We start from the raw sequence: 57671 nt of genomic DNA on the forward strand, positions 1-57671 counted from the left end.
AATGAGAATTACTTTTTTCTATATGAGTATTAAATATTCTATTTTAATAGAAAACATACAAACCAGACACTAAACTGCAATACTCAAAAGATGGTTCTCCATATTTTAGGAGAAGTGTTTTGTTACATTTGCCGTAACAAAAGATTAGGCGTCCTGCAGTTAAGGACACGGAGTAGAATATGAAATTAAATGCTTGGTTATGTAGCGCTGTTTTAGCAACTTCTATGGTTACTGTAGCGCATGCTGACAATACAACACATGTAGCAGCTGCTTCTGCTCTAGGTAGTGTCGCTGGTACTGCAATTGGTAAAAGTATGGGCGGGACATCTGGCGCAACAATTGGTGCTGCTTTAGGTGGTGCTGGTGGTGCAGCTGTTGCAAGTGATCGTCGTCACCGTACAGAATCTGCAATTGGCGGTGGTTTAGGCGGCGGTGCCGGTTATACCGTTGGTAAAAGCATGGGCGGTACGAACGGTGGTTATATCGGCGCTGCTTTAGGCGCGGCAGGTGGTTCTGCTTTAGGTAATAAAATCTCTAAAGACCGTGATGCTGACCGATCTTCTAAACACTGGAAGAAAAAACACCGTCGTCATCACTAATCAAAGTTGATGAATAGACATTTAAGCACCTTCGGGTGCTTTTTTATTTTTGATTAAATTCCACGCTACCATTTGATATGCACATGATTTATCCACATATTAATACAAACCATACAAACCGACACAAAACACTCGTATCTCCGTTTGGCTTCTCCATAATTATCACGAAATTTTTTATTACATTTACCTCAAGATAAAAATACTGTCCTTTCAGTAAAAAGGACATGGAGTTCCAAGATGAAAATGAATATTTGGTTAGCTAGTGCAGTACTTGCAACGTCTTCTATGGTAATAGTTGCACATGCAGATAATGGTACGCGTGTTGCTGCAACCTCTGCTTTAGGTAGTGTAGTGGGTACAGCAATTGGTAAAAGTATTGGTGGTACCTCAGGTGCAACAATCGGTGCTGCTTTAGGTGGAGCTGGTGGTGCAGCTGCAGCAAGTGACCGTCGCAATCGTACAGAAGCTGCGATTGGCGGTGCATTAGGTGGTGGTGCTGGTTATACCGTTGGTAAAAATATGGGCGGTACAAATGGTGGTTACATCGGTGCAGCAGTAGGTGCAGCTGGTGGTTCGGCACTCGGTCGTAAAGTAGCTGAAGACCGTAATTACGATGACCGTTATGATCGTGATGACCGTAGATATTACGATGGTGACCGTCGTTATTATAAAGGTGGTAGCCGTCGCCATGACAATGGCTTACATCGTGGCTGGTATAAAAACCGCTAATTCACAGATGAATCAAAAGAGCACCTTCGGGTGCTTTTTTATTGATTGATAAAATTTAATATCGAAAAAAAACGATATACATCACATCCTATATATCGTATTATTTCGATATATCCTTATTCGAGAATATCGCATGCGATCACTTCAAGATACCAAGTTTTCAATTTTGGAACTTGCTCCCATTCGTAATGATAAAACTATCGAATTTTCATTACGCCACGCATTAGAATTAGCACAACATGCAGAAAAGCTAGGTTATGAACGTTTCTGGCTTGCAGAGCATCACAATATGGATGGTATCGCAAGTTCAGCTACAGCCGTCTTGCTTGGTTTCATTGCTGCACATACACAGCATATTCGTTTGGGTTCGGGTGGAATTATGCTCCCTAACCATGCCCCTTTAGTTGTCGCAGAACAATTCGGGACGCTTGCTACTTTATATCCAAATCGTATTGAACTTGGTTTAGGCCGTGCTCCTGGTACAGACCAACTCACCATGCGAGCTTTACGTCGTGGCCATCAAGAAACAGAAGATCAATTTCCTAGAGATGTTGTCGAAATCTTAAAATATTTTGATGTACCTCAAGCAGGACAAAAAATTATTGCAACACCGGGGCAAAGTACCCATGTTCCTGTTTGGTTACTTGGATCTAGCCTATTTAGTGCACAACTCGCGGCAAAACTTGGACTTCCCTACTCATTTGCATCACATTTTGCACCACGTATGTTAGGTCAAGCGATTCAACTCTATCGAGAGAACTTTGAACCTTCTGAATACCTAGATAAACCATATGTTTCAATGGGTGTGCCTGTTGTTGTAGCAGATACAGATGAGGAAGCACAGTTTCTAGCAACCAGTGCTTACCAACGCGTATTAGGTTTAATTCGTGGAGAAAGTTTGAAGCTTAAACCTCCAGTTGAATCAATGCAGGGATTATGGAATACAGCAGAACAGCTTTCTGTTGAAAACTTCTATGCAATGGCGCAAATTGGTTCTGTAAATACAGTTCGCTCTGGTTTACAAAAACTTTTAGCGACATACGATGTTGATGAATTTATTTTTACATGTGATGTATACGATACAGCTAAACGTTTAGAAAGCTTTACACAACTCATGAATGTAAAAATAGAACATTAAACTCTACTTCAAGCTCCCATACTTGAATTGATTTTGAGTATGGGATGACCATCTATCTGAAAAGACTTTACCCCAACTTCCTGCTTGGTTATTTATATTAAAACGATAAAAACATCATGATTTAAAAAACCAAAAGGACTTTTGGAAAATGAGTATTAATATTAAAAATAACACTTCAAAATCAGTAATTTTTCAGAATACTTCTCAAGATTTTGAAGGTTTTACTGGACAAGTGATTTCATCAAGTTCAATTAAAGAATTTGACTTTTCACATTCATCTGTCGCGATTATTGGTACTAATCAAGATAGCGTGACACATCTTGAAAAAATCTGTCAGCAAGCAAAATTTGTGACTGTCTTCCAAATCACCCCTCATTTTATTTTGCCCCATAGTCAGATGGGTACCCATAAGTTAATTACGCACCCACTTATTATCAAAAACCGTAGGTTATTTAATAATCGTGTTAAAAGCATTCTGGCATTACGTTTTCTAGAAACTCAAGTAAACGAACCATGGCTTAAGCGTCTTTTGACTCCCAATACTGCAACCACCAAAAAAGTATTTTTTAAATCCGATAGTTATTATACAGCACTTCAGAAACCCAACTGTAAATTGCAAACATGGCCAATTGTTAAAATTACCAATACATCTGTTCACAGCATGGATGGTATAGAACAACCCGTTGATATTATTATCAGAGCAATGCCATAAAAGTAAAAAAGCATGGTTTTTAAGCCATGCTTTCTCTATTTACTCATATTTTTGCAAATTACCGTGATCATCGTAATGCAAAATGATGCGTTGTTTTTTTTGCAACTCAGTTAACATCTCAGGCGTAACCAAAAATTGGGCGGCTAATAATTCAACTGAACTATTAGGTGCCTTAGCTCGTCGATCCTCACCCCTAAATCTAATCCAGTTATAACTTGCCCATAAAATTAAAATGAGCGCGCTAATTCCGATCATTAATGCTAAATGTAATAAGGTCTTAACTTCTGATAAGTGGTCTACCCAGACATAATCATAAATTAAGTGCCCTTCAAACACCCATAAAAACAATGAAACCAACGGAAATAGCAACCACATTAAACAAATCCAACCAATGGTTTGTAATGTATAGTTTGCTGTTTTATTTTTGACATATTCCGGCTGATCAATATATTCAGGGATATCTAAAGTCTCTATATCCTTATTTTCCTCAAGTTTCATGGGTTATCTCCACGGAAGCCTCGGTCTGGACTTACCCAACGGGCACGTTTTTTTGTGTTAAATAAAGTTTTTGGTACCGCAACGACACTTGTGAACAAAGTCAGTAGCCAGAAAAATAACGGGTACCAAATCACCCAAAAGTAATTTCTAAAAAAACGCCCTCGATCATAACGCTGATCAATCCATAAACTCACTAGAAACTGGATCAAACACGTTCCGCCGAGTATTACACCGTACCACTGTGGCATAAGCGTTTTGATCTGCCATTGCTGAGGCAGCTCAACAAATAATCCAACAAAAAATAGTGTGAAGATCATAATCATGACATAAGACCAGATAATACTGACTAGCGCTTCAATCATGACTGGCCACATTCTGCGAACACGCAGTTTGAACATTTGTGGAATATATTCTATAAGAACCTCTACCCCACCTTGTGCCCAACGAAGACGTTGCTTCCATAGACCTTTAAATGTCTCAGGCATATAGATATAGCAAAGCGCTTGCGGAATATACTGAATATCCCAATGGTCGAGCTGTAACTTCCATGAAATATCAATATCTTCGGTAATTTTATCATCTGACCAAAACCCGACTCGAGCGAGTGCAGTTTTACGAAATGCTGCAATCACTCCAGACACGGTAAAAATACGACCATATGTACGTTGTGCACGTTTAATCAAACCAATAATCGAAGAAAACTCACCAACCTGTAATTTTCCTAAAATACTAGATCGGTTTAAAATTCGTGGATTCCCCGTTACAGCGCCAATTCGCGGGAAGTTAATAAATGGTTGCATTAACCAAAGTACCGCATGCGGATGTAATAACGCATCTCCATCGATACAAACAAGATATTCGTATTTACTAACCAGTACTCCCGATCTTAAAGCTACGGCCTTACCCTGATTTTCTGCTAAGTGTACAACCCGGAGTCGTGAATCTTGCGCTGACAATTCATCGAGAATTTCGGCGGTCCTATCACTACTTCCATCATTGACTGCGATTACTTCAAAATTTGGATATTTGGTTTGTAGCGCATAACGAATTGTTTGACGCACTTGTGCTTCTTCGTTAAAACACGGAATAATGATACTGCACCCTTCATTTGTGGGTTCAGGAAGCGCTTGTTCACGGTATTCTCTTTTAAAGAAAAACCAAAGTCCACCTACCATCCATGTCCATGCCATCAGTAAGGGATATAAAAAGGCAAAAGCAAACAGAATATCGAGCAATACTCTCATTACTTTTTCCCCTCTACCAATTCAGCAAAAGGCTGATACATCACAGGGCTAGTATTCAGACTAAGCGGATTATATAAATATTGATGAACATCTTTTGATTTTTCAAAATCATAGCCATCAATACCGAATTTCTGGATCCCTACTCGCTGAATAGAAAAGAGTCCTTGCTGAACCTCTTCCCAAGCAGTTTTTTGAGAATTTTCTGGTAATACTAAAGTCAGCATTATTCTTTGCTTATCATTTTCATCAAGTGTATTTAAGAGCGTTAACAACTGATTAAATTGTTTTTTCTTGCCAATCACATCAAACTTCAAATTGACTAAATCATGTTGTATTAAAAGTGTTTTTATAAGCTCAGGTAGATTTTCGATATGTTCTAAATCAGGTGTAAGCAATAAACTAAACTGTGCCTGATTACTCATATTTAAATAAGGTTTGACCGCTTTTTTAGTCAGTTCACTCAGTTGTTCAAGCTGTTTTGATTGTTCAATACAACTGCTTTCTTGCACGGTTATTTTTTGCATTGCGCAATTTAAAGATGATCCTGCATTAAGCTGAACACCGCTTAAATTACTATTGAAACGTGCAATATCTTTAGCCAAATCTACAGCTAAAAATGGTCTATCTTTTCGCGGATAAGCTGGCAACTCTAATATTACCGATTGGCCTGCCCGAGTTTGAGCCTGCCATAAACTACGGTTTAAAATATCTTGTTGAACAGACATTTTATTTGTAGGGAAATAAGCAACATCGTATTGCCCATCTCCATCTTTGTCTTCCAAAGGCTTTAAGATTAAAGCGTTATTTTTTAAGCTATACAATTTTGATAACAACTGCCCAAGTTTTTCATCAGTTTGAGCATTTTGTTGTGCTGCCAAATGCTTTAAATCCATACTCACAAAATGACGCGATTGCTTAAATAAATCTGACTCTTCGAAATTCAGAATATTTAACATACCTTCGGTGAACTGTTCAGCTGTAGGGTTACCTATAACCAGGCTTCGTTTAAATGTTGAATCACTCACCCGATTCATACCATCACGACCTAAACTGAAAGAAAACTCAAAGCCGGCTTGCTGCGCTAGTTTTTCCAGTTGTTCATTCACGGCGCCATATGGCCAAATAATTGCTTTAGGATTAACCCCTACTTCTTTTTTTAAAACCGCATAAGATTTTTTTAAATCCTGCAAAATGCGTTGTTGATATTCTGCATCGGTTTCATAACGTGATTGCGATTTTAAATAGGCATAAGAAGTCGCAGCAGGTTGCTCATTGCCTTGAGGATTGGCTAATACCCCATGATGTAAATCATCGCTATGGCTTGCAAACTCGGCTAACCCAGATGCTTGCATTTCACGAACTTGAGCCCAGTTCACCAAGTTACCTTGTCCATAGGCTTCATAACCCGCTTTTGTATTACCATTTAACCAACTTGTTGGAAGCGCAAAAACTGCTGGAATCTGATATTGCTTCAGCAAAGGAAATACTCGGCTATAGCTACTTAAAGCACCATCATCAAAGGTCAGTAGAATAGAGTTATGAGGTAATTCTTTACCTTGCTTACGTGCCTCTTCAATATCTTTTAGACGAATCGGTTTCCAGTCCGACTGGCTAAGCCAATCGAGAAACTGTGCCAGATTATTGGTCTGAATCGCATAAACATCGCGGTCACCTTCCTTGAGTACGTCATCTCGCACATCATGAAAAGTTAAAGAAACCGTATGGTTTTTTGGTAGTTCAGTTTCAATGCGGGCATAGGCAAATTGTACGGGTAATAACGTTGAGGCAAACACACAGCTCAACATTTTTGACATCATGTTATTCATTAAAAACGCCCTTCAAATCCGAAAATACCGTAGGTATGTTGTTCATCATGACCATCATATGGATGGTATTGCCAACCAATTCCATAATTAAGTTGCCAAGTCCGTGAGAGCTGCCATTGATGTTGATATTGCAAAGAATATGTTGGTCGAGCTGAGTAATCTGCTTGTTTATAAAGTCCAACTCCAGCTTCAAAATGCTGTTTAAATGAGCGTTCGTACTCTCGCCAAGTGACCCAGTCATGGCTTAAATTCAGCTCAGCACTGTAATGATTACTTGGGCTAAAGTAAGCGGTCTGATCCTGACTATTGCTGCCATAAAATCCACGAACCGTTCCATAGGTAATATGATGAGGCGCATCAAATAACCGCTCGCGCCAGAAAGTCGAAAACTCTTGTTGTTTATTACCGTCACTTATATCGGTTAAGCCATAACTCGCCCCAATTTGGCGTGACTCATCTTTTTGCCATGTCAAAGCAGCGCGGTAAGCTTGTCCATCCTCACCAGCATCAATTGCTTGTAATGGAATATTAGCCTGACTGTCATATTGCAATTGATACTGCCAATGGTCGTTTAACCATTGCGACCAATCAAGACGAACACCTGCTTGGCCACCATCTGTACTTTGCGACAAAATTGCCGACAATGCCTTACGGTTTGCTTGCCACTCAGCACCAACCCCATAACGTTGGTCATGCACATCACCAAAACGGTATTCTCCGTAACGATCTTGATGCCAAGCAAATAGACGATAATTATCTTTAATCCAAGGGCTATTAATACGAGTTTCCATTTCTCGATCTTTTAAGCCATTTTGCCCACTCACAGAATCGCTATTTTCTGCTTTACTCTGGCCCCAAGTCGTTGAGTGCGAGATGGTTGCTCTATCACGATCATCCAACTCTTTTCGACTTTTAATTACACCGCTATCTTCAGGATAATATTGCAAAAGACTTTCTGTACTTTTGCGCCACTCAGGAATATCCCCTAAAGCCTGAGCATTTTGCATTTGGTTAATACGCGTATCTTTCGCAACGGGTGTTAAACCATTTAAACGAGCAATTGTTTGCTTTGCCTGTAACGGTTTATCTCTCCAGCGCTCAACACGAGCAAGGTTATTAATTAAACCTTCGTTAGCAGGTGCAAGATCTACTTGTTTCTGAAAATGCTTTTCTGCTTGATCCAAATGGTTTGCATAAGCTAAATGCATGCCTTGTAAAGCAATATAATCATCACGATCAGGATGGCTTGATTTATCTACTCCTTTGGCTTGGCTATATTTATACGTAGGGATTAAACGATCAACCTCACTTAAAAGTTGTTCAGCTTGTTTATATTTTTCTTGTTCAATATAAGAATAATAAAGCCCCGTATATACCGTCATATCCGAGTAGTTTTTTTCGGTAAGTAAGGTTTTAAAAGCGAGTTCAGCCTGCTTCGGTTGTCTTTCAGCTAAATAACTATCAGCAATCGCATGACGAACATAAGCCGGTAGCTTTTCTAACGGTACATTTAATTTAGTAAATTCATCTAATACTGTACGGCTACGCCCACGAAAGTCCAAAGCATACAAATAGTCATAATGAAATCTTAAATAATTTGGATCTGACGGTTGAATCAAAGGCTGTATTTGCTCACCTTGTTTCAACACAGCATCAAGCTCGGCAAAGCCTTCACTGTCCGACATGCCTTCCCGATTCAAATATTTATAGCGAGTAATTGCGTTATTTACACGTTGAGAAAACTCGCTGACTTGTAACCAGTGTTGTAACGATTCTGTTTGCGCATTTTTATCGCTGGCAAGCAATAACTGTTGAGCTTTTTTATAGGCGCCTACAGCGGCTAAGTCGTAAGTATATTCTTGCAAAACTGCAAAAGACTTTGGTTGTTGTTGATAAGCTTGCTCGATTGCAGCTAAAGCATCTACAGGTGAATTGATGAGTCGATACGCATAAGCAATTTGAACAAATTGATCAGCTGTAAGGTTTTTACTCTTAATACCAGATAAATGCACCTTAGCATTTACAGGGTCTTTAGCCTCAGCATATAGAACCGCTAATAAAATCTGCCCATCAGATGTCTTTTGAATATTAAATTTATTCGACCACTCAATTGCATCTTTAAAGTGTTTAAAATCACGAAAATTACGTATTAACGGTAGTTGCCCATATTCTGGAAAAGTCACATAATTAACATTTGCTAAATGCTGAGAAAAGGTTAATAAATCTCTTTTTTCACTTGACATGACAACTAAATAATCAGCTAGTAATTTTTGGTCATGCGGGTACTTATTTAGCAATTGTTCTAATTGCAATATTGCTTGTTGAGTTTGCCCAGATTTGTAAATGTGAATAGCTTGCTCTCGCAATTCATCTACTTGAGCAGCATATAAATTAAGAGGCAAGATATATACCAATGAAAAAACACATTTTTTTAGCATTTTGATAATCGGATAGTCCCATATCGAGGTGGGAAAGTATAATTAAAATCTAAAACCAATCACATAACATGAAAAAAGTGTGATCTATTTAACATTTTATAAATTATGGATTTTCTATGTATGATTTTCTAAAATATTTAGAAAAATTAAATAATTACTATTTTCCAGCGTAATAAAACACATACATTTCTTTTCAATAGTATTATTTAAATTTACAAATGAGTTTCAAAATAACTACGGGCTTATAACCAATAAGAACTATTTAATAATATTTAGTTTTATATATAAAACTTTTATTTTTCTCTCTAGGATATAGAGTAAATAACCATTCAACTTATTTTATAAATTAATATAAAAAAATTGAATGGTTAAAATAAATATTTGATTAAATTAACCAATACGACGTTTTAATCCTGTCATCTGTAAAATACGTGTTGAAATCTCTTCAATTGACATTTCAGTCACATTTAAATATTTAATGCCTTCTGAAATATAAATCCCTTCAATTGCTCTTAGCTCCATTTGGCATTGGCTAAAACTTGCATAACGGCTATTCGCTTTACGTTCACTACGAATTGCGACCAAACGCTCAGCATCAATCATTAAACCAAATAACTTACTACGATGAGCTCTTAATACTGCTGGTAAACGGTTATCATCCAAATCTTCTTCAGTTAATGGATAGTTTGCAACACGAATACCAAATTGAAGAGATAAGTAAATAGAAGTTGGCGTTTTACCCGAACGGGAAACTCCAATTAAGATTAAATCTGCTTTATCATAATGACGAGTACGCGCTCCATCATCATTATCAAGTGCAAAATGTACGGCATCAATACGGGCTTTATAATATTCAGAATCGGTTACCGCATGGGTCTGCCCGACCAATGTTGTTGGTGGTGTCCCAAGCTCTTGTTCAAGTTTACTAATTAAACCTTCAAACACGTCCAGATTAACCGCTTTAGCTGTATTAATAATCTCTCGCACATGCGGATCGACTAAAGTATCAAATACTAAAGGTAGACAACCATCTTTGGTTTGGCACCGATTAATCTCAACCACCACATCCATTGCCGCCTCTTCAGTTGTAATATACGGCATGATGTGAATATCAAAATCTACATTGGGAAATTGTGCTAATAACGAATGTCCAAGAGTCTCGGCAGTAATTGCAGTTCCATCAGAAATAAAAAAAACACTCCGCTTAAATTGTTTACTTTCTGACATTAAAATTCTCCTTAAACATTTGTCTTAGTGCTATATAATCTTTATAGTAAACTGATCTTACATGACTGTCGCTTAGTATAATTCTCAACTAAGCACTTTATTTTTATAATTTCATGCCAAGATAGACATTAATACTGCAAAAGTGGAGTGAAAACTTTGGAAGCGCGCGTAATCGGTCTAGAAAAATTAGGGAAACACGATGTCGAACTCGTAGGTGGGAAAAACTCATCTTTGGGTGAAATGATCAGCCATTTATCAAATGCTGGTGTATCGGTACCGGGTGGCTTTGCAACTACTGCTGCTGCCTATCGTGAGTTCTTAGACCAAAGTGGTCTTAACGCTCGAATTCAAGCAGAACTTGCTCAACTCAACGTTGATGACGTAAATGCTCTTGCAGAAACAGGCGCTAAAATTCGTCAATGGATTGTAGAGACTCCACTCACTGCAACCTTAGAACAAGAAATTCGCGCCGCTTTTACAGCACTTTCTAACGGCAACCCTGATATCGCGGTTGCCGTTCGTTCATCTGCAACTGCTGAAGATTTACCAGATGCATCTTTCGCGGGTCAACAAGAAACTTTCTTGAATATTCGCGGTATTGATAACGTACTTATTGCGATCAAAGAAGTATTCGCTTCTTTATATAATGATCGTGCAATTTCTTACCGTGTACACCAAGGCTTCGATCATGATGTTGTGGCATTGTCTGCAGGTGTACAACGCATGGTTCGTTCTGAAACTGGCGCTGCGGGTGTAATGTTTACACTTGATACAGAATCTGGTTTCCGTGATGTTGTATTTATTACAGCATCTTACGGTTTAGGTGAAATGGTTGTACAAGGTGCGGTTAACCCTGATGAGTTTTACTTATCTAAGCCATTATTAAATGCTGGTAGACATTCTGTTTTACGCCGCAATCTTGGTTCTAAACACCAAAAAATGATTTATGGTGAAGAAGGTTCTGCGGGTAAATCTGTTGTTGTTGTTGATGTTGAGAAACAAGATCGCCAACAATTCGCTTTAAATGACCATGAACTACAAGAGCTTGCAAAACAAGCACTTATCATCGAACAACATTACGGTGCACCAATGGACATCGAATGGGCAAAAGACGGTGATGACGGTCAAATTTATATTGTTCAAGCTCGTCCTGAAACTGTAAAAAGCCGCCAAAATGTAGGCACTATGGAACGCTACCTTCTCAAACAAAGAGGTACTGTTCTTTGTGAAGGCCGTTCAATTGGTCAACGTATTGGTTCTGGTAAAGTCCGTATTGTTAACTCAATTAAAGAAATGGACAAAGTTCAAGAAGGCGACGTTCTTGTATCTGATATGACCGATCCTGACTGGGAACCGGTAATGAAACGTGCTGCTGCAATTATCACTAACCGTGGTGGTCGTACATGTCACGCAGCAATTATTGCACGTGAACTTGGTGTACCAGCTATTGTTGGTTGCGGTAACGCAACAGAAGTATTAACTGACGGTCAAGAAGTAACTGTTTCTTGTGCTGAAGGTGATACAGGTTTCATTTACGAAGGTGCCTTAGATTTCGAAGTTCAACGCAACTCAATTGAATCTATGCCTAAACTTTCGTTCAAAATTATGATGAACGTAGGTAACCCTGACCGTGCATTTGACTTTGCTCAAATTCCAAATGAAGGTATTGGTCTTGCTCGTCTTGAGTTCATTATTAACCGTATGATCGGTGTGCATCCTAAAGCCCTACTCAACATTGACAGCCTACCTCGTGAAACTCGCGCTGCGGTTCTAACGCGTACTGCAGGTTATGCGTCACCTGTAGACTTCTATGTTGAAAAATTAGTTGAAGGTATTGCAACTCTTGCTGCTGCATTTGGTGACAAGCCAGTGATCGTTCGTATGTCTGACTTCAAGTCAAACGAATACGCAAACTTAATTGGCGGTAAGTTATACGAGCCTGAAGAAGAAAACCCAATGCTCGGTTTCCGTGGTGCTAGCCGTTATGTATCTGATAACTTCCGTGATTGTTTCGAATTAGAATGCCGTGCACTTAAGAAAGTTCGTGATGAAATGGGTCTTACCAACATTCAAATCATGATTCCTTTTGTACGCACAGTATCTGAAGCAAAACGCGTTATTGAATTACTTGCACAAAATGGCTTGAAACGTGGCGAAAATGGCTTAAAAGTAATCATGATGTGTGAATTACCAACTAATGCCTTGTTAGCTGAACAATTCCTTGAACATTTTGATGGCTTCTCTATCGGTTCTAATGACTTAACTCAGTTAACATTAGGTCTTGACCGTGACTCAGGTATTGTTTCACATTTATTTGATGAACGTGACGCAGCGGTTAAAGCACTTCTTTCAATGGCAATCCATGCCTGCCGTAAAGCAGGTAAATATGTAGGTATCTGTGGCCAAGGTCCTTCAGACCATCCGGATCTTGCAAAATGGTTAATGGAACAAGGTATTGAATCTGTCTCTCTTAACCCAGACTCAGTTTTAGATACATGGTTCTTCCTTGCTGAAGAAAAAATCAAGCAAATCTAATAAGTTATAAAAAAAGGCCCATCCGTGGGTCTTTTTTCATCTTTAGAATAGAGAATTTTTATTTATGCAAATTTACTTGGCACGTAATAATCAACAAGCTGGGCCTTATACTTTAGAACAAGTAAATCAAATGTTGGCTAGCCAACAAATTTTGTTAACTGATTTAGCTTGGCATGAAGGCATGACAGAATGGAAAGCTTTAGGAGAATTAACCCAAGGTAAACTTGTATATCAACCTAGTGGTTATTCTGTATCTCCAATAAACACGAATACTTCAACTAATGAAACTATTCGTCAAATTCGTGTAGAACCTAAAGTCCATGAACTTGCATCTATTCCAGCTCGGGCTTTAGCAAAAATTATTGATTTATTGCTATGGTTACCAATCGCTGCAATTCCTTCTTTTTTCTTTAATGAAACTCAATATAAGCAACTATTCGAATTGCAAAAACAAATGCAATCCGCCGAAGTCGCATCGACCAAAGCTGCAGAATTGCAACAACAACTTTTTACTTTAATTCCGATAGAAGCTTGGCATTCAATGCTTGTTTACGTCGTAATTATGCTTGCAATTCAAGCCATCCTTTTAACAAAGTTTGGACAAAGTATAGGTAAGAAAATCGTTGGAATTAAAATTGTAGATGCTGAGGACAATAGCAAGGTTAATTTAACTCGTATCTTCTTATTAAGAAGTATTGTTTTCATTATATTAAACTTACTGTTTATGCCGATCAGTACAATTATTGACTACGCTTTTGCATTAGGACAAAAGCGACAAGCTTTACATGACAAAATTGCAAGAACAAAAGTGATCAAATGATAGTGAATGACTCATTCATTTAATGTCTAAAAAAAGAGGAGGCACCCCGCCTCCTTTTTTCTATAGAGAGTTGATATTTAAATAAAAGCTCTTTTGAAATTAGATACCCTACAAAAAAAATCGGGTTTTAAAACAATTATTTCAGCCTACTTTATGTATAGCTTAGTTTGTCGATATGAGGCATAATGCCCTACAACGTAGCGGTGTCATATAATTGAGAAGTCTAAATTTTAGAATTAGCGTTCTCAATCATGCGACACTTTAATCGCTATCCCATATTTAATTAGGGAATGGGACTCTTCACCGAGGTTGTAAAATGAGACAAACGATTTTAGCTGTATTGTCTTTATCAACGCTTGCCGCACTTTTGACTGGGTGTGGTGGTGATATGGTACTTCTAAACTCTAAAGGTCCAGTTGGTCAAGGTCAAAGTGACCTTATGATGACTGCGATCTATTTAATGTTACTTGTGGTGATTCCTTCAATCATCATGGCATTATGGTTTGGTTGGAAATATCGCGCGTCAAATAAAGATGCAGACTATAAACCTACATGGGCACACTCAACTGCAATTGAAGTTGTAGTATGGGGTATCCCTGTCATTATTATTGGTATTTTAGCTTGGTTAACTTGGTGGGGTTCCCACAAGTATGACCCATACCGTCCTTTAGAATCAGATAAAGCACCTTTAACTATTCAAGTTGTTGCTGAACAGTTTAAGTGGATCTTTATTTATCCTGAACAAAACATTGCAACAGTTAACGAAGTACGTTTCCCTGAAAAAACTCCGTTAAGCTTTAAAATCACTTCTAACTTTACAATGAACTCATTCTTCATTCCACAGTTAGGCGGCCAGATTTATGCAATGGCAGGTATGCAAACTCACCTTCATTTGTTAGCAAATGAAACTGGTGTATATCGTGGTTTCTCTTCTAACTACTCAGGTTACGGTTTCTCTCAAATGCGTTTCAAGGCGCATAGCGTTACAGAGCAACAATTCAATGAATGGGTAGCAGCGGTTAAAGCAGGTAATGGTTCAACCATTAACCCAGAAGCAGTTCAAAAAACTACGCTTGACCAAGCTGAATTGGCAACCTTACGTGATGGTGACCGCTCTAAGCATCAGATTGAGCATTTAGTAAATCGTGCTAAAGCTGCTGGTGATCAAGAAGCGCTTGCTAAAGCTGAAGCTATGAAACCGTTCCCGACTAAGCCACACCCTGTGACTTATTACTCTTCAGTTGAACCAAAATTGTTTGAAACAATTATCAACCACTATATGAGTAACTATCATGGTGTTGACCACTCTGCTGAACACGCAACAGCTGACACTCATGCTGCAGCTGAACACGCTGCTCAAGGGGAATAAGACATGGATATGATTTTTGGTAAACTGGGTTGGGACTCTATCCCGACAGAGCCAATCGTACTTGTCACCATGGTCCTTATGGCAATTGGTGCAATTGCAGTGCTTGGCGGTATCACCTATTTCAAAAAATGGGGATATTTGTGGAATGAGTGGTTTATTACGGTAGACCACAAAAAGATTGGTATCATGTATATCATCGTATCTGTTGTTATGCTTCTGCGTGGTTTCGCCGATGCGATCATGATGCGTTTACAACTTTTCCTCGCTAAAGGTGGCGGCGAAGGTTATCTACATCCTGACCACTACGACCAGATCTTCACCGCACACGGTGTAATCATGATCTTCTTCGTAGCAATGGGCCTCGTTGTAGGTATGATGAACATCTCTGTACCTTTACAGATTGGTGCTCGCGACGTTGCTTTCCCATTATTAAACTCTTTAAGCTTCTGGTTATTCGCAGGCGCTGCTGGTTTAATGATGCTTTCACTTGTATTAGGTGAATTTGCTGCGACTGGTTGGATGGCTTACCCTCCTCTTTCTGGCATTCAATATTCTCCTGGTGTAGGTGTCGACTACTATATCTGGGCACTTCAGGTTTCTGGTCTAGGTACGCTTTTATCTGGTGTTAACTTCTTCGTTACCATCATCAAAATGCGTGCGCCTGGCATGAAATTAATGGACATGCCTATTTTCACGTGGACTTCACTTTGTACGGCTGTATTAATCATTGCATCGTTCCCTGTATTAACAGGTACTCTTGCAATGCTTACTCTTGACCGTTACTTCGGCTTCCATTTCTTCACAAATGAGCTTGGCGGTAGCCCTATGCTTTATGTGAACTTGATCTGGACATGGGGTCACCCTGAAGTATATATCTTGGTATTACCAGCATTTGGTCTATACTCAGAAATCGTTGCAACCTTCTCTCGTAAAGCGTTGTTCGGTTACAAGTCTATGGTGTATGCAACTATCGCGATTACTGTTCTTGCGTTCGTTGTATGGCTTCACCACTTCTTCACCATGGGTGCTGGTGCGAACGTTAACGCGTTCTTCGGTATCATGACCATGGTTATTGCGATTCCTACTGGTGTGAAAATCTTCTCTTGGTTATTCACCATGTATAAAGGTCGCATCACCTTTACTACTCCAATGTTATGGACGCTTGGCTTCCTTGTAACATTCGGTATCGGTGGTTTAACTGGTGTACTTATGGCTGTTCCACCTGCGGACTTCTTGGTACACAACTCATTATTCTTGATCGCTCACTTCCATAACGTAATTATCGGTGGTGTGGTGTTCGGTATGTTTGCCGGCATCATTTACTACTGGCCAAAAATGTTTGGTTGGAAGCTCAATGAAGCATGGGGTAAAGCTGCGTTCTGGTTCTGGTTCTTCGGTTTCTATTTTGCATTCATGCCACTTTATATCCTTGGTTTCATGGGTATGACTCGTCGTTTGAATACATATGACAACCCTGAGTGGGATCCGTACCTTGCGATTGCATTATTTGGTGCTGTTCTTGTTGCGATTGGTATTGCATGTTTCTTAATGCAAATCATCGTTGGTTTCTTACAACGTAAAGACAACATGGACCTTACTGGCGATCCATGGGATGCTCGTACGCTTGAATGGGCGACCTCTTCCCCTGCTCCGTTCTATAACTTTGCGCATGAACCAGATGCAAGCGGTATTGACCGTTTCTGGACTGACAAAGAAAATGGTGTAGCATACGCACGTAACACTAAATATGAAGACATCCACATGCCGACTGATCGTGCTGCTGGTTTTGTCATTGCAATGTTCATTACTCTTCTTGGCTTTGCACTCATCTGGCATATTTGGTGGCTCGTTGTTGTTTCATTCGTTGCAGCTGTTGTTAGCTTGATCGTAAGCTCATTCACTAAGAATGTTGACTACTACGTTCCTGCTGCTGAAGTTGAGCGTATTGAAAACGAACGCTATGCTTTACTTGAAAAACACTTGAAGAAGGACTAAGGAAATGGCTGAAGTACTTCATCACGACAACCACGGCCATGACGGTCATCATGAACATGATGATACTGATTTAACGGTTTTTGGTTTCTGGACATACTTGATGAGTGACTTGATTCTTTTCGGATCACTCTTCATTGCGTTCGCTGTATTAAGCAGTCATGTTCCAGCAGGGACTCCAAGTGCATATGACCTATTCCATGAATCATTAGGCTACGTGTTAACTGAAACATTTGCCTTATTGATTTCATCGGTAACTTTCGGTTTTGCTGTACTTGCATCTTATAAAAAGAATGTAAATCAAGTGATCACTTGGTTATTTATTACATTCCTTTTTGGTGCGACCTTCATCGGTATGGAACTCTATGAATTCCATCACCTTGTAGAAGAAGGTCATGGTCCAACTCACAGTGCATTCTTATCATCGTTCTTTACTTTGGTTGGTACACACGGTATCCACGTAACTTCTGGTTTAGTATGGATGCTTGTATTAATGTATCAAATCAAAACTAAAGGTTTGACTTTACCGAATACACGTCGTCTTGCTTGCTTAAGCTTGTTCTGGCACTTCCTTGACATCGTTTGGATCTGTGTATTCAGCGTAGTTTACTTACTGGGAGTTCTCTAATGAGTAGTCATGAGCATAATGCTGCTGGTGCGTCACACGGTAACTTTAAGCAATACACTGTTGGATTTATCCTTTCTGTTATCCTCACCATCATCCCGTTTGGGATGGTGATGATGGGTGGTTTCAGTCGTGGTCTTTTAGTTACTGTGATTGCGATCACTGCGGTTGCTCAGGTTCTTGTACAGCTTGTGTACTTCTTACACATGAATACATCATCTGAACAACGTTGGAATATGATTGCATTCATCTACACAATCCTATGTATCGCTGTACTTTTAATCGGTTCTGTGTGGATTATGAATTACCTTCACTACAATATGATGATCTAAACTGATTGTCATGTTGAAAAAATATCTATTCCTGACTAAACCAGGAATTCTCTTCGGTAATTTCATTACCACCTTGGGCGGCTTTTTCTTAGCCGCCCAAGGCTCTATAGACATCTTATTATTACTTCTCACCCTACTTGGAACAACTTTAGTTGTGGCTTCTGGGTGTGTGGTTAATAACGTTATCGATCAAGATATTGACACAAAGATGCAGCGTACCCAAAATCGCGCACTTGTTAAAAAAACAATCTCTCCTACTGTTGCGCTGATATATGCATTAGTGCTTGGAGTAATTGGTTTTAGCATTTTATGGTTCGGTGTAAATGGTTATGCATTTTTGTTTGCAATGATTGGTTTCATTGTCTATGTCGGTTTTTATAGTTTGTGGACCAAACGCACCTCAATCCATCAAACCGTCATTGGTAGCATCTCCGGAGCGAGCCCTCCTGTTATTGGTTATACAGCAGTAACTCATCAATTTGATGTGGCAGCCCTGCTTTTGTTTTTAGCATACGCTTTATGGCAAATGCCTCACTCTTGGGCAATTGCAATTTATCGTTTTGATGATTACAAGAATGCAGGAATTCCAATTTTGCCTGTAGCACGTTCTATTTATCGTACGAAAATTGAATGTGTAATCTATATCCTATTATTTGCAGCTGTTTTGAATGGGTTATATTGTTTTGGCTATACCAATGTATTCTTTTTAATTACCTTTAATGCTTTAACAGCCTATTGGTTATATTTATCAGTTATTGGATTTAAGGCCGAAAATGATCAACTCTGGGCTAAACGCTTTTTCCTCTACTCGGTCATATTAATTACCCTGTTAAGTTTGAGTTTTAGCTTTACCTATCAATCCCCCGCTCCAAATCTTCCTCTCTTTTAAACAAGAGAGGATTTCCTCTTTGTAGTAAAGAAGTTTTACTTTTCTGATCAAAAGATTTGTTTTTAGTCGAACTTTTACCTATAATTCAGCCTTCGCAATTTTTGCGACATAACTTATCAAGTTATGACTCCTTGCTTCTAATTTTTTTATTAGGGGCTGTTTAAACCGTAAGGAGCTGACAATGCGTCATTACGAAATCGTACTTTTGGTACACCCAGACCAAAGCGATCAAGTTGTAGGTATGGTTGAACGCTATATCTCTCAGATCAAAGAAGCTGAAGGTCAAATTCACCGTTTAGAAGATTGGGGCCGTCGTCAATTGGCTTACCCAATTAACAAAATTCACAAAGCGCACTACATTCTTATGAATGTTGAATGTGGTCAAACTACGCTTGATGAGTTAGAAGAATTATTCCGTTATAACGACGCGATCATTCGTAACCTTATCATCCGTCGTGAACACGCAATCACTGAAGAGTCATTGCTTGCTAAGAGTGCTGAAGAAAAGCGTGCGCGTAAAGCTCAACGCGAAGAAGCACAGCAAGTTGCTCAAGAAGCTGAATAAGGAGAACATCAATGGCACGTTTTTACCGTCGTCGCAAGTTCTGCCGCTTTACAGCTGAGAATGTTGCGTACATCGACTACAAAGATATCGACACTTTAAAACAGTACATCACTGAAAACGGCAAGATTGTTCCTAGCCGTATCACTGGTACTAAAGCTCGTTATCAACGTCAATTAGCACTTGCTATCAAACAAGCTCGCTATTTGTCTTTGATTCCGTACACTGACAACCATAAGTGAGGTGATCTGTGGACGTTATCTTATTACAACGCATTAAGAACCTTGGTAAATTAGGCGATAAAGTATCAGTTAAAGCTGGTTACGGCCGTAACTTCCTTATCCCTCAAGGTAAAGCAGTTGCTGCTACTGAAGCTAACACTGCTGCTTTTGAAGCTCGTCGTGCTGAACTTGAGAAGCAAGAAGCTGAAGTTTTAGCTGCTGCTCAAGCACGTGCTGAACAATTGAACGAAGTTAACATCGTTATCACTGCTAAAGCTGGTGACGAAGGTAAACTGTTCGGTTCTATCGGTACTCGTGACATCGCTGACGCATTAACGAATGCTGGTCTTACAGTTGACCGTGCAGAAGTTCGTTTACCAAATGGCGCGCTTCGTCACACTGGTGAATTCAACATCGCAATTCAATTGCACCATGATGTTGTTGCAGAAGTTCTCGTTACTATCGTATCTGAGTAATTTCTCATCAAAAAAAGAGCATGCTTTTGCATGCTCTTTTTTTATGTTTCAAATTTTAAAATAAGATATATTAATTCCTGATCAGTTCTTTAGTTTAATTGGTTTTTTAATTAGGTAGTTTATTTAATTTTGTTTTAAGATAGTCCTCGGCTTTACAGCCTCGTTGTGTACACCCTTCTTTATCATCAGGTCTAATTATGTCTCAGGCGAATGCCACTTCTTTAGCGCTTTCATCTCCAATAGAAAATAAAACGAGTGAATCAGGCCAACTTAAAGAGTTTCGCACTCCCCCACACAATTTAGCCATTGAGCAAGCTGTTCTGGCTGCTTTGATGACAGTTGCTGAATCTTTTGAGCAAGTCAACGATGTACTAAAAGAAAATGATTTTTACGCGACTCGTCATAAATATATTTTTCGTGCAATCGAGAAATTAGCACAGGAAAACTCACCCTATGATGCTGTCTTAGTAAGTGACTGGCTTCTAAAACAAAATTTACTTGATGCTATTGGTGGCGAAGAATATTTAATGCAGCTCATGGCTGATTCACCATCAAGTTTCTACAACTTAGAAACCTATGCCACTAAAATTAAAGAATTTTCTACGCTTCGTAGCATGATTAAAGTTAGTACTGAAATCTTACAGAATGCTTATGACACAAAAGGTCGTGGTGTTAGTGAAATTTTAGACTTAGCTGAAACAAGTATTTTCTCTTTAGCAGAACAACACAATAATAATAAAAAAGATGCAGGTCCTAAATCTATTAGTTCTGTTACCGCAGACGTTATTAGTAAGCTAGACGAGCTTTCAAAATTAGACGGCAATATTACAGGTTTAACTACAGGTTTCTTAGAACTTGATAATAAAACATCGGGTATGCAACCTGGTGACTTAATTATTGTTGCTGCACGTCCATCGATGGGTAAAACTACCTTTGCCATGAATTTGGTTGAAAGTGTTTTGCAATATAACAAATTACCTGCCCTAGTATTTTCGATGGAGATGCCAGCAGACTCGATTGCGATGCGTCTTATTTCTGCAATGGGTAAAGTTCATCAAGGACATTTACGTTCGGGTAACTTAGATGCAGATGAATGGACCAAGGTAACTGGTACAATTTTGCAGCTTCAGCAAATGCATTTGTATATTGATGACTCATCTGCTCTACCCCCAACTGAACTTCGTGCCAGAGCTCGACGCGTTGCCAAAATGCATGATGGTAAAATTGGTTGCATCATGGTCGATTACTTGCAGCTTATGAAAGTTCCAGGTATGGGTGATAACCGTGTAGGCGAGATTTCAGAAATTTCTCGTAGCTTAAAAGCACTAGCGAAAGAAATGCAATGTCCTGTTATCGCACTTTCCCAGCTTAACCGAAGTCTGGAAAACCGTCCAAATAAACGCCCTGTAATGTCAGACTTACGTGAATCCGGTGCGATCGAGCAGGATGCCGACTTAATTATGTTTATTTACCGTGATGAGGTTTATAACAAAGAGTCGAAAGAAGCAGGCACTGCAGAAATTATTATTGGTAAGCAACGTAACGGTCCAATTGGTTCAGTCCGTCTTGCCTTTGAAGGTCAATATACTCGATTTAGTAATCTCTCTCCTGAGTATTACAGCCAATATGATGATGAAGAATAAACTCTATCTCTAGCCCAAAGGAGTAAATGAGGGTGCGCCAAGCAACAGTTTATATTGATCGCAATGCACTTCAATATAATTTAAACCGTGTCAAACAACTCGCAACAAATTCAAAAATTGTAAGTATGGTGAAAGCTAATGCTTATGGACATGGAATCAAAGACTGTTTAGCAGCCTTAAATGCCTCAGATGCCTTTGGTGTCGCCTGCCTACAAGAAGGTTTAGAAATTCGTGAACTCGGATTTCAACAACCTATTACTTTAATTGAAGGGGTATTTTCTGAAGATGAAATGCCAATTGCAATTGAACAAAAATTTGAATGTGTGATTCACCATCAACAACAATTTGAATGGTTAATTAAACATAAGCAAAAATACATCGCTCAAGGCTTAAAAGTCTGGGTTAAGCTTAATAGCGGCATGAACCGCTTAGGCTTTAAAGTTACTGAAATTATTGAAGTTATTAAAACTTTAAAAGCCGAAGGATTTACCTGTGTGCTGGCGATGCACTTCGCAAATGCAGATGTAGACCACCCGCTTAACGAACAACAAAAGCAACAATTTTTACAAGTTAAACAAGCTTGTGATCCAGTTTTAGCATCTTGCTGTAACTCTGCTGCTATTTATAAATGGCCAGAATTACATTTTGATTATGTTCGTCCGGGTATTATGCTTTACGGCGCTTCACCTTTTGGTGATCAAACAGTCTATGATCTTGACTTAAAACCAGTCATGACTTTTTCAGCAGAAGTCATTGCCCTAAACCATATTCAATCTGATGAACATGTCGGCTATGGTTCTACTTTCTGCGCAAAGCAAGCCATGGATATCGCCATTGTTTCTATAGGGTATGGTGATGGTTATCCACGCGCTTATATTAAACAAAACTATGTCGCTATTGATAAACAGCTCTGCGCAGTTGTAGGGCGAGTGAGTATGGATATGCTTGCAATTGACGTAACAGGTCTGCAAGTGAAATTAGGGACACCAGTTGAACTCTGGGGCTCATACCGCCTCGTTGATGATGTTGCGGATGCAAACGGAACGATAGGTTATGAATTACTCTGCCGCCTAAGTAATCGCCCTACTCGTAAAAGCAATTAAATAATAAAATATAAAAAATCCAAGCTTGCTTGGATTTTTTATTTAAATATTCAATATTTTATCGCCAGTAATCATCTGTTGGTTTTGGCATTTCTTGTAAACCGCGACGTAGAGTATCTGACCATTGCCGACTAATTTGTGAAAAATAGGGATCATCTTCTGTAATTCGTTTTCCCATCGGAATAACAAAACTATCTTTCTTATAAATCAATGCATCAAGTGGTAAGCCAACAGATACATTTGAACGTAAAGTTGAGTCAAAAGAAATCAGGCTACAACGTAATGCATCATCTAATGGCATTGCATAATATAAAGCTCGATCTAGAATCGGTTTGCCATATTTACTTTCACCAATTTGAAAATAAGGTGTATCTGTCGTCGCACAAATAAAATTGCCTTGTGGATAGACATTATAAAGCTGCATGTCACCACCTTTAATCTGTCCACCAACCAAAATACTACAGGCGTAATTCATTTGTTCTTGAGTGTCTGAACTAATATCCTCTAAAACAGCTTTTAAAGTTTTTCCTATCAGTTCGGCTGCCTCAAACATCGTATTAACACTATATAAATTAGGCTCTTGCTGCAAAGTAAGCGCATTTTGCAAATGACCTATAACAGCTTGTGTTGTTGCTAAGTTGCCTGCTGTTTGCAACGCCATAAAGCGCTCTCCGGTAACGCCGAAAGTATGCAATTTTCGGAACACAGAAATATGGTCAACCCCTGCATTGGTTCTTGTGTCACTGATAAACACTAAACCCTGTTCCAATCTTAGCGCACAACAATAGGTCATCTCATTCTCTTTACATTCAACATGCCAACACTTGAACCACAGACATCATGTTCTCAACTCCACCTTGCTCTCTTACACCACGAATAGGTGCTACATCGAGATAGTCACGTCCTACAGCAAGGTAAATATGATGTTTGGGTGTAAACAACTGATTGCTTACATCAAAACAATACCATTGATTTTCTAAAAATACTTCCGCCCAAGCGTGACTGGCAAGGTGCGGATAGTTTTGATCAAATAGATAACCCGAGACGTAACGTGCAGGTAATTGTAACGCACGGCACATCGCAATTAAAATGTGCGCATGATCTTGGCATACACCTTGTCCAGCATGAAATGCTTCGATCGCAGTTGTCTGAACCGAAGTACTTTCAGGCTGATAAAGTATTTTCTGTAAGATATATTCACTTAATAATGCAATATGTTGTCGGTCTTTAGTCACCACAATATTTTTTGCAAAGTCCAACATTTCCGTATCACATCGGGTTGCACCTGTCATCTGTAAAAACAAATTAATAGGTGTAGAGAGATTTACACAACCCATTTCCACATTCTGAAGCTCAACAATTCCTTGAGCCATAAAGGTTAGATGTTGGTATGAATAACGCTGACTAGCCGTCATCCATACATTATTAAATATATCTCTTTTGATGGTTTTATCGCCTGGCACACTAATTGCCCAATTCATAACATGTTGATGAGCCGATGTTTGAGGCATCATTTTAATATACTGAATGCTATTTCGAGCAGTTTCAGTATAGCTATAATGCGTTTGATGATTAACCATCAATTTCATAATCAGCCCTCAAACATATTTTCCAACTGCTGTGTAAAAGTATAGTAAGCGTCCCACGTAAGTTGCTGCTTTAGCGCTTGCCAATTTTCATTTATATTTTCCCAATTCAAATTAGCGAGCTGTTGCACCACTATATCTAGCTCTGATATAAGAACAGATAAATCTTCTCCAAAACGCAGTTCTATATCAAATTGCTCTATTTTTTGGCCTAAATGCAAAAATAAACGAACGTCTTCATGTTCCGCTTCTAGTATTTGCGTGCATTGTTCGACTGCCTTACTCAATGCATCAGGTTGAGCTTGAAGCGTATTAATCACATTATTTAATTCTGCATAAGCATGTGATGACAAAATACCTCTTAGTTCCTGAATATTATCTTTAGCAATAATGAGCTGGTTCAGTAATGAAAATGTTTGCTTCTTGTCTAACATATAGTGATTTAGTAATTCAGCATTTTCTATCACCAAACCAAATGTTGCTGCAAATCTTGTTGCTTTCTCATCTTCTGTAAAGGGTAAATGAGAGGCTGCAAATTTAACTCGCATCAAATATCGACCCAACCAATATATTTGATGCGCACTCGAATTGAGTAAAACCATAAAGTTCCTCTTTAACCCACAATCAGGAATGTAATGTTTCGACAACCCATGTATCTTTTATACCGCCACCTTGAGATGAATTTACGACCAAAGAGCCAGCTTGCATGGCCACGCGTGTTAAACCACCATGTACAATCTCTGTACGATAAGGTGAGCTCAATACGAATGGACGCAAATCAATATGACGCTCAGCTACTCCTCCCGTAGTTAAAGTCGGAGCAACAGATAAAGCCAAAGTAGGTTGTGCAATGTACATATGAGGCATAGCTATTAACTTTTTTCTAAACTCATCAATTTCGCATGAGCTTGCTTTAGGCCCGATCAACATGCCATATCCACCTGAACCTTGTGCTTCCTTAACGACTAATTGATCCAGATTAGAGAGTACATAGTCTAAGTGTTCTTCTTTACGGCACTGATAAGTAGGTACATTTTTTAGAATTGGTGTTTCATCCAAATAATATTGAATCATTTGGTCTACATAAGGGTAAATAGATTTATCATCTGCCACACCTGTTCCAGGTGCATTTGCAATCACCACATTTTTCTGCAAATAAGCAGACATAAGACCAGCTACTCCTAAAGCACTGTCGGGTCGAAATGCTAAAGGATCTAGAAAATCGTCATCTAAACGGCGATAAATTACGTCTACTTTTTGACGTCCACGAATAGTTTTGACAAATACTTGATCATTTTCTACAAATAAATCTCGATTTGTAACCAATGGCACATCCATCTCACGCGCTAGAAAAGCGTGCTCATAATAAGCACTGTTAAAACGCCCTGGTGTTAGTACCACGACAAAAGGTTGGTCCGCGGAAGAATTTTCTTGCAATATCTCTTTTAAAAGTTTTGGATAATGCTCAATCCCCTGTAAATTATTGGCTGTACATAGCTCAGGCATTAATTTCTGGCTAATGTTTCGGCTTTCAATCATGTAAGACACACCTGAAGGTGTTCTTAAATTATCCTCCAATACAAAAAACTCTCCTTCACCATCACGGATAATATCGATCCCACTAATTTGTGAATAAATTTTCCCCTTTAAAGAATGTTTAAGCATATGGGGCTGGAAAGCATCATTTCCCATAATTTGTTCTTCGGGAATGATTTGTTCTTTTAAAATATGTTGTTCATGATAAATATCATCTAGGAAATAATTTAATGCCTTAACACGCTGTGCACAGCCCGAGGCAATTTTTTCCCATTGCTTTTTCTCGATTACTCTTGGAATTAAATCGAAAGGTATGGTGCGCTCCGTTCCTTCTTTATCACCATAAACATTAAAGGTAATCCCATGATAAAGAAAATGCTGCTTCGCCTGAGCATTTAGCTCTTTTAACTCATCTAAAGTACGGATGCTCAACCATTGTTCAATTTTTTTAGAAGCTGCACCATTTGACGTTACATCATCAAGCATCTCATTAAAGAACTGTGATTTTAGTTGCTCAAAAAGATTGGTTTGCACAGAAATATGTTCTAAAAAAGAGGTAGGGTTAATGAGTGCTGTTGTTGTCTGCTCTTGTATAAAAAAATCATTATCTAGATGTAATTCATGCTCTTGTTCTGACATAACCACCTCGTCTTATCATTTATCTATATTTCATTTTTAAATAAGCAATTTCAGTGCCACTTATATATCTGTAATACTTGTACGGCATCATTGTTATAACTTTCTTCTAAATCTTATCATCCTTTGTCCAACGGGCTATAAACTGAATCTGACAAACTTGCTAAATCTGTAAAGATTTTTTATTGTGTTGACACCAAAGCAATTGGATATAGATGTATTACGCTTATGTCTGTAATAGAAAAAGAAACTTCGAATAGTTTATATCGCCAATGGCAGATCTTGTCTCGCCTACCCACCGGTAAATGGATTGGGACTCGAGAATTGCAAGAAATGCTTGAGCGCGAAGGTATTGAAATCAGTTTAAGGACTATTCAGCGTGACTTAAATCAAATTGCTCAGCGTTTTCCGATAGAGAGCAATAAAGCCGTACCTCAAGGTTGGCGGTGGCAATCGGACGCTCCTATCCAGAGTTTACCTCACATGACAAGTTCTCAAGCGGTAACCTTTATGATGGTTGAGGAGCACCTTAAGCACTTACTTCCTCCAAGTCTGCTTGATGAGATGGGACCATGGTTTGATTTAGCTAAACGTAGTCTCTCTACTCAAAATAACGTAAGACAGTGGATTAACCGTGTACGTATTGTTCCTGCAAGTCAACCGCTTATTCCACCTGTAGTGGATCGTGCCGCTCAGCAGGCAATTTATGAAGGTCTACTACAAGACAAACAGATTGAGTGTGTTTATCGGGCCCGTGTAAACCAAGGCGAAGATAAAACTTATATTTTAAACCCTTTAGCTTTGGTACAAAAAGGTGCAGTCATTTATTTGATTTGCACACGACATGACAAAACTGAAGTGCAAACATTTGCTCTGCACCGTTTTAAATCAGCAAAAGTATTAGATAGTCGTGCCCTCCATCCGGTCAATTTTGATATCGATCATTATATTGATTCAGGCGCTTTAGGCTTTAGAGTGGACTACAACCAGCCAACTGAATCAATTCAGCTCACCTTAACCATGACGGAACAAACTGCGAAAACTTTTTATGAAAGCCAGTTGAGTAAAGACCAAACGATTACTCCACTTGAAGAAAATATTGTAGAAGTTTCAGCGACTGTACCTTTTACATCTCAACTGGTGTGGTGGCTACGTAGTTATGGTAAGAAATTACTACATATTGAGCCAGTTCAAGTACACAACGCTGTACGTGAAATTGAAACTGATAGTAAGTAGATATAAAAAAGAGAACCATACGGTTCTCTTTAGATTTTTAATTATAATTTTCTTAATTTTATATTCTTCTTATATTTTTACTTATTTCTAGATCAAGATGTTCTCCCACACCAAAACTGATCCGCTCTTTCTTTTGCGCTATTTTGAACATGAGCATTGGCATGCCATTTCATATCCATTGTAGCGAATTGATTTCATTGTCATGGTTAAAGCCCTCTTGTTTGAACGTGAATTCAATATAACTGGCGGCTTAAAATATGTGAAATAAGAAAAAAAGGAAGCGAAATCTCTTTTCTTCCTTAGGAGGTTTCCATATATTTTTTGAACAGAAATAAAAAAGCCCAGTTTTAACTAGGCTTTTTTGTATATCTAAATGATTAAGCTGTTTTCTTAATCATATTGTTCTTACGAATTGTGATCATGACAAGTTGAACAGCTGCTGGCGTAACACCAGGAATACGGCTTGCTTGCGCTAATGTTTCTGGAAGCACTGTTTTTAATTTCTGTGTAATTTCGCGTGATAATCCAGACACAACATCATAATCAAAATCGGCAGGAATTTTAGTTTCTTCCAGACGCTTTAATTGAGCAACATCTTCATGTTGACGGTTAATGTAACCTTCATATTTCACAGCAATTTCGATTTGCTCACCCACTTGTTCTGAAACTTCAGAACCAGTAAGTTCTGCAATCTGACCAAAGTTGATGTTAGGACGCTTAAGCAAATCAATTGCACTGCATTCCTTACTCAAATCTGCACCCGTCATTTCAACGAATTTTTTACCCATAGGGTTATTTGGTGCTGCCCATATATGTTGTAAACGAGCGGTTTCACGCTCAACTGCTTCCATTTTTTCACAATAAGCAGCCCAACGTACATCATCAACCAAACCAAGTTCACGACCAATAGAAGTTAAGCGCTGATCCGCATTATCTTCACGCAACATCAAACGATATTCAGCACGTGAGGTAAACATACGGTACGGTTCTTTAGTACCCAACGTGATGAGGTCATCAACCAACACACCCATATAAGCTTGGTCACGTTTAGGTGTCCACTCTTCTTGCTCCCAAGCACGACGCGCAGCATTTAAACCTGCAAGTAAACCTTGGGCACCAGCTTCTTCGTAACCTGTTGTACCATTAATTTGACCAGCGAAATACAAGCCATTAATCGCTTTAGTTTCGAGGGTAAATTTCAAAGCTTGCGGGTTGAAATAATCATATTCAATTGCATAGCCTGGACGTAAGATATGAGCGTTTTCCATACCACGAATTGAGCGTACAAGCTCGAACTGAACATCGAACGGTAAAGAGGTCGAAATACCATTTGGATAAAGCTCATGTGTATCTAGACCTTCTGGCTCCAAGAATACTTGATGTGAGTCTTTATCAGCGAAACGGTGAATTTTATCTTCGATTGATGGGCAGTAACGTGGACCTACCCCCTCAATAACACCCGTATACATTGGTGAACGATCTAAACCACCGCGAATAATGTCGTGGGTTTTTTCGTTTGTATGCGTGATATAACAGTTTACTTGTTCAGGATGCATAGAAGCATCACCCATGAATGACATGACTGGAGACGGGAAATCACCCGGCTGCGGAATCATCACAGAAAAGTCAACTGAACGTGCATCAATACGTGGTGGAGTACCAGTTTTTAAACGACCAACAGGTAGTTTTAATTCACGTAAACGCTGAGCAAGTGCAATAGAAGGAGGATCTCCCGCACGACCACCGCTTGATTTTTCTAAACCAACGTGGATTACACCGCCCAAGAATGTACCTGTAGTCAACACAACAGTTTTTGCATCAAAACGAATACCCATTTGGGTAACAACACCTTTAACGGTATCGCCTTCAACAATCAGGTCATCAGCTGCTTGCTGGAAAATATCAAGATTTGCTTGATTTTCCAAAGTATCGCGGATGGCAGCTTTATAGCGCACGCGGTCAGCTTGAGCACGTGTTGCACGCACAGCTGCACCTTTACGCGAATTTAAAATACGGAACTGAATACCACCTTTATCAGCAGCTAAAGCCATTGCACCACCAAGTGCATCAATTTCGCGTACTAAGTGAGACTTACCAATACCGCCAATTGCTGGGTTACAACTCATTTGGCCCAAAGTCTCAATGTTATGGGTCAAAAGCAAAGTCTGTCGTCCCATACGCGCAGCAGCAAGGGCCGCTTCCGTACCTGCGTGACCGCCACCGATAACGATAACATCATAAACTTTAGGATAGTGCATGAGTACAAAAACACCAGAAAAAAAAGACGGAACATTATAGCAAAATTATCTGCTTATTGATGTACATAATTACAAAATTGTCTTCACATAATTTACGCTACGCCACATGATTTGACATTTTGTTTCATGAATTCAATACAAAGTGAATGTTTTTAAAATTAATTCATCTTAGAATAAAAAATGTACAGAACTTCTATGACTTTAAAATTAACGCAACGAGAAGGAATACAAAATGAAAACGACCATGTTAAAAATCTTAACTGCATCTCTAATTTGTTTTTCAGGCGTAACTTTTACCCATGCTGCTGACACGAGCAAAGCCGAAACGCAAAAACAAATTCGAGTCTGCGCAAAAAAACAGCAAGGTGAATGGGTCTCTTACAATCACAACGGCGTAACCTTTAACGGTACTTGCCAACCAAATGAAAATGGCAAGTTACAATTTAAGGCCCCTGCTCCTTAAACTGTTTTTATACAAGGTATAGTAGAAGTCATTCATTTACCGCTATATCTCATCAGTATTTTCAAAGACGGTCCATTAAAGATGGGCCGTTTTCTTTTTTAAAATGGTCTAGTCGGCTACAATACGCCTTTAAATAAAATTTTTAGGTCCTTTTCGTGAAGTGGTTACAAATACACATTACCGTTGATCAAGAACAAGTTGAGTTCACAGAAACACTTTTAATGTCTCTAGGTGCGGTAAGCGTAACGCTGGATGATGCTGAAGATCAGGCTTTACTTGAACCATTACCAGGTGAAACACCTTTATGGAATAAAGTAATTGTGACAGGCATCTATCAACAAGACGAACAAGACCCAATTGATGTGGACACTTTAGAAGCTTTCTTAAAAGCTCAACTTCCAGATGTTCCTATGCGTCATGAAGAACTCGAAGATCAAGTGTGGGAACGCGCGTGGATGGATTACTATGAGCCAATTCAGATTGGGGAAAAGTTCTGGATCGTGCCTGAATGGCTAGAGCCACCAGAAGCAGACGCAACTAACATTAAGTTAGATCCAGGTCTTGCATTTGGTACAGGTAATCACGCAAGTACTTTCCTATGCTTACAATGGCTGGGTAAAACTGACGTTAAAGATAAAATCGTGATTGATTATGGCTGTGGCTCAGGCATTTTAGGTGTTGCAGCTTTATTATTAGGCGCTAAGAAAGTCTATGCGACAGACATCGACCCACAAGCAGTTTTAGCAACTAAACAAAATGCAGAACTCAATGGTGTATTAGACCGTTTATATGTAGGTCTTCCTGAAGAGTTTGATCAAGAATTCAAACCTCAACAAGCAGATGTTTTAGTCGCAAATATTTTAGCGGGTCCTTTAATGGCACTTGCGCCAGAGTTCGCAAAATTACTTAAATCTGATGGTGATTTCGCACTTGCTGGTGTAATAGAAGAGCAAGTTGCTGATGTTTCAGGTGTTTATTCTGAATTTTTTGATATATTAGATGTCGAAAAGCGCGAAGAAAACTGGTGCCGCATTTCAGGAAAACGTAAAACAACAAATTGAGATGTTTTAACTCATGAATGAAAAACAAACCCGCTGCCCTAAGTGTCTAACAGTTTATAAAGTTTCTCTTACTCAGTTAACTGTTGCTCAGGGTATGGTTTGTTGCCCTAAATGTAATTTAAATTTTAATGCTCTGACTAATTTAGTAAATGTTGAGCAGCCGGAAACGGTAAACTCATCTGCTTTAGCTCATGGCTCTATGCAAACACGATATATGACCCATTCTCATGTGTTAGATATCTTTGATCAAAAAGTTGAGAACTCTAATATTGATCTATTAACCTATCTCAACAACTTAAATTACTTTCATAATGAACCTATTAATGCTTTACCAAACCTTAATTTGGCTGAGCAAGTATCCCCACAAGAACAAGACAACAATAAAAAACATAGTTGGTTGTACTATACGCTCTGGAGCTCTGCCAACCTTATTCTGATTTTAGTTTTTACTTTCCAGATTCTCTGGTTTAACCCTAAACTCATGCATACAAGCCCTACCGTTAGTCATGCATTTAATTATGTTTGCCAAATACTGCACTGCAACAAATCAGCAGAACTGTATCAACTTATCCATATAGAAAAGATAAAAGTTCGTAGAGTTGATGCGAACCATACCCAATTCTCAGGCATATTACTTAATCAGAATGATAAAAGTATTGAGCTTCCTAACTTAAAGTTGATTTTTGCGACAGAACCAAGCAAAACTGAAGAAATCATACTAACTCCTCAGCAATATTTAGTAGAGAACTTACGGGGTATTCAGCGCATTCCATCGAACACCCCTTACCGATTCCAATTTGAGCTAAACAAAAGCAAAAAAAGCCTAGTAAATTATCGATTAGAAATTGTCCACCCCTAAAATGTAAAAAAAGTGAAAAAAAAATAAAAAAAAATGCAGTTAATTTGCTCACTTTTTCCTAGACAATGTTATGATACGCGCCACGAAAGCTTTGACTCATATACTCCTCGCTCTCAATCCAAAAAAAATACTGTTAAGCATGTGTGCTTTTCTACTTTAAGCGCATAGCCTAACTTTTTTTGTTTTTGAGGGGGCTGTAACAAATATTTAATTATTGTTACGCTTATTTTTTATTCAATACGAAGAAATATGGCAAGCTAATTGTTCTTATGTTTTAGAGTCACTGTTTTAGGATCTAAAACAGGACTCCGTATTTTTAGACCACATTTATATACTACTTTACCCAAGTTAGTATTTGATTTTCGGATTAACTCGCATGAATAGCAAATCTCCTATTTTTACTGCACAATCTGATGTTGCTCTTCGCATCCACGTGGATCGCGCAGTTCGCCATTATTTTGCACAATTGCAAGGTGAGCAACCATCTCAGGTATATGACATGGTGCTAGCAGAAATGGAGAAACCTCTTTTATCTGTAGTTCTTGAATATACACGTGGTAATCAAACACGTGCTGCAGAGATTCTTGGACTCAACCGTGGCACTTTACGTAAAAAGTTAAAAGCTCACGGTTTAATGAGTGAATAAATGATAAAATGCTCACGACGTCGTGGGCATTTTTTTATGCTTATTGGTTTTAATCCGTAGACTTGAAATTGTTGAATTAAACATCATGACTATTAAACGTGCTTTGATTTCTGTATCTGATAAGACAGGAATTGTCGAATTTGCTCAAAACCTTGCAGCTCTAGGGGTAGAACTATTATCTACAGGCGGCACATACAAGTTGCTTAAAGATAATAATATCGCGGTTGTTGAAGTATCTGAACATACTGGCTTCCCTGAAATGATGGATGGTCGTGTTAAGACATTACATCCAAAAATTCATGGCGGTATTCTTGCTCGTCGCGGTTTAGATGAAGCAGTTATGGAAGAACACAACATCGATCCGATTGATCTTGTTGTTGTAAACCTTTATCCATTTGCTGCAACTGTTGCAAAACCAGACTGTACTCTTCCTGATGCAATCGAGAATATCGACATCGGTGGTCCTACAATGGTTCGTGCGGCTGCTAAAAACCATGCTTCAGTAGGTATTGTAGTTAATGCTTCAGATTACGACACTGTAATCAATGAATTAAAAACTGCTGGTTCACTTTCTTATGAAACGCGTTTTGATTTAGCAGTTAAAGCATTTGAACATACAGCTCAATACGACGGCATGATCGCTTCTTACCTAGGCGCTCGCGTTGGTAAAACCGAAGGCGAAGCTGATTTATTCCCTCGCACATTCAATACTCAATTGAACAAAGCACAAGATTTACGTTACGGTGAAAACCCACATCAATCTGCAGCATTTTATGTTGAAGCAAATGCAAAAGAAGCATCAGTTTCTACAGCAAAACAGTTACAAGGCAAAGAATTGTCTTATAACAATATTGCTGACACAGATGCAGCACTTGAATGTGTTAAATCATTCGCAAAACCTGCTTGTGTAATCGTAAAACATGCTAACCCTTGTGGTGTTGCTGTTTCTTTAGACGGTATTAAAGCTGCTTATGATTTAGCTTATGCGACTGATCCAGAATCTGCTTTCGGTGGCATTATTGCATTTAACCGTGAGTTAGATGTTGCAACTGCTCAAGCAATTGTAGAGCGTCAATTCGTTGAAGTGATTATTGCTCCAAGTATTGCTGATGGCGTGCTTGAAGTTACTGGCGCTAAGAAAAATGTGCGTGTTTTAGTATGTGGCGAGTTACCTGCAATTGATGCACGTGCACCGCAACTTGACTACAAACGTGTTAATGGCGGCTTACTTGTTCAAGATCAAGACTTGGGCATGATCACTAAAGATGATCTTAAAGTAGTCACTAAGCGTGCACCGACTGAACAAGAAATTGATGACCTCATCTTTGCTTGGAAAGTTGCGAAATATGTAAAATCAAACGCAATTGTTTATGCTAAAAACCGCCAAACTATTGGTGTAGGTGCAGGTCAAATGAGCCGTGTTAACTCAGCTCGTATTGCTGCCATTAAAGCTGAACATGCTGGTTTAGTTGTTGAAGGCGCTGTAATGGCTTCTGATGCATTCTTCCCGTTCCGTGACGGTATTGATAATGCAGCTAAAGCTGGCATTAAATGCATCATTCAACCAGGTGGTTCTATGCGTGATGAAGAAGTAATCGCAGCAGCAGATGAAGCTGGTATTGCAATGGTGTTCACTGGTATGCGCCATTTCCGCCACTAATTTAAATTTAGTCCTCCCTAACCCTCCTTTTATTCAGGAGGGTTTTCCACAATAATGGAGCTAAACTCCACCTTGAGGGATAGAGGGGGATGAAAAGGATTAAAGTTAAGGAACAAATTAAAAATGAATATTTTAGTTTTAGGTAGTGGTGGTCGTGAACATGCTTTGGCATGGAAAATCGCGCAAGATACCAAAGTTACTCAAGTTTTCGTTGCACCTGGAAATGCGGGAACTGCAACTGAAGACAAATGCGTTAATGTTCAGCTCGATATTTTAGACAACCCTGCAATTATCGCTTTTGCTAAAGAAAATAATGTTGAACTTATTATTGTTGGCCCAGAAGCACCTTTAGTGAATGGTGTGGTAGATGCTGCTCGCGAAGCAGGTCTAAAAATTTGGGGACCGACTCAATACGCTGCTCAGCTGGAAGGCTCAAAAGCATTTGCTAAACATTTTTTAAAGCGTCATAACATTCCAACTGCTTTTTATGAAGTATTTACGGAAGTTGATACAGCTAAAGCGTATGTTGAAAAAAATGGTGCACCAATTGTAATTAAGGCAGACGGTCTTGCTGCTGGTAAAGGTGTAATCGTTGCAATGACCAACGAAGAAGCTTTTGCAGCAATTGATGATATGCTTGCAGGCAACAAATTCGGTGATGCTGGTTCACGTGTTGTAATTGAACAGTTCCTTGCAGGTGAAGAAGCTTCTTTCATTTGTATGATTGATGGTAAAAACATTTTACCAATGGCAACTTCACAAGATCACAAGCGTATTTTTGAAGGTGACCAAGGTCCTAATACTGGCGGTATGGGTGCTTACTCTCCTGCTCCGGTGGTAACTTCTGACATTTTCGAACGTGTTATGACTGAAATCATGCGTCCGACTGTTGAAGGTATGGCTGCTGACGGACATGTCTATACTGGTTTCTTATATGCTGGCTTAATGATTGATGAACAAGGTCAACCGCGTGTGATCGAGTTCAACTGTCGTTTCGGTGATCCTGAAACTCAGCCAATCATGATGCGCTTAAAGTCATCTCTTGTTGAATTGGTAGAAGCTGGTATTGCTGGCAATTTACCAAAAGAAGCTGAATGGGATGAACGTAAGTCAATCGGTATCGTACTTGCAGCCGAAGGCTATCCTGATAGCGTACGTAAAGGCGATGTAATTTCAGGTATTGGACAATCACCTGAAGATACTAAAATTTTCCACGCAGGCACTGCAACTCGTGAAGATGGTCACATCGTGACTTCTGGTGGTCGAGTTCTTTGTGTAACTGCACTAGGCGACAGCGTACTTGAAGCACAAATTAATGCACTTGAAGTATGCGGACAAGTGACCTTTACAGGTATGCAATATCGTAGTGACATTGGCTATCGCGCAATTGCACGAGAAAAAGCTGAGTAAAAAACTCTCAACTGATAAAAAGCCCTCTATGAAAGAGGGCTTTTTATATTTCATTCTTATTTATCAAAAAATTTCATATAAATCCCAATTTTTATTCACTGCCAATCAATAAGATCGAAACATGTCCACTATATTGAATATGTTTTTATTGATATGATTAGATAAAGCGTTGGAACTTTCCACAAAGTTATTGTGCCTTTAAATATTAAGGCTCATCATCTAATTCTGTTAGAGATAATAGTTATTTTTAACATTGAATACTTTTAGAAATCGCTTAAAGACTGTGAACTTATGATAGAACTGTTGTGAAAATAGTTTTATTGAGTACAGATCAAAAACGGTAAAAAAAGTATCTGAGGAATTAGAAAAGAGCTAAAAGTTATAACTTTTAGCATTCAAAACTCTGTGACGTGACAACAAAACTCATTTTCTTTTCTAGAGAGCCAGCTAAGTAGTTGATATCTCTCTTAATCAGGACTTTTTTTACATGAAAAAGCTGATCAGTCTTTTTTTAAGCGTGTCTGTACTATTACTTGCAGCTTGCGGTAAACAACAAAGTGAACCACAAGCTGGAAAGAGTGGTGATTCATCACAACTTCAAACTGTGGTTATTGCCTCAACTGGTTCTGACGCTGATATCTGGCGTTATATTTCGACTTTACCAGAAACTAAAGCTGCTGGTGTTAAGCTTGAGGTGAAAAACTTCACTGATTATGTTGCAATGAATACAGCTGTAGCAAATAAAGAAGTTGACTTAAATGCATTCCAATCTTATGCATATTTGGTCGCTTTCAATGCATCAAACAAAGATAAGATTGCACCAGTTGCTACAACTTATCTTGAACCAATGGGTATCTACTCAAGTAAGCATAAAAAAGTAGAAGAATTCCCTCAAGGTGCAAGCATTGCAATTCCTAACGATGCGGCGAATGAAGCTCGCGCGTTATTGTTATTACAAAGTGCTGGCTTAATCAAACTTAAAGCTGATTTCGACCCTGCTAAAGGTACACCAAGCGATATTATCGATAACAGTAAAAAAATTGATATTAAACCAATCCAAATGGCAACTGCTGTACGTGTAAAAGATGAAGTTGATGCAATCGTTTTAGGTAATACTTTAGCGCTGGAAGGTGGTTTAAATGTACTTAAAGATTCTATCTACTATGAACCAGTTGATCAAAGCACTAAACTCAATGTAAATATTCTTGCGGCAGCCGAATCTCGTAAAGATGACCCAATTCTTCAGAAGGTTGGTCAGCTATACCACACTGAAGCTGTTAAAAAATACGTTGAACAACACTTTGGTGGTACAAAAGTTGACGTGAATCAGCCAATCAGCTACCTCACGGAAGCTAAATAGTAATATAATACCGGCAACGCGAAACAGGCAAAGACTCTTTGCCTGTTTTTTCTTTTTAGCATAGTTTTTGACGACATGATTCAATTTAAAAACATTTCAAAGCACTATCAGCTTAAAGGCCAAACTATACGAGCTCTGGACCAAATTAATTTGGAAATTCCAGAAGGGAGTATTTTTGGGATTATTGGCTATAGTGGTGCAGGTAAAAGTACTTTAATCCGCCTGATTAACTTACTTGAACGACCAAATGAAGGTCAGGTTATCATTAATCAAAAGGACTTCACTGCTTTGGATGCGCGTTCATTACGTCAGGAACGTGCAAATATTGGTATGATTTTTCAGCACTTCAATTTGCTACAAACCAAGACGGTTGCTGAAAATATCGAAATGCCAATGCGTCTGCTGAATTACAATAAGGCAGAACGTGAAAAGCGCTTAAATGAGTTATTGGAGTTCATTGATCTTAAGCATAAAAAAGATGCTTATCCAGATGAGCTTTCTGGCGGCCAAAAGCAACGTGTCGGTATTGCTCGTGCTTTGGCAAATCATCCAAAAATTCTTTTGTGTGATGAAGCAACCTCTGCCCTCGACCCACAAACAACCAAGTCTGTTTTAGAGCTACTCAAGAAAATCAATCAAGAGCAAAAAATCACAATTGTTATGGTGACCCATGAAATGGATGTCATTGAAACTGTTTGTGATCATGTAGCTGTGATGGAAGCAGGTAAAGTCATTGAACAAGGTTCAACGATTGATATCTTTAGTAAACCTCAACATCCGACAACTAAAAACTTCATTCAAACTGTTTTACATCAACAGTTGCCTGTGAATATTTTAAATCAACTCGAAAATCAGCATCATCATAGCATCTACTGTTTACAGTTCTTAGGCCGCTCGGCTCAAGAGCCAGTAATTCAGTCACTGATTAAACAATTTGATATTAGCTTAAATATCTTGTTCGCTAACATGACTGAAATTAATGGTACTGTGATTGGTCAAATGTTTGTGCAGCTTCTAGGTGATCCCCAGTTGATTAAACAGGCTATCGAGTTTTTAGAACAAAATGAAGTAGGTGTAGTTCAATCAGGAGATCAAGTATGAGAGATTTTATCGTACAATGGTTGACTGAACTTACTCAACCTTTCTGGCACAGTTCTCTTTCAATTGACCAGTTTGTAACAGCATTGCAAGAAACATTTCACATGGTGTTTTTTGCGCTTTTATTTGGTGGTATTTGGGGATTCATTCAAGGAATTATTCTACTTGTAACTCGTCCAGAAGGTATTTTGCCAAATAGATTCATTTATCATTTACTCAACCCGATTGTAAATGCGTTACGCTCTCTGCCATTTATTATCTTACTTATTGCAGTGATTCCTCTTACCAAGTTACTGGTAGGTACTTCAATTGGTACGTGGGCAGCGATCGTTCCTTTAACAATTTATGTTGGGCCATATATGGGACGCCTGATTGAGACTTCCCTGCTTGAAGTAAATGAAGGAATTATTGAATCTGCTCAGGCGATGGGTGCTACACCTTGGCAAATTATCTCCCGCTTTGTTTTGCCAGAAGCACGCAGTTCACTCATTTTAAACTTAACCACAGCGACCATCAGTCTCATTGGTGCAACAGCAATGGCTGGTGCAGTGGGCGCAGGTGGTATTGGTGATTTAGCTATTTCGTATGGTTACCAACGTTTTGATACAAGTGTGGTCATTTTAACAGTGATCGTCCTATTGCTCTTAGTACAGATTGTACAGACACTAGGCAACTGGCTCGCAAAGGTACGTTAAATCATCCATATAAAAAGCTCCCTACATGGGGGCTTTTTTGTTTTATATAAATCCTTTTCATCAACTAGTTCAGTGCATGGGTTAATACTATTTTCTGTTATGATCAAAATTAGTGATTATTTACTCTTTGGATTTGGTTTTAGGATAAAACAATGCGTTATAGAATTCATTTTATTGATGTACAGAATGCCCTCCAAAACTATATCTGGATTTTAGAAGATACCGAAACCCAAGAAGCTGTTGTAGTTGATCCAACAGAGGCAGAACTCGTTACCCAATTTTGTCAGAATCATCAGTTAAATTTAAAACAAATCTGGCTTACACATTGGCATAAAGACCATATTGGTGGAGTTGCTGATTTAACTGCTGCCCAAAATATTACAGTGTATGGTCCACGTGATGAGCTTTCAAAAATTCCAGGGATTACCCATCCGTTAAAGCATAATGACCATCTAAAGTTTAATGATTTAAAAGTAGAGATTATTGCGACCCCTGGTCATACTTTAGGTCATATTGTCTATTTTATTGAAGAGTTAGAAGCTGTATTCTGCGGCGACACTTTATTTGCAATGGGATGTGGTCGATTATTTGAAGGTACGGCAGAACAAATGTATCACTCACTTAGTCGTTTAGCAGCATTACCTACACAAACCAAGGTATATTGCACGCATGAGTACACACTTTCAAATGCCGAATTTGCATTAACGGTAGAACCACACAACCATGCTTTATCTGAACGAGCTGAAGAAGTCCGTGAGCTACGTAAGCAAGGATTAATCACCCTACCCAGTACCATAGAACTTGAATTAGCAACAAATCCTTTTCTTCGGGCAGAAAGTGCCGAAGACTTTGCTCACTTACGTGCCCTTAAAGATAATTTCTAAAATTAATTTTCAATAAAAGATACGGTTTCATTTTAAAAACTGTATCTTTTTGCATAGTTCAGATTCATGGTAATTATTTTTTACATTTACTTTATTCTTATTTATTCAGCTTTTTTAAAATTTCGCCAAATTTATATTTTTTAAAAAAATGCCAAAGAACAATTTTTTTAAATAAAAAGCTTTTATTTTTTAGTTACATAACCTCTCCATAATTTTATAAAAAAGAAAACTTTCCTTTCTCTAGCTTACTTTTTTTACAAGTTGCAAAATAAAACAAAGATTTCCCCCTTTAAAAAATCTAATTAAAACCCTATTAATAAATAAGATGTAATGCCACGGATAGAAGGAGTTCTCACGTGAAAAAGGTTGTTAAAGCTAAAAATTTGATTGCGTTTCGCATTTGGTTAGAAAAGTTAGGGTATTCAGTTAAAAATCTTGCTGATGGAAAAGGTTTTACTTTCAGTTTTAAAAAAGAATATGGTTTAGTGACCTGTGATTTGGCAGGAAACTCATTAGCGATGCAATTAGGTGAAGAGTTTGAGGATCACTTAAAAGCATAATTTTTACGACTCAATTTTTTATTTAAGATTGTCTTTTTTAAAAAGATAAGTAATAGCAGAACTTTAGAATGGTTTAATTAAAATATATTTTTAGATGTTAAAAAATCTGTAGCCGGGCTACTCTCCCAAATTGCCCTTAGCTACAGATTTTTTTATAAGGTTATTCTGCTTTATGGTTCTTTAAGGCTTTATCTAAAAGTTCTTTATCTAAAGCTTTATCCCAACGTGCTACAACAATTGTTGCGCAGGCATTACCTACTAAGTTTGTTAATGCACGACACTCAGACATAAAACGGTCAATACCAAGAATTAACGCCATACCTGCAACAGGAACAGCTGGTACAACCGATAGAGTTGCAGCCAGAGTAATAAAGCCTGCACCAGTCACCCCTGCTGCACCTTTAGAACTTACCATTGCAACAAGAAGCAAGGCAATTTGTTCACTAATGGATAAGTCTACGTTACACGCTTGGGCAATAAACAGAGCCGCCATAGTCATGTAGATATTTGTACCATCAAGGTTAAATGAGTAACCTGTTGGAATCACCAAACCGACTACCGATTTTTCACAACCTGCTTTTTGCATTTTATCCATTAAAGATGGTAAAGCTGCTTCAGAAGAACTTGTTCCTAAAACTAACCAAAGTTCATCTTTGATATAACGGATTAAATGAATAATTGAGAAGCCATTATAACGAGCTACAGCTCCTAAGATCACGATGACAAACAACACCGCTGTAATATAGAACGTCATAATTAATAGTAATAAATTACCAATTGATTCAATTCCATACGCACCGATGGTAAAAGCCATTGCACCAAAAGCACCGATTGGAGCTAGCTTCATTAACATACCAACTAGGTAGAAAACTGGAGCTGTTAAGTTATTTAAGAAGTCGGTAATTGGACGTGCACGGTCACCCAATGCAGCCAAAGAAATACCAAATAACACCGCTACAAACAGAACCTGCAAAATCTCGCCACCTGCCAGAGGGCTGACGAGTGTTTGCGGGATAATATTCATGAAGAAGTCAGTAATATTTGTTGCATGCGCCTTTTCAACATAAGTATTTACTTTGTCGTTGACTAAGGTAGCGGGATCAATATTAAGACCTTTACCAGGTTGGATAATATTTGCCACAATCATACCAACCACAAGCGCCAAGCTTGAGAAAGTAAGGAAATAAAGCATAGCTTTACCAGTTACACGGCCGACTCGGCTCATGTTTGTCATACTGGCAATGCCTGTAACAACAGTTAAAAAGATGACGGGAGCAATAATCATTTTAACGATCTTGATGAATGCATCACCAAGCGGTTTTAAACTTTCGCCAAGTTCTGGGTAAAAATGACCAATTAAAATGCCCAAAATAATTGCAAAGATGACCTGTACATACAAAATTTGGTGAAACTTCTGTTTTTTCTGTACCGTTTCTTGGTCAAGGGTATTGAAATCCATTATCTAAATACCTTTTTGATGGGGATAAAAAAATAAAATATAAAGCGTGCACCACAAGCTGCTTTATCAAGGAAAAGCCATTGTAAAGAATAAAAAACGGGCTGTGTTATAAATTTAAAAAATGTCAAATTCAGTAATCATGCATTAAACTGTATAAAATCATTTTAATTTTTGAGTTTTTAAAGATAAAAATATTAATAAATTCTACTCTAAGTTATTATTTATCTTTTATATTTTTAACAAAAGCAAGCACAAGAATGGGTATGTAGACTTAATGATGTCACATGTGCAAAACATTTATTAAATAAATGATTTTATAAAAAACATGTAGATTATGAATTATGAAAATTTAATTTAAAAATAATAAGAAAAATTGATATATAATTTTACAACCCTATAAGCTATTACTTATTTCGGTAAATATTCTACTCAAGCCATCCTTTTAATTAAATGACATAAGAATGTGCTTTAAATAAACGTGCTAATAAAGTTTGGACATAGTCTAAGCCTAACGCTCGATCAGTGAATAAAATACGGAACAGCATAGGTGCAATCACAGCTTCAATAATTTCTTCATTATTTATAGTTAGTTCATTACGTGATTTAGCTCTGGCCTGAATAATATCAAGTTGTTGAATAATTAAAGTTTCACATTTTCGAGCATTTGAACAATCATTTGTATATAGCACATCACGCAATAATGTTTGACCAACTTCAGAAGAGTATTCTTCAAAATATTGTTCAATCCATGCCGTGATATCAAGTTGAAATGAACCTAAATCTTTTGGCTCCATATCTGGCTTAAGTTCATTTAGAGCTACATCTGAAAATAGCTGATTGATATCGCCCCAACGGCGATAAATAGTTGAAGGTGTTACTCCTGCTTTTTGAGCAATCATAGGTATAGTAATTTGGCTTTGCTCTAAATTTTTTTGAAGCTCTTTTACTGCTTGATGTACCGCAGTTTGAATTCTTTCACTACGACCACCTGGACGTAACCCAGTAACAACTTTTGCCATTAATCAGCTCTACTTCAAGAGGAAACAATTAAAATATTATTTGTATATACAAAATACACTAAAGCTAATTATTTGCTTTAGTGTAAAAATAATGTATAAAAGCTAAATATTCGCTTTAATGTTATTCATCTTATATGAACAATTCAAGTTCAAAACGGTCTGGATCAGTTTTTCAGTTAGATTCAAAAGTGGCGTTGACCTTAAACACAATCACGCTCATGACCTTCATGGCGGCGTCTAGTGCCCCTACGCCACTATATCGTCTGTATCAGCAGACATGGCAATTTTCGCCTGTTACCTTAACTTTAATTTTTGCGACCTACGCGTTTACCTTACTTGCTTCTCTACTCATTATTGGTTCTTTATCTGATTATATCGGACGTCGGCCTGTCATTATTTCAGCCATTTTTTTGCAAATTGCTTCAATGAGTTTTTTCCTTTTTGCTTCAGATGTTTCGATGTTATTTATTGCGCGTGGCCTACAAGGTATCGCAACAGGTCTTGCTGTTTCTGCAATTGGAGCCGCAATTTTAGATTTCAGTAAGCATCACGGCTCTCTAATTAATAGTATTGCTCCCATGGTCGGCATGGCAGCAGGTATTTTTATTACATGTTTTATTCTGCAATTTTCAGCTCAACCCTTACATTTGGTTTTTGAACTCTTATGTATGTTGTTTGCAGTTGAACTTATTCTAAGTTTCTTTAACCCTGAGACTGTACGCAAAAGATCGGGCGCTCTTGCTTCTTTAAAACCCAACATGGCTATTCCACATCAAGCAAGAAGTGCTTTATTCAGTATTAGTCCTATTAATATTGCGCTTTGGATGGTCAGTGGTTTTTTCTTATCACTTATGCCCTCTTTACTGGCAAAAATTTTTCAAACATCTTCAGCTTGGCTAAACGGCGTTATGTTTATGGCGCTCGCCCTTTCAGGTGCAGCAGGGATTCTGTTTCTTAGAAAATCTACCAATTTTCGTATTTTGCTCACGGGCACCTTATCCATCATTATTGGTGCAACCGTTTTATTTTTAGCGATTAATTTTACAAGTGCCGTGGTTCTATTTATTGGTTCTATTATTACCGGAGTGGGTTTTGGTACAGCTTTCATGGGAGCAATTCGTACAGTCATGCCTCTAGCTTTACCCGAAGAACGCGCAGGTCTAATGGCTGCTTTTTTTGTAGAGAGTTATTTAGCTTTTAGTATTCCAGCAATTTTAGCAGGCTACTTTGTGGGTAAAATCGGACTTATGAACAGCGCCAACATTTATATGAGTTTAATTATTGGACTTTCACTGATTGCCCTTCTAATGATTTTTAAAAATATTAAAAGCAAATAATGATTAAAAAAAGCCTCCATCGAGGCTTTTTTACTTTACTGATCACACCAAGGTTTTAAAAATCGCTTTACATACTTTTTAAATGGCCAGGTAAATTGTTTTATAAAACTATTTGGAATTTTATAACCCACCGTGCCATACACGCTCGCCAAATGTTTCGGCATATAGACGGTTTTAAAAATGACATCGTATAGAGGAATAAAAGCGGCATAATTTTTATCAATGGCTGGTTTTTCTGAAGAATGATGCCAATGATGAAATTCTGGCGTTGCGATAATCCAGCGTAAATACGGAAAGCGAAAACGCACATTGGAATGAATAAAAATAGCGTGAAATGAAATAAACACTAAATAGGCAAAAACAGCCGAAGTATGAAAACCCAGCAGGAAAATCGGTAAAGTGGCAATGAAGCGAGTCATAAGCACTTCAATGACATGTAACCTTGAAGATGCTAACCAATCCATATATTCAGTCGAGTGATGAATCGCATGAAAGCGCCATAAGAAATTCACTTCATGCATAGCTCGATGTAACCAGTACACCGTAAAATCCACCACAATGAGCAACTCAATAAATTGCAGCCAAATTGGTTGAGCTTGTACATAAGGCACAATTGGATTATCGGGCAAATGTGTAATCCAATATTGAATCGGCATAACCGTTAAAAAGCTGAATAATTGAATACCAATATGGCTGACCATGAAATATTTCATATCGGTCACCCATCCTACTCTTAATATTTTTTGTTCAGGATTTTTAGCAAAAAAACCTTCGAGTGGAATAAAAACAAACGCTAAAATAAATAAAGTCAGTACAAAATAATCGATACCTGCATAAAACGGTACACTTGGTAAAACGGGTGCTTCAATTACACCACAGCCCAAAACCGCTGCTACAAGTGAAAAACATAGTCCGTAAAAGCCATATCGATTTTGACGAATAATTGCACTAAACGCACCAAAGCCAGCGCTAATAATAATGCCTGTGATCAGTCCATAATAAAAAAGATGATAGTGTTTTGCGTAAATAGGACGGAGTTCTGGGGTGGTTAATACACTGGGAAACAAAAAACATAATGCACCAAATAGACAAAGTAAGCTGAGCGACATTGAAATAAAGGCGCTAATTTTCCCTAATCCTGCATTAAGTTCCAAATTCTCAAATTTTGCTCTTAATTGATCGGTCATAATTTATATAAAGTTCTTATTATATATAACGCGAATGCTATCAAAATTTAATAATAAATTGGAAATAACTTTAACTTCTTAAAACAAACCTCTTAATCTGAAAATAAAATTTTAAATAGCTGTAAATTGTTCTTATAAAACTTCAAATATTTGACCTACAGATTGAATCAGCCATTTTCTGGCAATTATATCATCGCTACGATTAAACCAGTTTAAGCTCACTTTAAAAGAATCCATAGCAAAAGGTAATTCAAACATTTGGACATTACCATGTGCTAAATAATGCCGAGCTGCTCGTGACGGTAAGGTCACCAACATATCTGAACTCTGCAAAACACCTTGTAAAACACTAAAATGTGGAACCTCTAAACGAATTCGTCGCTTCAAATCCATTGTTTTTAAATATTGCTCAACTTGGATATGCCCTGTCGATGACTTGATAGCCACATGATCTTCTTGCAAATATTGCTCTAACGTCAGTTGCTGTTGTAGCCTTGGATGGTCAGCTCTAGCAATACATACATATCTTTCTTCAAATAAAGTACGCGTTTCTATTTTAGGCATTATGGTCTGCGTACTATTAAATACGGCTAGATCTAAAAAGCCATCAATAAGCCACTGCTCAACCTTAGATGACTGAATCTCTTCAATCTCAATTTGAATAGAGGGTGCTGTTTTCTGTAAAAAGGCCATAAGACTAGGCAAGAGACAAATCTCCCCTGCGTCGGATAGTCCAATTCGGAAAGTTTTATTTGAGTTTTCAGGATGAAATTCCTGTGCTTGAGCAATTGCTGACTCAATATTAAAAATTGCTTGATGAAAAATTGGATAAAGCTCATGTGCAACTTTTGTCGGCTCGACACCGCCTCGGCTTCGGGTAAACAACTCGTCATTTAACTGACGGCGTAAACGGTTCAAATTATAAGTCACAGAAGGCTGACTTAAATTCAATTTATCAGCAGCTTTACTAATATGCCGAGACTCATAAATACAGACAAAAACTTTAATCAAACCTAAATCCATGGTTCTGATCCTTTAAATACTCTAAACAAAGACTTTAACTTCTTTGTTTAGAGTTTAGTTCCTTTTACAGGAATAAAAATGCTTAATTCTTATGGAGATATACTTGAATTTAGCATTACACGTTTAGTTCGATTGCAAATACTTATGGCAATAATACTTAAGGTTGCCAGTACGCAAGGAATGGATAGTGCGATAAAATTATATTCAATCGGTAGGTGCAAACTTAAAAGCCAGCCGCATAAAATCGGACCTAAAATCGCCCCAATACGGCCTACACCCAAAGCCATACCAATGCCTGTACTGCGAATTGGTGAAGGATAAAACTGAGCCATATAAGCGAGCAATAAAATTTGCCCGCCGATAGACGCCGCTCCTGCAATGGCAATACAGAGATATAAAATAACCATGGGTAAAGCATAGCTCAGTAAGTAAAGTGAAATTGCACCCGCCAAGAAAAGTGAACAAATGACTTTGCCTAAATGAAAACGATCAGCAAAGTATCCTCCACCGATTGCGCCCAACATCCCACCCAAGTTTAGCGCCAATAAAAAGACCAGACTGGTTGATAAATCATATCCCGCCTCGACCATGAGTTTTGGTATCCAGTTACCGAGCGCATACACCATCAGTAAAGCCATAAATACACTCAGCCAGAAAAACACAGTGACTAAAGCACGGTTCTCGGTAAATAGAGCAACCAAAGGTCGAGCCACAGTTTGTTGATTTTCTTGATGTAATATGATGCTCGTATGATCAGCTATGTTTTGTTCTGGTGCTAATTGTTGAAGTAAATCACGCACCTCATTCCATTTTTTTTGGCGAACCAGATAATCAATTGATTCAGGTAAAAATTTCCAAATAATCGGTAATGAAATGAGTGGAATACCCGCCAGAATAAACATGATTTGCCAACCAAATTTAGGAACCAACCACATGCCTAAAAGTGCTGAACTCATCCCGCCAATCGCATAGCCGCTAAACATCAGCGATACCAAAGTTGATCTTAATTTCTTTGGGGCGAATTCGGTCATTAAAGCAATAACGTTCGGCATTACTCCGCCCAAACCGAGGCCAGCAATAAAACGGTAAATGGCAAACTCTTTGGGGCTGTTGGCAAAACCACATAACACCGTAAAACCACTAAAAATAAGGACACACAGCATAATTAAACGCTTACGGCTAAAGCCATACGACTCTAATTTGTCAGCTAAGCTACCGAAAATCATGGCACCAAACATCATGCCAAATAATGCGACACTGCCCAGCAATCCAGCAGTCATACTATCTAATTGCCAGTGTTGCATAAGCTTGGGTAATGCAACGCCATAAATGACTAAGTCATAGCCATCAAAAATAATAATGAGCGCACTCAGCAAGATCACCCGCCAATGTAATGGTGTTAATCTTGCATCATCAATCAATTGATTTGCATTTAGTTTTTCCATAATTGCTTTCCTTAGCAAATTGTGTGTAAAACAAAAATTTATTTAAATAGTTGCCATTCCTAGCTGATGTAATTGTTGCTGTGCTTCTGCAACATCCTGCTCTAGATCATGTTGCCATAACCAGTCAAAGCGATGCTCAAGATGTTCGCCAATTTCGGCAAACGTTGGGTACTGAGTCGAATAACACTCATAAATTTCGCCAGACTCACGAGAAGTTTGCTGAACACGACAAGCACGTTTTAAACGGAGCTTTTCATATATTGAAGACACATCGGTTAATTGATCTGCTTGTAAGTTTTTTGTCGACAATAAGGCCGCAAGAATTAATGCATCTTCAAGACCTTGGCCTGCTCCAGCACCTTGGTGAGGTAACATGGCATGTGCAGCGTCGCCCATGACAATGACATGACCTGAGGTACTTTGATAAGTCGAAAGTTCTTCAATTTCATGTAAGGCCCAAATGGTAGGCTGTTCAATTAAACCGAGTAATGTTTGGCAGCTTTCACTCCAGTCTGAAAAATCGGAAAGCATTTGGGCTTTATCGACAGGCTTAGTCCACTGTGTATCGGCTGGTAATACCGTATCTTCGCGGTTTGAGCAGAAAGCAACGATATTAATTTGCTCCCCCTTACGAATTGGGAACGTTAAAATATGTTTATCTTTACCCAATAACATTTGGGGAATATCTGCTAAATCTGTATCGCCATTTATTTGCTGCAAAGCTTCTTTAAATGAAGCGTGAGAAATAATGCCACGATATGCCCAAGTTCCTGAAAAACGTGGATGAACTGGTGGTAAATGATGAGAAGCTAAAACATATTGGCGAGCCACAGAGCGGATACCGTCAGCCCCTATCAAATAGTCACATTCATGCTGAGTACCATCATTAAAATACAAAATTACCTGATCGTTTTGTTCTTTAATCGCCTCTAGGCGTTTAGAAAAATGGACATTTTGCGTAGGCATGTGAGGAATAATTGCATCTAGAAAATCAGCACGATGAACAGATGACTGCCCTACACCTGTCGCGATAGATGCAGATAAATATTCATCGGTATAACCATTGCGCCATTGAAACCAAACATCTTGAAATGGTGGCGATACTTTATCTGCAATTGCATGATATTCGTTGGCTAAACCTAACAGTTCAATTGCTTTGACTGCATTGGCACCAAAAGAAATCCCTGCCCCAATTTCAGAAAACTGAGGTGCAGATTCAAACATTTGCACGTCTAAATGGGCGTGTTTACTTAAATTACTTGCTAAAGCCAGACCAGCAATACCACCACCAACCACGGCAATTCGAATATGTGTATTCATGTGTTTGTTCCTTAAACATCATTATCGTTTTCACATATTCATTTTTGAGAAGTTGGCTTATAAAGTCCAATTAGTATTTTTTTTGTTCAGTTATTTAAAAATTAAATAATAGCCATTTGGGCGAGCCTCTATAAAGCTTAAAGGTCGCCCATGCTAATAAATTATTTTTGATAAACTTTATGGTGTGCCTGGCGGGGTTCCAATAGCATGTTTCATTGGAGCTTCATAAGTCGTCTCGGCAACTGGTGAAACGCGCCAAATCGTATTGCCTACATCATCAGCAACTAACACAGCACCTGAGAAATCAATTGCTACACCCACAGGGCGACCATACGCTTTGCCTTTATCACTCAGGAATCCGGTCAAAATATCTTGTGGTGGCCCAGAGGGTTGACCACTTCTAAATGGTACAAAAACGACTTTATAACCACTGTGAGGCTTACGGTTCCAAGAACCATGCTGGCCGATCAATGCGCCTCCTCTAAATTGTGGCATGAGTTCAGCTGTGTAAAATGCAAGACCTAAAGAAGCGGTATGGTTACCAAGTGCATAGTCGGGTTTAATTGCACGAGCAACCATTTCCGGATTTTGTGGTTTTACTCGCACATCTACATGTTGACCATAGTAGCTATAAGGCCATCCATAAAAACCACCGTCTTGGACTGATGTCATATAATCAGGTACTAAGTCACTACCAATTTCATCGCGCTCATTAACTACTGTCCAGAGTTTTCCACTTTGCGGTTGCCAAGCCATACCATTTGGATTACGCAGTCCTGTTGCAAATGGGCGTGACTGACCGCTTGCAATATCAAACTCTGTAATTTGTGCGCGACCTTTTTCTTGATCTAAACCATTTTCAGCAACGTTACTGTTAGAACCAACGGTAATGTAGAGCTTTGTACCTGCCGCGTTAGCAATGACATTCTTGGTCCAATGGTGATTTAAAGGGCCACCCGGTAAGTCCAACACTTTGGTTCCACTGGCCGTAATTTGAGTTTCACCTTCCTGATAAGGAAAACGCACCAGTGCATCTGTATTGGCGATATATAAGTTATTACCGACCAATGCCATACCAAATGGAGAATTTAAGTTTTGAAGAAATACCGTTTTCTGATCGGCAACTCCGTCTCCATTAGTGTCACGAAGTAAGCTAATACGGTTTGCGCTCGGATGAGATGAGCCTGCACGTCTCATCACAAAAGACATTATTTTACCTTTAATGCCTTTGCTGTCTTCGGGTTTAGGCGGAGCATCCGTTTCAGCAACTAATACATCACCATTCGGTAAAACATAAAGCCAACGTGGGTGTTCAAGTCCTTTGGCAAATGCTTTCACCTTTAAACCTTCCGCGGGTTTTGGCATAACCTCACTCGGCCAGCCTTCTGCAAGTGCAATATTAACAGTAGGAAATAAACTTGATTTAGGTTCAGGTAACTTTGGATCTGGACCATAACTCTCAGTAATCGGATATTGCGAGGATGAAGCGCATCCAGCTAATGTAGCTAAAACCGTAGTACCTAAAACTGGCAGAAAAAAACGTTTAGTCATGATTTATCACCATTTATTTTTTGTCGTCATGGAAATAGCGTAATTTATGTCTGCAATTAAACAAGCAACTTTAATAGAGTCTTTTGTTTATCGCTTGCAAAAAAGCTTCTTTATTTTTTGGTGAAATCATAACCGTTGCGATTTTTTCATTTTTCATATAATAAATTTTGAGTCGATCTAATGAGAGTGCTGGAGAGGAAAGTGGATTATGAGTAGGTTCTATTTGGGTAATATCATTAAGATTAATTTTCCATCGGAATACTAAACTCTTAATCACTAGAGTATTGTTTTCTACTACATAATAAGTATTAAAGATTGGAAGCCAAATAATAAAAATGACTAGACTATAAATGATGAGGTGTGGAAAATTTGACGCTAAAGAATAAAGATGATTTGCTTCATAAATTTTTATAACAATATTGGCAGTGATAACAATAAATATGAGTAAAAGCCACCAATCAATTTTTGATCTAAATTTCAAAATTTATCCTCCATTTTTAAATTAGTTCTTAGCAATTTATTCATTCTAATTTATTTAATTTATCTTCTTAAGTTAAAGCAAAACTCACCGCCTCTTTTGCATGAATGGTCGTAGTATCAAATAAAGGAACCGAGAATTTAAGCTCACCAATCAACATACAGATTTCGGTACAACCCAATATAATCCCTTGGGCACCTTCAGCTATGAGTCTTTCTACAATAGCGATGTACTTTTGCTGCGAATCGGGATTAATCACACCTAAACAAAGTTCTTCATAAATGATGCGATGGACGATCTTTCGATCTTCTTCATTGGGAATAATCACATCAATTCCATGATCTCGTAATCGAGCTTTATAAAAATCTTGCTCCATTGTAAAAGCTGTCCCCAACAGTGCAACTTTAGCAATGTTTTGACTCAAAATTTCTTTTGCCGTTGCATCAGCAATGTGTAAGAAAGGAACCGTAATTGAATCTTCTATCTGTGCAGCAACTTTATGCATAGTGTTAGTACATACTAAAATACAATCAGCCCCTGCTCTTTCCAAATTTAATGCTTGCTCGGCTAAATATGCGCCAGCCTCTTGCCATAAACCTTTCGCTTGTAAGGCTGCTATTTCTTCAAAATCGACACTATTGATAATGATCTTAGCTGAGTGCAATTTCCCTAATTTACGATGAACCATTTTATTGATTTGTTGGTAATAAAGCGCTGTAGATTCCCAACTCATTCCGCCTAATAAACCGATTGTTTTCATTATTGAATCCTTCTATTTATGCAAAACTTATCTATATCTCTTATGAGTAAAGCGCAGCTAGAATAAAATTGCTTTCTTTTAATTTCTATCTTATATACCACATAAAATATATTCTTAAACTTTATAGTCGATTAAAAAACAACATGCATATTGATATATTTAATGATAATTATGAATACATAAGCGTTATTGATAATAAAATTAGCCCATCAATTGGGACTATAGCGTAGGGTTTAGAATAGGAAAATCAAGCTCAAAACACACCCCCTCGACGGTTTTATAAACTCGATAGCGGCCATGATGCAGATCCATAATTGAAGCAACAATCGATAAGCCTAATCCACCTGTTTGATTCTCATCACTTCGACTTGAATGGCATTGGTAGAATCTTTCAAAAAGATGCTCAAGTTGATGTTCAGCAATTGAAACACCTCCCGTTACCACAGTCAGGCTGACCCATTGCCTATGTTCAATCATATTATGTTTAGTTGCGATATAAATAGTTCGCTTGTTACCACCGTGAACCAACGCATTTAAAACAAGGTTATAAACGGCTCTTTGAAAAAGCTCAGGATCTGCAAATAACTTTTGAGCTTCTAGATTAAAATTAAAATGACAGTCTTGTTCCTCGGCCTGATATTCAAAAATCTGGCATAGCCCATCTATAACATCTTTGAGGTTTATTTCTTGTTTGTTTACAAGCACCATTTTCTGATCGGCTCTTGCCAAGAAAAGCATGCTATCAATCATGCGTTTTAATCTATGGTAATCGTCTAAATGAGAAACCAGTAAATCTTCATATTGTTCAACTGAACGTTCGCCAGTTAAAGCAATCTCGGTTTGCCCAATCAGATTATTTAAAGGTGTGCGGAACTCATGAGCGATATCTTCAGAAAAACGGTTGAGCTGGGTATAGCCCTTTTCAATACGCTCAAGCATGTGGTTTATATCTTTTGAAAGCAGATCAACTTCTAAAGGTGAATTTGGGAGGTTTAATCGGTTCTGTAGCTGATTTGCATTAATAGAATGAGTTTGCTTGCGAAGCTGTTGTAGCGACCGTAAACCAAAATGACACGCTAAAATACAAAGCACAAAGATTGCAAACACGCCCCCGACCACATACATCAAGAGACTTTCTTGAAAAGGTAAAAGAATATTAATGCGTTCCGACCACTGTTTACCTGCAATGAGCACATAAGGTTCGTTATTAATTTTTATGGATTTCCAAGCAATGCGCGTTGGATATGAGTTGTTAGCTAAATCTTGAAATTGAAGACTGTCGCGCTGTGCAAGTTCAGGCAGTTGAATGTGGAGCGGATTGATATTAATTAAAGTTTTGTCTTTATGAATAAGCAAAAACAAGTTGTCTTGATTGCCAAGCATGTTTTGATACAGCTTAGGCCGCGCAATAATTTGCTCTACATTTTCGCTATCTTGCAGCAAAATTTCCAAACGATTAATTCTGTCTGCTAAAGCTTTATCTTGCTGCTTCAATAAAATTTGATTAATGCCTAAATAGGTCATAAAGCCGACTGAACATAAAATTAAGGCAGAACAAAGCGTGACCAGTAATGTAATACGGACTTCAAGAGAACGTAGAAATTTAAAGTTCATAAGCTAACCGAAATTTTATAGCCCAAGCCACGTATGGTATGAATGAGTTTTAACTCATATCCCTCATCAATTTTGCTTCTTAAACGGCGTACTGCAACGTCAATAAAATTGGTATCGGTGTCAAAGTTAATGTTCCAAACTTCGGAGCCAATTTGTCTGCGTGTCACGATTTGCTCTTTGTTGAGCAACATGTAACGCAACAAATTAAATTCGGTTTTACTCAGCTCAATTACGTTTCCGTTACGCCATACTCTATGACCAACCATATCCATTTTTAAATCACCAATAGATAGCTCATTTTCTTGCAGATATTGCTGTCGTCTTAACAGACTTTTAATACGTGCCAACAGTTCAATATAGGAAAATGGTTTAGCCAAGTAATCGTCTGCTCCCAACTCCAAACCTTTCACTCTATCCATCACCTGATCTTTTGCCGTTAAGAAAATCACCGGAATTTTTGAAAACTGGCGTAGAACTTGTAATACGCTCCAGCCGTCTATGTCCGGCAACATAACATCAAGAATAAGCAAGTCATATTGATCTCTCTTTAGCATTTCCAAACCTTGCAGCCCTAAGTGAACACACTCCGCTTGATATCCAGACTCTTTTAATCCTTTGACCAAATAACTGGCGATCTTGATCTCGTCTTCAATAATAAGGATACGCATTTTGTAGAGACTCATTTGAAAGATGACAACTTTGTAATGTGATTGTCACGCTTGAAGTTAAGCAATTTGTTTAAGATTTTCAAAGCGACATAGAGGCAATCATTATGAAAAAATTGAACTGGCTGATGTTAGCAGCCGTGCTATTCGGTAATAGTACTTTTGCACAGCCCCCTGCTTTGAATCAAGTTTATTCGTTAGATCTAAAAACTGCCCACCTGCTAGCCGACAGTGCGAAAGAGGCATGTGAAAAAATAAATCAAAATATTGCGGTTGTTGTTGTAGATCGCGGTGGTAATCCATTAACTGCCGAACGGCATGAGTTGGTGGGCCCGCATAACTTAATGGCTGCCGAGAAAAAAGCCTATACCGCGTTATCTACCAAAACATCGACCTCCGTTTTAAGCCAAAACAGTAACCAAAACCCCGATGCAAAAAATTTAACCACCGTAGCAAATTTACTTTTGTTAGGTGGCGGCGTACCAGTCCGTTTTGAGAACCAAGTGATCGGTGCGATTGGAGTTGCGGGTGCTGGCGGCGCACAAAATGACAATCAATGCGCAAGCAAAGCCATTGAAACCGTTTTTCATTCATAAGGAGTTCACCATGCCTAAATCATTTATTGCTTTATCTTCGTTATTTATTGCTTCGGCTACATTTGCGCAAACTAATCCGCTAAGTGTGCACGTGTTAAACCTAGAAACGGGTTTACCCTCTTCTCAGGTTGAAGTCGTTTTAGAGAAAAACACCAATAACCAATGGGTTAAACTCAACCAGCAAGTGACAGATTCAAATGGTCGTATTACTGCACTCTATCCAGAAAATAAAAAACTAGAGCAAGGTATTTATAAAGTTACTTTTAAAACTGAAGACTGGTTTAAAAAGAACAAACAACAAACTTTTTTTGCCGAAGTACCTGTAATTTTTAAAGTCGATGGAAGCGTAAATCACTATCACATTCCTTTATTACTTAGCCCTTACGGTTACTCAACCTATCGAGGCAATTAAAATAAAAAACCCCTTTATCTGTTGTACACAAATAAAGGGGGTGGTTAAAAAAGATGCGTTTTACGAACAAACACCATTGCTAATAACCGATTTTTTGTTTGAATCTAGCGCCACAATTGAAGAAGAAACCGTATTAATAATTTGGGTCATCGCTTCACTTGAAGCATTCACAATACCTTCCATCTTTTTAGCTTTTTGATCAATCGGCTGCTTAAAAGCAATTCGACAATTGAGCTGAGATCCTGCATTCGTAATGACTTTTGCATTATTTGACTCTAATTGAGTAGGCGGTATTTGACGCTTCACCACCCAAGAGACCGCAATATTAATATAGCTTTTATCTACAATATCAAAATGAGAAAAGTCTGTAGAAACTCGATATAAAGGTTGGTTGTTTCCAGCAAGACCACTGCTATAACTATCAATTGCCCCTAATTTTTGCTGTAAACCCGCCGACAAGGTATCGCGTAATTGCGTACCCATAGTCGATGTCCAGCGTTCGTTGTTTAACACCGTAGACTTACCACTACTGTCTTGGAGCACCAAAGGCGCACGATCCAATCTGTCTGGAATCCCGACAGGTAATACCTCAATCACCTGCACAGTTGTTTTTGTAGCCGCAGTGATTTTAGGAGACATCGTATAATAGTTTGGCGTTGGTGAACTCGAGCAGGCCGTCATGGTAACTGCCGTTAAAAACAGGCCACTCCCAAGCAGCCATTTGGCTGCTTTAGGATGCTGAAAAGATAGAGTGTTTTTATTTTTCATCATCGGTCTCTGGTGTTTTACCACGAATAATTGATTCAGGGTGTTGTTCAATATAGTCTGCCATTAACTGTAATGAAGCTGCCGCACGTGTCATTTGCTGTAAAGCTTTACGTACGTCTTGTTGTAACGGCGCATCACTCGACAAAATAGACTCAGATGATCTTACAGTTTTACGAACATCGTCCAAGGTTGCTTGTAAACCAGGTGCAACTTTTCCATCTAATTGTTTAACCAGTTTATCGGTAGAGGCAATTGCTGTGTTCATATTGTTGAGCGTTTTACGTACATCTTGCCCAATCTCAACTAACGGGAATTTAGTTAACTTGTCAGCAATCTGAGAAACTTGTGCTTGTAGCCCACTCAGTTCAGTTGGTGTAGTCGGAATCACCACACGGTCATCACTCAAAATTTGTAATGTGGCTGGTTTAGCTTTAGGGAACTTATCTAGAGCAATATAGTTTTGACCCGTGAGTAGGTTGCCTGTTCTCATTTGAGCACGCCATCCATGTTCAACAAAATCTTTGAAGATTTCACTATTCGGATTAAGTGCCAAACCATTTTCAACACGTGACGGATAGATAACCGCCTCAACACGCATACGAATCTGCTTATAGTTGTTATAAAACTCAGCATTAATCGATTTAACATTACCAATTTCAATGCCCATGAAATCAATTGGCGCACCGACTGCTAATCCACGTAATGAATGATCAAAGTACATAATCACACCACGAGGTTGTCCATCTGGTTCTTTTAATGCATCAGATTTTGAGTCCCAAAGATTAAAGCGACTATGATTCGCTGCTGTGGTCGCATGTGAGTTTTCAGGGAACCCAAAAGCGATCCCCCCTGCCACAATACTTGCAAGCGATTGGGTATCTAAATTAAAGCCAGAAGCATTTAAGGTCACATCGATCCCGCTTGCCTGCCAAAAACGTGCATCGGTGGTAACAAACTTATCATATGGTGCACGGATAAAAGTTTGCAGCTCTACGCTTTTACCATCATCGGACAATTTATAGGCCGTAATTTGTCCCACATTAATTCGACGATAATAAATCGGAGAACCTATATCTAAAGACCCCAAATCATCTGCATTTAAGAAAAATAT

General features: G+C 38.4%; 54 protein-coding genes (1 of these 54 cut by a window edge). 31 read left to right on the forward strand and 23 right to left on the reverse strand.

Translation table 11 applies throughout. The annotated features are described in order from the left end of the window. Positions 1 to 179: 179 nt before the first annotated feature. The 4 genes from KTI79_RS02415 to KTI79_RS02430 all read left to right on the forward strand — a co-directional run bounded on the left by KTI79_RS02415 (position 180) and on the right by KTI79_RS02430 (position 3178). On the forward strand, positions 180 to 599 hold the full coding sequence (locus KTI79_RS02415; protein WP_016140574.1) for a glycine zipper domain-containing protein: 420 nt from the start codon (positions 180 to 182) through the stop codon (positions 597 to 599). Positions 600 to 836: 237 nt separating this feature from the next. Next, positions 837 to 1328, forward strand: coding sequence for a hypothetical protein (locus KTI79_RS02420; protein WP_086376123.1), 492 nt, complete (start codon positions 837 to 839; stop codon positions 1326 to 1328). A gap of 133 nt (positions 1329 to 1461) precedes the next feature. After that, a complete protein-coding gene (locus tag KTI79_RS02425; RefSeq protein ID WP_032054164.1) occupies positions 1462 to 2466 on the forward strand; it encodes an LLM class flavin-dependent oxidoreductase in 1005 nt (334 codons plus the stop codon). Between the two features lie 148 nt (positions 2467 to 2614). After that, positions 2615 to 3178 carry a hypothetical protein gene (locus tag KTI79_RS02430; protein ID WP_032054165.1) on the forward strand — a complete coding sequence of 188 codons (564 nt, stop codon included), beginning with the start codon at positions 2615 to 2617 and terminating at the stop codon, positions 3176 to 3178. Positions 3179 to 3217: 39 nt separating this feature from the next. On the opposite strand, the gene pgaD is transcribed toward KTI79_RS02430, so the two are convergent. The 5 genes from pgaD to KTI79_RS02455 form a co-directional block, all read right to left on the reverse strand. Next, on the reverse strand, positions 3218 to 3676 hold the full coding sequence (pgaD, locus tag KTI79_RS02435; protein WP_032054166.1) for a poly-beta-1,6-N-acetyl-D-glucosamine biosynthesis protein PgaD: 459 nt from the start codon (positions 3674 to 3676) through the stop codon (positions 3218 to 3220). After that, the gene (gene pgaC / locus KTI79_RS02440; protein WP_032054167.1) at positions 3673 to 4920 is read right to left on the reverse strand and encodes a poly-beta-1,6-N-acetyl-D-glucosamine synthase; all 1248 of its coding nucleotides are present in this window, start codon (positions 4918 to 4920) and stop codon (positions 3673 to 3675) included. Before pgaC ends, pgaD begins: the two co-directional genes overlap by 4 nt. After that, the gene (gene pgaB, locus KTI79_RS02445; RefSeq protein WP_032054168.1) at positions 4920 to 6746 is read right to left on the reverse strand and encodes a poly-beta-1,6-N-acetyl-D-glucosamine N-deacetylase PgaB; all 1827 of its coding nucleotides are present in this window, start codon (positions 6744 to 6746) and stop codon (positions 4920 to 4922) included. Before pgaB ends, pgaC begins: the two co-directional genes overlap by 1 nt. Then, positions 6746 to 9184, reverse strand: coding sequence for a poly-beta-1,6 N-acetyl-D-glucosamine export porin PgaA (gene pgaA / locus KTI79_RS02450; protein ID WP_032054169.1), 2439 nt, complete (start codon positions 9182 to 9184; stop codon positions 6746 to 6748). Before pgaA ends, pgaB begins: the two co-directional genes overlap by 1 nt. A gap of 390 nt (positions 9185 to 9574) precedes the next feature. Continuing rightward, complete coding sequence (locus KTI79_RS02455; protein ID WP_002119749.1) at positions 9575 to 10411, reverse strand: pyruvate, water dikinase regulatory protein; 837 nt, start codon at positions 10409 to 10411, stop codon at positions 9575 to 9577. 147 nt (positions 10412 to 10558) lie between these two features. Here KTI79_RS02455 and ppsA point away from each other — a divergent pair, with 147 nt between their 5' ends. The 12 genes from ppsA (at position 10559) to alr (ending at position 22978) form a co-directional block, all read left to right on the forward strand. After that, on the forward strand, positions 10559 to 12946 hold the full coding sequence (ppsA, locus tag KTI79_RS02460; RefSeq protein ID WP_171073827.1) for a phosphoenolpyruvate synthase: 2388 nt from the start codon (positions 10559 to 10561) through the stop codon (positions 12944 to 12946). A 64-nt stretch (positions 12947 to 13010) separates the two neighbouring features. Further along, positions 13011 to 13766, forward strand: a complete 756-nt coding sequence (locus tag KTI79_RS02465; protein WP_032054172.1) for an RDD family protein — start codon at positions 13011 to 13013, stop codon at positions 13764 to 13766. Positions 13767 to 14082: 316 nt separating this feature from the next. Then, the gene (cyoA, locus tag KTI79_RS02470; protein ID WP_016140564.1) at positions 14083 to 15135 is read left to right on the forward strand and encodes a ubiquinol oxidase subunit II; all 1053 of its coding nucleotides are present in this window, start codon (positions 14083 to 14085) and stop codon (positions 15133 to 15135) included. A gap of 3 nt (positions 15136 to 15138) precedes the next feature. Continuing rightward, complete coding sequence (gene cyoB / locus KTI79_RS02475) at positions 15139 to 17130, forward strand: cytochrome o ubiquinol oxidase subunit I (protein ID WP_005068497.1); 1992 nt, start codon at positions 15139 to 15141, stop codon at positions 17128 to 17130. 4 nt (positions 17131 to 17134) lie between these two features. Then, the gene (gene cyoC / locus KTI79_RS02480; RefSeq protein WP_016140562.1) at positions 17135 to 17755 is read left to right on the forward strand and encodes a cytochrome o ubiquinol oxidase subunit III; all 621 of its coding nucleotides are present in this window, start codon (positions 17135 to 17137) and stop codon (positions 17753 to 17755) included. Next, positions 17755 to 18084, forward strand: coding sequence for a cytochrome o ubiquinol oxidase subunit IV (locus KTI79_RS02485; RefSeq protein WP_016140561.1), 330 nt, complete (start codon positions 17755 to 17757; stop codon positions 18082 to 18084). Before cyoC ends, KTI79_RS02485 begins: the two co-directional genes overlap by 1 nt. A 10-nt stretch (positions 18085 to 18094) precedes the next feature. Then, entirely contained in the window at positions 18095 to 18973 is an 879-nt protein-coding gene (gene cyoE / locus KTI79_RS02490; RefSeq protein ID WP_069123633.1) for a heme o synthase, read from the forward strand. A gap of 181 nt (positions 18974 to 19154) precedes the next feature. Beyond that, the gene (gene rpsF / locus KTI79_RS02495; protein ID WP_002119610.1) at positions 19155 to 19538 is read left to right on the forward strand and encodes a 30S ribosomal protein S6; all 384 of its coding nucleotides are present in this window, start codon (positions 19155 to 19157) and stop codon (positions 19536 to 19538) included. Between the two features lie 11 nt (positions 19539 to 19549). Beyond that, on the forward strand, positions 19550 to 19777 hold the full coding sequence (gene rpsR / locus KTI79_RS02500; RefSeq protein ID WP_000090661.1) for a 30S ribosomal protein S18: 228 nt from the start codon (positions 19550 to 19552) through the stop codon (positions 19775 to 19777). Between the two features lie 8 nt (positions 19778 to 19785). Beyond that, positions 19786 to 20232, forward strand: coding sequence for a 50S ribosomal protein L9 (gene rplI, locus KTI79_RS02505; RefSeq protein ID WP_000382591.1), 447 nt, complete (start codon positions 19786 to 19788; stop codon positions 20230 to 20232). A 197-nt stretch (positions 20233 to 20429) separates the two neighbouring features. Beyond that, positions 20430 to 21875, forward strand: a complete 1446-nt coding sequence (gene dnaB / locus KTI79_RS02510; protein WP_016140559.1) for a replicative DNA helicase — start codon at positions 20430 to 20432, stop codon at positions 21873 to 21875. A gap of 32 nt (positions 21876 to 21907) precedes the next feature. Further along, positions 21908 to 22978 (forward strand): alanine racemase, encoded by a 1071-nt coding sequence (alr, locus tag KTI79_RS02515; protein ID WP_079284204.1) that lies wholly within the window; start codon positions 21908 to 21910, stop codon positions 22976 to 22978. A gap of 58 nt (positions 22979 to 23036) precedes the next feature. Here the strand turns inward: alr and KTI79_RS02520 are convergent, their stop codons facing one another. From KTI79_RS02520 to KTI79_RS02535, 4 genes are read right to left on the reverse strand one after another with little or no spacing between them, the layout of a single operon-like run. Further along, positions 23037 to 23771, reverse strand: a complete 735-nt coding sequence (locus KTI79_RS02520) for a proteasome-type protease (RefSeq protein ID WP_016140557.1) — start codon at positions 23769 to 23771, stop codon at positions 23037 to 23039. Between the two features lie 16 nt (positions 23772 to 23787). Beyond that, positions 23788 to 24567, reverse strand: a complete 780-nt coding sequence (locus tag KTI79_RS02525) for a transglutaminase domain-containing protein (RefSeq protein ID WP_032054176.1) — start codon at positions 24565 to 24567, stop codon at positions 23788 to 23790. 2 nt (positions 24568 to 24569) lie between these two features. Beyond that, positions 24570 to 25166 carry an alpha-E domain-containing protein gene (locus KTI79_RS02530; RefSeq protein ID WP_032054177.1) on the reverse strand — a complete coding sequence of 199 codons (597 nt, stop codon included), beginning with the start codon at positions 25164 to 25166 and terminating at the stop codon, positions 24570 to 24572. Between the two features lie 22 nt (positions 25167 to 25188). Further along, positions 25189 to 26739, reverse strand: a complete 1551-nt coding sequence (locus tag KTI79_RS02535) for a circularly permuted type 2 ATP-grasp protein (protein ID WP_032054178.1) — start codon at positions 26737 to 26739, stop codon at positions 25189 to 25191. A 225-nt stretch (positions 26740 to 26964) separates the two neighbouring features. On the opposite strand from KTI79_RS02535, the gene KTI79_RS02540 reads away from it, so the two are divergent. Continuing rightward, complete coding sequence (locus KTI79_RS02540; protein ID WP_032054179.1) at positions 26965 to 27972, forward strand: helix-turn-helix transcriptional regulator; 1008 nt, start codon at positions 26965 to 26967, stop codon at positions 27970 to 27972. A 377-nt stretch (positions 27973 to 28349) separates the two neighbouring features. On the opposite strand, the gene mnmG is transcribed toward KTI79_RS02540, so the two are convergent. Beyond that, entirely contained in the window at positions 28350 to 30230 is a 1881-nt protein-coding gene (gene mnmG, locus KTI79_RS02545; RefSeq protein WP_032054180.1) for a tRNA uridine-5-carboxymethylaminomethyl(34) synthesis enzyme MnmG, read from the reverse strand. A 232-nt stretch (positions 30231 to 30462) separates the two neighbouring features. On the opposite strand from mnmG, the gene KTI79_RS02550 reads away from it, so the two are divergent. The 11 genes from KTI79_RS02550 (at position 30463) to KTI79_RS02600 (ending at position 40926) form a co-directional block, all read left to right on the forward strand. Further along, a complete protein-coding gene (locus KTI79_RS02550; protein WP_000859008.1) occupies positions 30463 to 30693 on the forward strand; it encodes a hypothetical protein in 231 nt (76 codons plus the stop codon). 155 nt (positions 30694 to 30848) lie between these two features. Then, positions 30849 to 31754 (forward strand): 50S ribosomal protein L11 methyltransferase, encoded by a 906-nt coding sequence (prmA, locus tag KTI79_RS02555; RefSeq protein ID WP_000871703.1) that lies wholly within the window; start codon positions 30849 to 30851, stop codon positions 31752 to 31754. A gap of 13 nt (positions 31755 to 31767) precedes the next feature. Next, positions 31768 to 32613, forward strand: coding sequence for a zinc-ribbon and DUF3426 domain-containing protein (locus tag KTI79_RS02560; RefSeq protein ID WP_032054181.1), 846 nt, complete (start codon positions 31768 to 31770; stop codon positions 32611 to 32613). 376 nt (positions 32614 to 32989) lie between these two features. Beyond that, entirely contained in the window at positions 32990 to 33259 is a 270-nt protein-coding gene (gene fis / locus KTI79_RS02565; RefSeq protein ID WP_001086304.1) for a DNA-binding transcriptional regulator Fis, read from the forward strand. Positions 33260 to 33344: 85 nt separating this feature from the next. Next, positions 33345 to 34919 carry a bifunctional phosphoribosylaminoimidazolecarboxamide formyltransferase/IMP cyclohydrolase gene (gene purH / locus KTI79_RS02570; RefSeq protein WP_025465553.1) on the forward strand — a complete coding sequence of 525 codons (1575 nt, stop codon included), beginning with the start codon at positions 33345 to 33347 and terminating at the stop codon, positions 34917 to 34919. A 123-nt stretch (positions 34920 to 35042) separates the two neighbouring features. Next, positions 35043 to 36329, forward strand: coding sequence for a phosphoribosylamine--glycine ligase (gene purD, locus KTI79_RS02575; RefSeq protein ID WP_032054182.1), 1287 nt, complete (start codon positions 35043 to 35045; stop codon positions 36327 to 36329). Positions 36330 to 36816: 487 nt separating this feature from the next. Then, positions 36817 to 37689, forward strand: a complete 873-nt coding sequence (locus KTI79_RS02580; protein WP_032054183.1) for a MetQ/NlpA family ABC transporter substrate-binding protein — start codon at positions 36817 to 36819, stop codon at positions 37687 to 37689. A 75-nt stretch (positions 37690 to 37764) separates the two neighbouring features. Further along, positions 37765 to 38790: a methionine ABC transporter ATP-binding protein gene (locus KTI79_RS02585; protein WP_016140547.1), complete on the forward strand. Its 1026-nt coding sequence runs from the start codon at positions 37765 to 37767 to the stop codon at positions 38788 to 38790. Then, on the forward strand, positions 38787 to 39482 hold the full coding sequence (locus KTI79_RS02590) for a methionine ABC transporter permease (protein WP_016140546.1): 696 nt from the start codon (positions 38787 to 38789) through the stop codon (positions 39480 to 39482). The genes KTI79_RS02585 and KTI79_RS02590 overlap by 4 nt, the downstream gene beginning before the upstream one ends. 152 nt (positions 39483 to 39634) lie before the next feature. Beyond that, complete coding sequence (gene gloB / locus KTI79_RS02595; RefSeq protein ID WP_032054184.1) at positions 39635 to 40366, forward strand: hydroxyacylglutathione hydrolase; 732 nt, start codon at positions 39635 to 39637, stop codon at positions 40364 to 40366. 356 nt (positions 40367 to 40722) lie between these two features. Beyond that, the gene (locus KTI79_RS02600; protein ID WP_002119766.1) at positions 40723 to 40926 is read left to right on the forward strand and encodes a hypothetical protein; all 204 of its coding nucleotides are present in this window, start codon (positions 40723 to 40725) and stop codon (positions 40924 to 40926) included. Positions 40927 to 41086: 160 nt separating this feature from the next. On the opposite strand, the gene KTI79_RS02605 is transcribed toward KTI79_RS02600, so the two are convergent. Together KTI79_RS02605 and KTI79_RS02610 are read right to left on the reverse strand one after the other, a co-directional pair. After that, positions 41087 to 42385, reverse strand: coding sequence for a dicarboxylate/amino acid:cation symporter (locus tag KTI79_RS02605; RefSeq protein ID WP_032054185.1), 1299 nt, complete (start codon positions 42383 to 42385; stop codon positions 41087 to 41089). Between the two features lie 446 nt (positions 42386 to 42831). Continuing rightward, entirely contained in the window at positions 42832 to 43404 is a 573-nt protein-coding gene (locus KTI79_RS02610; protein WP_086376124.1) for a TetR/AcrR family transcriptional regulator, read from the reverse strand. A gap of 134 nt (positions 43405 to 43538) precedes the next feature. Here KTI79_RS02610 and KTI79_RS02615 point away from each other — a divergent pair, with 134 nt between their 5' ends. Continuing rightward, positions 43539 to 44741: an MFS transporter gene (locus KTI79_RS02615; protein WP_032054187.1), complete on the forward strand. Its 1203-nt coding sequence runs from the start codon at positions 43539 to 43541 to the stop codon at positions 44739 to 44741. Positions 44742 to 44776: 35 nt separating this feature from the next. Here KTI79_RS02615 and KTI79_RS02620 read toward each other — a convergent pair whose 3' ends face one another. The 9 genes from KTI79_RS02620 to KTI79_RS02660 form a co-directional block, all read right to left on the reverse strand. Continuing rightward, positions 44777 to 45928, reverse strand: coding sequence for a sterol desaturase family protein (locus KTI79_RS02620; protein WP_032054188.1), 1152 nt, complete (start codon positions 45926 to 45928; stop codon positions 44777 to 44779). Positions 45929 to 46060: 132 nt separating this feature from the next. Continuing rightward, positions 46061 to 46951, reverse strand: a complete 891-nt coding sequence (locus KTI79_RS02625) for a LysR family transcriptional regulator (RefSeq protein WP_032054190.1) — start codon at positions 46949 to 46951, stop codon at positions 46061 to 46063. 89 nt (positions 46952 to 47040) lie between these two features. Continuing rightward, positions 47041 to 48396, reverse strand: a complete 1356-nt coding sequence (locus KTI79_RS02630; protein ID WP_032054191.1) for an MFS transporter — start codon at positions 48394 to 48396, stop codon at positions 47041 to 47043. Positions 48397 to 48438: 42 nt separating this feature from the next. After that, positions 48439 to 49716: a salicylate 1-monooxygenase gene (salA, locus tag KTI79_RS02635; RefSeq protein WP_086376125.1), complete on the reverse strand. Its 1278-nt coding sequence runs from the start codon at positions 49714 to 49716 to the stop codon at positions 48439 to 48441. A gap of 177 nt (positions 49717 to 49893) precedes the next feature. Beyond that, on the reverse strand, positions 49894 to 51267 hold the full coding sequence (locus tag KTI79_RS02640; protein ID WP_032054193.1) for a PQQ-dependent sugar dehydrogenase: 1374 nt from the start codon (positions 51265 to 51267) through the stop codon (positions 49894 to 49896). A 70-nt stretch (positions 51268 to 51337) separates the two neighbouring features. Further along, a complete protein-coding gene (locus KTI79_RS02645) occupies positions 51338 to 51748 on the reverse strand; it encodes a PH domain-containing protein (protein ID WP_032054194.1) in 411 nt (136 codons plus the stop codon). A gap of 67 nt (positions 51749 to 51815) precedes the next feature. Further along, the gene (locus KTI79_RS02650; RefSeq protein ID WP_032054195.1) at positions 51816 to 52505 is read right to left on the reverse strand and encodes an aspartate/glutamate racemase family protein; all 690 of its coding nucleotides are present in this window, start codon (positions 52503 to 52505) and stop codon (positions 51816 to 51818) included. A gap of 219 nt (positions 52506 to 52724) precedes the next feature. Continuing rightward, positions 52725 to 54119 (reverse strand): heavy metal sensor histidine kinase, encoded by a 1395-nt coding sequence (locus KTI79_RS02655; protein WP_032054196.1) that lies wholly within the window; start codon positions 54117 to 54119, stop codon positions 52725 to 52727. Continuing rightward, complete coding sequence (locus tag KTI79_RS02660; protein WP_032054197.1) at positions 54116 to 54787, reverse strand: heavy metal response regulator transcription factor; 672 nt, start codon at positions 54785 to 54787, stop codon at positions 54116 to 54118. Before KTI79_RS02660 ends, KTI79_RS02655 begins: the two co-directional genes overlap by 4 nt. Positions 54788 to 54912: 125 nt before the next feature. Here KTI79_RS02660 and KTI79_RS02665 point away from each other — a divergent pair, with 125 nt between their 5' ends. Beyond that, on the forward strand, positions 54913 to 55380 hold the full coding sequence (locus tag KTI79_RS02665; protein WP_079284231.1) for a GlcG/HbpS family heme-binding protein: 468 nt from the start codon (positions 54913 to 54915) through the stop codon (positions 55378 to 55380). 10 nt (positions 55381 to 55390) lie between these two features. Then, positions 55391 to 55792: a hydroxyisourate hydrolase gene (gene uraH / locus KTI79_RS02670; protein WP_032054199.1), complete on the forward strand. Its 402-nt coding sequence runs from the start codon at positions 55391 to 55393 to the stop codon at positions 55790 to 55792. 60 nt (positions 55793 to 55852) lie between these two features. Here uraH and KTI79_RS02675 read toward each other — a convergent pair whose 3' ends face one another. After that, the gene (locus KTI79_RS02675; protein ID WP_032054200.1) at positions 55853 to 56560 is read right to left on the reverse strand and encodes a membrane integrity-associated transporter subunit PqiC; all 708 of its coding nucleotides are present in this window, start codon (positions 56558 to 56560) and stop codon (positions 55853 to 55855) included. Beyond that, positions 56550 to 57671 carry the 3' portion of an intermembrane transport protein PqiB gene (locus KTI79_RS02680; protein ID WP_081039089.1) on the reverse strand. The gene runs 546 nt beyond the window's last position, so only the last 1122 of its 1668 coding nucleotides appear in the window; its start codon lies off the right edge, out of view; it ends in the stop codon at positions 56550 to 56552. The genes KTI79_RS02675 and KTI79_RS02680 overlap by 11 nt, the downstream gene beginning before the upstream one ends.

This window comes from Acinetobacter sp. WU_MDCI_Abxd143 (assembly GCF_025514195.1).
Lineage (GTDB): Bacteria > Pseudomonadota > Gammaproteobacteria > Pseudomonadales > Moraxellaceae > Acinetobacter > Acinetobacter pittii_H.

What these genes read in the sequence shown, in the direction of transcription:
- KTI79_RS02455 (WP_002119749.1), bottom strand. Translation starts at nt 10,411, where the DNA reads ATGTCAGAAAGTAAACAATTTAAGCGGAGTGTTTTTTTTATTTCTGAT.
- KTI79_RS02630 (WP_032054191.1), bottom strand. Translation starts at nt 48,396, where the DNA reads ATGGAAAAACTAAATGCAAATCAATTGATTGATGATGCAAGATTAACA.
- KTI79_RS02465 (WP_032054172.1), top strand. Translation starts at nt 13,011, where the DNA reads ATGCAAATTTACTTGGCACGTAATAATCAACAAGCTGGGCCTTATACT.
- KTI79_RS02660 (WP_032054197.1), bottom strand. Translation starts at nt 54,787, where the DNA reads ATGCGTATCCTTATTATTGAAGACGAGATCAAGATCGCCAGTTATTTG.
- KTI79_RS02580 (WP_032054183.1), top strand. Translation starts at nt 36,817, where the DNA reads ATGAAAAAGCTGATCAGTCTTTTTTTAAGCGTGTCTGTACTATTACTT.
- fis (WP_001086304.1), top strand. Translation starts at nt 32,990, where the DNA reads ATGAATAGCAAATCTCCTATTTTTACTGCACAATCTGATGTTGCTCTT.
- KTI79_RS02540 (WP_032054179.1), top strand. Translation starts at nt 26,965, where the DNA reads ATGTCTGTAATAGAAAAAGAAACTTCGAATAGTTTATATCGCCAATGG.
- pgaC (WP_032054167.1), bottom strand. Translation starts at nt 4,920, where the DNA reads ATGAGAGTATTGCTCGATATTCTGTTTGCTTTTGCCTTTTTATATCCC.
- KTI79_RS02420 (WP_086376123.1), top strand. Translation starts at nt 837, where the DNA reads ATGAAAATGAATATTTGGTTAGCTAGTGCAGTACTTGCAACGTCTTCT.
- KTI79_RS02625 (WP_032054190.1), bottom strand. Translation starts at nt 46,951, where the DNA reads ATGGATTTAGGTTTGATTAAAGTTTTTGTCTGTATTTATGAGTCTCGG.
- KTI79_RS02425 (WP_032054164.1), top strand. Translation starts at nt 1,462, where the DNA reads ATGCGATCACTTCAAGATACCAAGTTTTCAATTTTGGAACTTGCTCCC.
- purD (WP_032054182.1), top strand. Translation starts at nt 35,043, where the DNA reads ATGAATATTTTAGTTTTAGGTAGTGGTGGTCGTGAACATGCTTTGGCA.
- rpsR (WP_000090661.1), top strand. Translation starts at nt 19,550, where the DNA reads ATGGCACGTTTTTACCGTCGTCGCAAGTTCTGCCGCTTTACAGCTGAG.
- cyoA (WP_016140564.1), top strand. Translation starts at nt 14,083, where the DNA reads ATGAGACAAACGATTTTAGCTGTATTGTCTTTATCAACGCTTGCCGCA.
- KTI79_RS02620 (WP_032054188.1), bottom strand. Translation starts at nt 45,928, where the DNA reads ATGACCGATCAATTAAGAGCAAAATTTGAGAATTTGGAACTTAATGCA.
- KTI79_RS02585 (WP_016140547.1), top strand. Translation starts at nt 37,765, where the DNA reads ATGATTCAATTTAAAAACATTTCAAAGCACTATCAGCTTAAAGGCCAA.
- KTI79_RS02650 (WP_032054195.1), bottom strand. Translation starts at nt 52,505, where the DNA reads ATGAAAACAATCGGTTTATTAGGCGGAATGAGTTGGGAATCTACAGCG.
- KTI79_RS02675 (WP_032054200.1), bottom strand. Translation starts at nt 56,560, where the DNA reads ATGAAAAATAAAAACACTCTATCTTTTCAGCATCCTAAAGCAGCCAAA.
- KTI79_RS02485 (WP_016140561.1), top strand. Translation starts at nt 17,755, where the DNA reads ATGAGTAGTCATGAGCATAATGCTGCTGGTGCGTCACACGGTAACTTT.
- cyoB (WP_005068497.1), top strand. Translation starts at nt 15,139, where the DNA reads ATGGATATGATTTTTGGTAAACTGGGTTGGGACTCTATCCCGACAGAG.
- KTI79_RS02590 (WP_016140546.1), top strand. Translation starts at nt 38,787, where the DNA reads ATGAGAGATTTTATCGTACAATGGTTGACTGAACTTACTCAACCTTTC.
- KTI79_RS02520 (WP_016140557.1), bottom strand. Translation starts at nt 23,771, where the DNA reads ATGACCTATTGTTGTGCGCTAAGATTGGAACAGGGTTTAGTGTTTATC.
- mnmG (WP_032054180.1), bottom strand. Translation starts at nt 30,230, where the DNA reads ATGCACTATCCTAAAGTTTATGATGTTATCGTTATCGGTGGCGGTCAC.
- KTI79_RS02615 (WP_032054187.1), top strand. Translation starts at nt 43,539, where the DNA reads ATGAACAATTCAAGTTCAAAACGGTCTGGATCAGTTTTTCAGTTAGAT.
- KTI79_RS02605 (WP_032054185.1), bottom strand. Translation starts at nt 42,385, where the DNA reads ATGGATTTCAATACCCTTGACCAAGAAACGGTACAGAAAAAACAGAAG.
- KTI79_RS02655 (WP_032054196.1), bottom strand. Translation starts at nt 54,119, where the DNA reads ATGAACTTTAAATTTCTACGTTCTCTTGAAGTCCGTATTACATTACTG.
- KTI79_RS02430 (WP_032054165.1), top strand. Translation starts at nt 2,615, where the DNA reads ATGAGTATTAATATTAAAAATAACACTTCAAAATCAGTAATTTTTCAG.
- dnaB (WP_016140559.1), top strand. Translation starts at nt 20,430, where the DNA reads ATGTCTCAGGCGAATGCCACTTCTTTAGCGCTTTCATCTCCAATAGAA.
- cyoE (WP_069123633.1), top strand. Translation starts at nt 18,095, where the DNA reads ATGTTGAAAAAATATCTATTCCTGACTAAACCAGGAATTCTCTTCGGT.
- rpsF (WP_002119610.1), top strand. Translation starts at nt 19,155, where the DNA reads ATGCGTCATTACGAAATCGTACTTTTGGTACACCCAGACCAAAGCGAT.
- pgaB (WP_032054168.1), bottom strand. Translation starts at nt 6,746, where the DNA reads ATGAATAACATGATGTCAAAAATGTTGAGCTGTGTGTTTGCCTCAACG.
- KTI79_RS02525 (WP_032054176.1), bottom strand. Translation starts at nt 24,567, where the DNA reads ATGAAATTGATGGTTAATCATCAAACGCATTATAGCTATACTGAAACT.
- pgaA (WP_032054169.1), bottom strand. Translation starts at nt 9,184, where the DNA reads ATGCTAAAAAAATGTGTTTTTTCATTGGTATATATCTTGCCTCTTAAT.
- KTI79_RS02550 (WP_000859008.1), top strand. Translation starts at nt 30,463, where the DNA reads ATGAAAACGACCATGTTAAAAATCTTAACTGCATCTCTAATTTGTTTT.
- gloB (WP_032054184.1), top strand. Translation starts at nt 39,635, where the DNA reads ATGCGTTATAGAATTCATTTTATTGATGTACAGAATGCCCTCCAAAAC.
- purH (WP_025465553.1), top strand. Translation starts at nt 33,345, where the DNA reads ATGACTATTAAACGTGCTTTGATTTCTGTATCTGATAAGACAGGAATT.
- cyoC (WP_016140562.1), top strand. Translation starts at nt 17,135, where the DNA reads ATGGCTGAAGTACTTCATCACGACAACCACGGCCATGACGGTCATCAT.
- KTI79_RS02665 (WP_079284231.1), top strand. Translation starts at nt 54,913, where the DNA reads ATGTTAGCAGCCGTGCTATTCGGTAATAGTACTTTTGCACAGCCCCCT.
- KTI79_RS02610 (WP_086376124.1), bottom strand. Translation starts at nt 43,404, where the DNA reads ATGGCAAAAGTTGTTACTGGGTTACGTCCAGGTGGTCGTAGTGAAAGA.
- KTI79_RS02640 (WP_032054193.1), bottom strand. Translation starts at nt 51,267, where the DNA reads ATGACTAAACGTTTTTTTCTGCCAGTTTTAGGTACTACGGTTTTAGCT.
- uraH (WP_032054199.1), top strand. Translation starts at nt 55,391, where the DNA reads ATGCCTAAATCATTTATTGCTTTATCTTCGTTATTTATTGCTTCGGCT.
- KTI79_RS02560 (WP_032054181.1), top strand. Translation starts at nt 31,768, where the DNA reads ATGAATGAAAAACAAACCCGCTGCCCTAAGTGTCTAACAGTTTATAAA.
- salA (WP_086376125.1), bottom strand. Translation starts at nt 49,716, where the DNA reads ATGAATACACATATTCGAATTGCCGTGGTTGGTGGTGGTATTGCTGGT.
- KTI79_RS02535 (WP_032054178.1), bottom strand. Translation starts at nt 26,739, where the DNA reads ATGTCAGAACAAGAGCATGAATTACATCTAGATAATGATTTTTTTATA.
- pgaD (WP_032054166.1), bottom strand. Translation starts at nt 3,676, where the DNA reads ATGAAACTTGAGGAAAATAAGGATATAGAGACTTTAGATATCCCTGAA.
- KTI79_RS02530 (WP_032054177.1), bottom strand. Translation starts at nt 25,166, where the DNA reads ATGGTTTTACTCAATTCGAGTGCGCATCAAATATATTGGTTGGGTCGA.
- KTI79_RS02415 (WP_016140574.1), top strand. Translation starts at nt 180, where the DNA reads ATGAAATTAAATGCTTGGTTATGTAGCGCTGTTTTAGCAACTTCTATG.